Raw genomic sequence first — 57,671 nt, 5'->3', positions numbered from 1 at the left:
CCTCGCGGGCGAACGGGCGCCCCGAATCGAGCCACCATTGACGCTGCGTCGAGGTGTCCCACTGCTCGAGCGTCGTGATGTCGCGGAACCGGTAGAGCATGTACCAGAGGTCGCTGTCTTCGCCCGCGCGCACCCAGCCCGAGCCGAGGAAGCCGGGGAACGCGGTCGCGAGGTCGGTGCCGGCCTGCATCCAGGAGGTCGCTTCGGCGGTGCGCGTCGGGTCGATGCGCCGCTCGATCGCCACCGTGATGGGGTGGGCGTCGGTGTCTGCCATGGGTCCATCTTCGTCCACGCCGGGCGTTCACCGACGTCGGGGGAGGCATGTCCCACTTCGTGCGGTTCTGAGGCGTCGAACCCGCACGAATGGGGACATGAGCGCGGGGTGGGGGAGGGGGTGTCCCACTTGGTGCGATCGACGGGCCGCGAACCTGCACGGATGGGGACATGGATGCCATTCCCAGCCGCGACCGGTAACGTCGGGGAGTCGGCTCTGGACACCGCGCGTGATGCGCGGATGGGTTTGTAGTCCAAGGGGCCGATGGAGAGCACGCGATCGCGTCCTCCCATCACTAGTGAATGGCCCCCGGCCGACGGATGTCCGGGTTTCGCACCGCTGCGCGCGGTGCCGCTGTCTCGCGCGAAACAGAACCCAGAAGGACATCGTCATGCCCAAGAACAAGAAGCCCGCCGGCGGCCGCCCCGCCAAGAACTTCGAGCCGCGCTACGGTGCGCAGACCTCGTTCCAGGACCGCAAGCGCCGCCCCGAGGGCGCCGCGTCCGCGAAGCCCGGCAGCAAGAGCCCGAGCCACCGCGGTTACCGTCCCGAGGCCGAGGCCGCCCCCGACAAGCGTCGCTGGAGCGCACAGGACCGCGTCGGTCGCGACGAGTCGCGCGGCATCCGCAGCTCCGCCCGCGATGACCGCTCCGGCCGCACCGACCGCCCCGCGCGCTCGTTCGACGACCGCCCGGCGCGCTCGTTCGACGATCGCCCCGCGCGTTCGTTCGACGATCGTCCCCGCCGCGATTTCGGTGACCGCCCGGCCCGTTCGTTCGACGACCGCTCCGGTCGCCCCGCTCGCGATGACCGCGCCCCCCGCGTGGATCGCGTCGACCGCGACAGCCGCCGCGCCACCGGCGACGGTCGCCCGTCGTTCCGTGATGAGCGTCCGCGTCGTGACTTCGGCGATCGTCCGGCCCGTTCGTTCGACGAGCGTCCGCGTCGTGACTTCGGTGACCGTCCGGCCCGCGACGACCGCCCTGCCCGTTCGTTCGACGACCGCCCGCGTCGTGACTTCGGCGATCGTCCGGCCCGTTCCTTCGACGAGCGTCCCCGCCGCGATTTCTCGGACCGTCCCGCCCGCGACGAGCGCCCCCGCCGCGATGCCGGCGAGCGTCCCGCCCGGTCGTTCGACCGCCGCGACGAGCGTCCGGCCCGTTCGTCGGACGACCGCCCCGCTCGTTCGTTCGATCGCAGCGACCGTCCCGCTCGTTCGTTCGACCGCACGGATCGTCCGGCGCGTTCGTTCGACCGCACTGATCGTCCCGCGCGTTCGTTCGATCGCAGCGATCGTCCGGCCCGTTCGTTCGACCGTAACGACCGCCCCGCGCGCTCGTTCGACCGCAACAACCGCCCCGCCCGTTCGACCGACGACCGTCCTGCCCGGTCGTTCGACCGCAACGAGCGTCCGGCTCGTTCGTTCGACGAGCGCCCGGCCCGTTCGTTCGGTGACCGCCCCGCCCGTGACGAGCGTCCGCGCCGCACCGACGGCCCGAACCGCGCGGACTGGAACGCCACCCCGAAGCGCTCGGCCGAGCACGAGCAGCGCGTCGACGTCGTGCACGAGCGCCTGCAGGCGCAGGCCGTGGACGTCGCGACCGAGACCGGTGTCGGCTTCGCCGAGCTCGGTTTCGGCGACAACATCGTCCGTGCCCTCGCCAGCCTCGGCGCGGCCACGCCGTTCCCCATCCAGGCGGCGACGGTGAAGCCCATCCTCGACGGTCGTGACGTGCTCGCGCGCGGTCGCACCGGCTCGGGCAAGACCATCGCGTTCGGTGCCCCCATGGTCGAGAGCGTCCTGCGTTCGCAGGCGGGCGAGAAGCGTCAGTTCGCTCGCGCGCCCAAGGCCCTCATCCTCGCCCCCACGCGCGAGCTCGCCCTGCAGATCGACCGCACGGTGCAGGTCATCGCCCGCAGCGTCGGCCTGTTCACCACGCAGATCTACGGCGGCGTGCCCCAGGCCCGCCAGGTGGGTGCGCTGAAGAAGGGCGTCGACATCATCATCGGCACCCCCGGCCGCATCGAAGACCTGCTCAACCAGGGCAAGCTCGACCTGTCGCAGGTGCAGGTGGCCGTGCTGGACGAGGGCGACCACATGTGCGAGCTCGGTTTCCTCGAGCCGGTGCAGCGCATCCTGCGCGCCACCGCGAAGGGCAGCCAGAAGCTGCTGTTCTCGGCCACGCTCGACCGTGAGGTCGCCGCCCTCGTCGACGAGTTCCTCGTCGACCCGGCCGTGTACGAGGTCGCCGGTGAGGACCAGGACTCGGGCACCATCGAGCACCGCGTGCTCGTGATCGACCACCGCGACAAGGCCGAGATCCTCGGTTCACTCGTCGACCGCCCGGGCAAGACCCTCGTCTTCGCGCGTACCCGCGCATACGCCGAGACGCTCGCCGCGCAGTTCGACGACGCCGGTATCGCCGCGGTCGCGCTGCACGGCGATCTCAACCAGCAAAAGCGCACGCGCAACCTCGAGAAGCTCACCTCGGGTCGCGTCAACGTGCTCGTCGCCACCGACGTCGCCGCCCGCGGCATCCACGTCGACGACATCGACCTGGTGATCCAGGCCGACGCCCCCGACGAGTACAAGACGTACCTGCACCGTTCGGGCCGCACCGGCCGCGCCGGTCGCAGCGGCACCGTGGTGACGCTCATCACGCGGCAGCGTCAGCGCCGCATGACCGAGCTGCTCGACCGCGCCGAGATCCAGGCGCCGTTCGAGCCGGCGCAGCTCGGCGACGACCTGATCGANGCCCGCTGGCCGGGGCGACGCGGGGGCGAATGGATGCCGAGGGCCCGGTGCCGCGGACCGGACCGAGGCTGCTCGTCGGCGTCGCGCGGGCGGCGAGGCCCGGCTGCGGTCGCCCGCGAGGGTGGTCGTCTTCGTCCCACCCGTCGAGCCGGTGCAGGCGCAGCAGGGGACGCATGCGCGCGCCGAGCCAGGTGCGGTAGGCCTTGGGTGCTTGAGCGGAGACGCCCGGGTAGAGACCTCGGTACGACGACACCAGGTGCGGTTGCTCGCGCCCCAGCCATTCGAGGAACCACTGCTTCGCGCCCGGACGCAGGTGCAGCGCGCCGTAGACGACGCGAGCCGCGCCGGCGGCGCGGATGCGCGCGAGGGCGTCGTCGAGCACGGCGAGCGAGTCGGTCAGGTGCGGCAGGATCGGCATGAGGAAGACCGTGACGCGGAAGCCGGCGGCGGTGGCGGCGCGGACCGTGTCGAGGCGGGCGTCGGCGCTGGGGGTGCCCGGCTCGATCGCGTTCTGCAGGGCGTCGTCGAAGACGGCGATCGACATCGCCAACGAGACCTTCACCTGCGTGGCGGCGTCGGCGAGCAGGGGGAGGTCGCGGCGCAGGAGCGTGCCCTTGGTGAGGATCGAGAAGGGCGTGCCGTTGTCGGTGAGCGCGCCGACGATGTCGGGCATGAGGCGGTATCGCCCCTCGGCGCGCTGGTACGGGTCGGTGTTCGTGCCGAGCATGACGGGCTCGCGCGCCCACGATCCCCGACGCACCTCCGTGCGCAGCACGTCGGCGACGTTGACCTTCACGACGATCTGGGAGTCGAAGTCGGCGCCGTAGTCGAGGTCGAGGTACTCGTGCGTCTTGCGGGCGAAGCAGTACGAGCACGCGTGCGTGCAGCCCCGGTACGGGTTCACGGTCCAGTCGAACGGCATGGCCGACATGCCGGGCACGCGATTCAGGGCGCTCTTGCACTGCACCTCGTGGAACGTCATTCCGGCGAACTCCGGAGTCGTCACCGAGCGGACGAGACCGTCGATGCGCTCCATGCCCGGGAGCGCCGACGGGTCGTCCACGCCCAGCTGCTGCCCCTGCCATCTCATCGCCATAGTCGAACACATGTTCGATTTTCTCGCAACCGCCACGCCGCGCACCTCGCCTGCACGAACGAGTGTCGTCGCGGTACGGTGATCGCGACGCCGACCACCGGCGAGACACGGAGGCGCCCATGGAGTCGGTCTCGCGAGTACGCGGTCAGCACCTGCTCCATGCGTCGATCGGTCGCTTGGAGCCCTGGCATCCGGCGTTGGTCGTGCGTCGTCCGGCGCTGTCGGGATGCTCGTGGTTGGCACTCATGGCGGCGCTGCTGCTGGTGTGCGACCTCGTGGACGCCCCGGAGTGGGTCGCGCTCGTCGTGTCGCTCAGCGCGGCAGCGCCCAGCCTCGGCGCGACCCTCATCGTGCTCTCGCAGACGCCGCGCACCCACCTCGATCACGAGGAGTCGATCCTCGGACACTTCTTCGCGCGCTTCTTCGCCGTGCTCGGGGCTCTGGTGCTGTGGGTCGGGTCGGTGGTGCTCGGCGCCGCGGTCGCCGTGCAGCTCGCCGAAGACACCGGCAGCAACCCCGATCAGGCGTGGTTCGAGGCGTTCGAGATCATCGGCGGGGTAGTGCCGCTGATCATCGCGATGCTCTGGGCGGTGCTCGTGCTGCGCTGCGTGGGATACATCGCGCGGCTGCGGGGGTGGGCCGCCGTCCCCGACCGGCACCGCATCCCCGATCACTTCTTCGCCGAGCACCCTCGCACACGTCGCGTCCTGATCGGGTTCGCCCACCCGCTGCTGCTGCTGCTGGTCGCGGGTGCGGTGAGCATCGTGCTGGGCTTCCTGGCGGCCGGTGAGCTGAGCCTCGTGACTGATATCTGACTGCTCGCCGTTCCCGTCGGCCCGAGTCTGCCCGACCGCACATTCACCGCGCGAACGCGCGGCCGACTCGACCCGTGCCCCCGTCCAGGGGAGAATGGGTCGAGTCATGTCGCACGATCCCGAGATCTCGCCCCGCCGCGCCGCGCGCGCGGAGGCCGAACGACTCGCGACGGCGGCCCTCACGCTCGCGCCCGCCGCGGCAGAGCCCGTGCCCCCGATCCCCGCCGCCGAGCGGCCCGCCACCGACACGGCGGCCCTCGCCACCCGCCGCCGGCTGCGCGAGGCCGCGACCGCTGCGCCGACGACGGCCTCGATCCCGGTCCTCCGCCGCCGTCGCCTTGTCGCCGTGGGCGGGGCCGTCATCGTGGTGGCCGCCCTCGCCATCGCGATCGGTGCGGCGACCTCGGGATCCCCCGGTGGCGTCGCGGCCGACACCGACGCTCCGCCCGTCGCCGCCGTCGTCGCGGGGCCCCCCACCGTGCCCGACGAGGGTCTGCCGGTCGTGCAGCAGGCCGCCGTCGCCGCCACCTCGACGCCCTGCGACGACGCGGCGTTCACCTCGGCCCTGGCCGCGGGTGACGACGCCGGCGCGATCGCGGCCGCCGGGGGCGGGAGCGCCTTCCGCGCAGCGGTGGCATCCGGGATCGCGCCCTGCGTGTCGTTGTCGGACCCGAACCGCGAGTGGATGGTGGTCAACAAGCAGCGCGCGTACGACCCCGTCGACTACCGCCCGGGCGACCTCGTGATGCCCGACAGTGTGCGCGCGCTCGAGGAGTCGGCGCTGCGCGCGCCCGCGGCGGGGGCGCTGACTCAGCTCGTGCGTGCGGCCTCCGACGCCGGTGCCGGCGAGATCGGCTACCTGAGTGCCTTCCGCTCGTACAGCACGCAGCAGTCGACGTACGCCGGCCGCGTGGCCGTGGGCGGGGTCGAAGCCGCCGACCGCGAGAGCGCCCGCGCCGGGTACAGCGAGCACCAGTCGGGCCTGGCCGTCGACATCGTGCCGTGCAACGGCTCGTGCGCGACGCTCGACGACGTCGCCGCCTCGCCCCAGGGTGCGTGGGTGCGCGATCACGCGTGGGAGTACGGCTTCATCACCCGGTACGTCGAGGGCAGCGAGGGCATCAGCGGGTACGAGCCCGAGGCGTGGCACCTGCGTTACATCGGCCCCGAGCTGGCCCGCGCGTACCACGAGGGCGGTTACGCCACCCTCGAGGAGTTCTTCGGCCTTCCCGGGGCGCCCTCGTACTGAACGTCGAGGCGTCGGAGGGGGCCTCCGGCTCCTCGAGTCCGACGGCGGGCGAGGCCGAGGTCCGGCCGTGCGCGAGGTCGTGCCGCGACGCCGCGCGCCGGCCGGATCGTCCTCCGGCGGGGTCGTCCTCAGGTGGCGCTCGTCCGCGGGCGGCGGCGAGCGAGGCGTGCGACTCCCGCGCGGCGCAGAGCATCGGCGACGGCGATGCCGATCGCCATCCCGGCAGCGGATGCCACGAGCGTGAGCAGGTAGAAGAGCACGACGGTGAGGGGCGCGAACGTGTCGAGTCCGAAAGACGCCCAGGCGAGGGTCGGGTAGACGGCTGCCACCACGACGGCTCCGGCGAAGAACTGCCACCGGTGGAAGAACCGGTACAGCACGACGAGGAACGGCAGCTCGACGAAGAAGGCCCACCAGAGGTTGGTCGCGACGCTGCCCCACCCGTACCCGGAGAGCGGCGCGGCCACGAGGCCCGAGATGAGCCCGACCAGCAGCGCGGAACCGGGGCGTTCGAGTAGGCGCATCGCGACGGCCGCGGGCACCAGCCACAGCCCGGCGAGTGCCACCGCCGCGAACGGCGCGGCGGCGAACAGCACCGTCGACACCCAGTTGGCGGCGGTCAGCATGATGCCGCCGGCGACGCCGATGGCGGCGCAGGTGAGCAGGAAGACGGTCGAGATGCGCGACATGGATGCTCCGGATCGGATCAGACGGACAGGCGGGGAACGACGAAGAGGGCGGCCGAGATCGCCCAGAACGCCAGGGTGAAGACGGTGTCGCGCCGGCGCCAGGGCACGCGGTGGCGCTCGGTGCGGTCGGGGTGGGCGCCGAACGCCCGCGCATCCATCGCGAGGGCGACACGTTCGGCGTGGCGGATGGCCCCGGCCAAGAGGGGAACGACGTACCCGATCCCGCGCGCGGGTGCCGAGAGCACGCCGCCCCGCGTTCCCCGCACGCGATGCGCCTGGCGGATCACGTCGAGCTCGTGGCCGAAGCGCGGGACGAAGCGGATCGCCGCGAGAGCCGCGTAGCCGATGCGGTAGGGCACGCGCAGGTTCTGCACCAGCGCCCGCACCAGGTCGGGGCCCGAGGTGGTCAGTCCGCCGACGAAGGCGAGCGTCATGATCGCGGCCAGCCGCAGCGCGGTCGACAGACCCGTGGACACCGCCCCGTCGGTGAGGGTCCACTCGCCCACGCGGATCAGCGCGGTGGTGGCCTCCACGCGGGCCGGGTCGACCCAGAGCGAGAAGCCCAGGCCGATCACCACGATCGAGAGGGGCACCACTCCGGCGAGGAGGGCGACGAGACGCCGGGTGAGACGCGTTCCGGTCAGGAGCAGGACGTAGGCGAGGCAGAGGAACGCGATCGGAGTGCTCAGGTCACGCACGAAGACGAGCGCGATCATGGCGGGGGCCGGGCCCGTGATCTTGGCGAGTGGATTGAGACCCCCGAGCCACCGCGTGTCGCGCCGGCCGCGGGTGACGGCGGGCGTGTCGGCGCGTGTCGATGCCGCGGCGGGGGCGGTCATGCGGCCCCGCCCGGCAGGTCGCGCAGTCGCATCAGCGCCGCGAGCTCCGGATGCCGCTGCAGACCGGCGAAGGCGCGCCGCAGCGCGGGCGTGCTGAGGCCCGCGCGTCCGACGACGTCCTCGTCGTCGAAGACATCGCCGACCGGTCCGTCGGCGGCGATCCGGCCGTCGTCGACGACGATCACGCGGTCGGCGTGCTCGGCGACCACCTGCATGTCGTGGGTCACGACGATGATGGTCGTGCCGTCGTCGCGCAGGTCGTCGAGCAGGCGCAGCAGTTCCTCGGCGCGGGCGCGGTCCTGGCCGAACGTCGGTTCGTCGAGCACGAGCAGCCGGGCGCCGCCGACGAGCGCGGTTCCCACCGACAGCCGCCGCTTCTGACCGCCCGACAGCAGGAAGGGGTGCACCGTGGCCTTGTCGGCGAGGCCGAACCGCTGCAACAGCGCCTCGGTGCGCGCGCGGACCTCGTCGTCGGAGAGCCGCTGTCGGCGCAGGCCGTGGGCGATCTCGTCGAACACGGTCGTCGCGATGAACTGGTGCTCGGGGTTCTGGAACACGAAACCCACGTGACGCGAAAGCGTGCGCGGATCGGTGCGGCGAACGTCGAGCCCCGCGATCCGCACGGTTCCGCGCGGTGGGCGCAGCACCCCGGCCAGGGCCTGCACGAGGGTCGTCTTCCCCGCGCCGTTGGCGCCGACGACGGCGACGAACTCGCCCGCGCCGACGGACAGGTCGACGCCGTGGAGCACGCGCGTGCGTCCGCGCGAGATGGTCAGCCCCTGTACCTGCACGAGGGGGTCGCCGATGCCTCGTCGCGGGCGTGGGGGAGCGGGTGCCGTCGCGGGCGGGGCGATCGTCTCGAGCGTCCGTCGCAACTCGCGAGGGGTCAGTGGCAAGGGGGCGATGTCGTATCCCGCCCGTCGCAGGCGCAGGGCCGCGAGGGTGGCCGTGGGCAGCCACACCCCGAGCGCGTGCAACTGCTCCGCGCGGTCGCGCAGCACGTCGTCGACGCCGCCGTCGGCAACCACCCGGCCCGTGGCATCCAGGGCGACGACGCGGTCGACCAGACCCATCGCGGCATCGAGGTTGTGCTCGACGAGCACGATCGCCCGGTCACCCTCGGCGACGACGTCGCGCAGCGCCGCGTACACGTCGTCGACGCCGCGAGGGTCGAGGTTGGCGGTGGGCTCGTCGAGCACGAGCAGGGGCGAGCCCATCGCCAGCGCGCAGGCGATGGCCAGACGCTGACGTCCGCCGCCGGAGAGCACGTCGGGGGCGTCGTGGCGACGCTCCCACAGGCCCACGCGGCGCAGGGCCTCTTCGGTGCGGGCGAGCACGACCTCGACGGGGAGCCGCAGGTTCTCGGGTCCGAACGCCACCTCGTCGAGAACGGTGCCCGTCACGAGCTGTGCATCGGGGTCTTGGAAGACCATGGCCACGGTGGTCGCGAGCTCGGCGACGGGCGTGGTCGTGGCATCCTTCCCCCCGACGCTCACCGTGCCCTCCACCGTGGCGGGAACGGCGTGCGGGATGAGGCCGTTCATGGCGAGCGCCGCCGTGGACTTCCCCGATCCGCTCGGACCGAGCAGCAGCACCACGTCTCCGGGGTGCACGTCCAGACGAAGCGCGGAGGGGGTGGGCGTCGCGGCGTCGAGGTGGGTGATGGCCACGTCGCGCATGCGCAGCAGAGCCCCGGTGTCGGCGCGGGTGGGCGCGGTATCGGGGTGGGGGTGAGCGGTCACGGGCGAGTCCTCGAGAAGTGAGTACGCCCTAACTTAGTGCAGCCTAAGTTGGCCGCGCGCCCTCATTTCGTCGTCGAGAGACCGCGCCCCACCCCGGCGCGACGCAGACCCGAGCCGATGGCGAGTCCTACTGCGGTCCAGGCCACCGGTCCCGCGACGCCGATCACGAGGTAGGCGACGCGGGTGACCGGCGCGAGGCTGGCGATGTCGGCCGCGAACCAGACGACCACGGCGACGAGCGCGCCGATCACGAGCGCCGAGCCGTAGAAGCGCACGGACGCCCACACGCGGTACCGGGTGAGGGCGGCGACGCCTTCTTGGATCCCGCCGAACAGCAGGGCCGTGCCGAGGAAACGGAACGTCCACTGCGGCGCCATGGCACTCGCCACCAGCGCGGCGAGCACGTGCGTCACCAGGGCCACCCCGGCGCGGCGCACCACCTGCTGCGCGATGATTCCGGGCAGCACGTGCGAGCCCAGCACGAGCCCGTAGGCCCAGGGTGCGCCCGCCAGGACGATCAGCGTCAGCCACCCGGCGGCACCGCCCACGATGCCGGTCCCCACCCCGATCGCGGCGCAGACGAGCAGCACGCGCGTGGAGAGACCGGATGCCAGGGACACCCGCTCAGCGTAGCGGCGACGCCGGGATCGCTGGACGCCCCGCCGGTCGAGTCGGGCTGGTCACGGGGGAGGCTGCTGAGCGTGACGAATCCGGCGGGCTCGGGGGACCTCGGCGACGCCGGTCAGTTCACCACGCCGGCGCTGCACGTCTGCTGCGCCGCGCTCGACCCCGTGATCGACTCGGGAAGGGCCACCGCGCCGGTGTTCGGGTCGACGGTTCCGGGCTCGACCGCTTCGCCCTCGGAGGGTGCCTCGCTCGGCACGGCCTCACCGGGAGCGGGTTCTGCGACGACGACGCCCCCGTTCGCGCCGGCGTCGCCGGTCACCTCGATGCCCTGGTTGGCGAGAAGGGCGTCCCACAGCACCTGCGCCGCGTCGTAGTTCGGCTCGACGCGGTTGGCGTCGGCGCTGGCCTGAACGGTCGGGTACTGCACGAACACGATGTCTTGGAACGGCACGTCTTTGACCGCGGACGCGATCTGCACGAGCGTCAGCGGGTTGGTCAGGCTCTGCGTCGGCGTGACGTTGCGCAACCCCGTGGAGGCCAGACGGAACAGCGTCGCCGGGTTCGACAGCACCTCTTCGCTGACGAGCTTGCGGGCCAGACGCGACATGTACTGCTGCTGGTTGCTCACGCGCGCCAGGTCGCTGCCGCCCACGCCGTAGCGGGTGCGCAGGAACTGCAGGGCCTCGAGACCCTGGATGGTGCGCGGACCCGCGGCCCAGTCGATGCCGGTGTTCTCGTCGCGCATGTCGCTGGCGAGGCAGATCTCGACGCCGCCGATGGCGTTCGTGATCTCGATCACCCCGCCGAAGGTGACCATCGCGCCGAACTGCACGGGTTGCCCGCTCATGTCGGAGATCGCCGTCATCACGCACGACAGTCCGCCGTAGGTGTAGATCTCGTTGATCTGCACGTAGCCGCCGCCCCAGCGGTCGCCGTCGGCGGTGTCGCAGGCCGGGGCGTCGAAGAGCAGGTCGCGGGGGAACGACACCACCGTCACCCGACGCGGGGCATCGGAGATGTGCACGAGGATGTTGACGTCGTTGAGCTGCCCCTCGGCGTCGGGGCCCTCGCAGCGCTCGCCGAAGACCTCGCGCAGGCTCTCTTCGCACGCGTCGATGCCGACGACCATCATGTTCACGCCGCCCTCGAGCTCGCTAAGGTCGGGCGGGACGGGCGGCTGGTTCTCGACGACGACGGCCTCTTCGGTGAAGCTCGTGGTCAGGTCGTAGGCGGTGTACGCGGCAACGCCCGCGGCCGAGACGAGGACCACCACGACGGCGACGGCGACGACGGTAAGCAGCTGAGCGATCGGGTGCGGGGACCGCAGGCGCGCATGCTGTGCGACGGTGCGACGGCGCATGGTTCCTCCTCGAATTCCCCCGAGTCTAGGGGCACCCGATGCCGCGGCTCGGCGGTCTCGTCGAGGCGTTTCACGCCGGGCTCGCTGGTCGGGTCGGACTCGTGCGCCCTGCGCGCTCCGCGGGCTGACGCGTCAGTCGCGCCGCCGCCGCGGCGTCAAGCGCACCGCGGGCAGGGGCGGGGCGGGAATGCGCTCGGGGCCGTGATCGATCACCGTGCCGAAGCGGTCGGCCCGTGCCTCCCAGGCGTCGCGCGCCTCGACGATCTCGTCGTGCGAGCGGCCGACGAAGTTCCACCACATCACGATGTCGGCTTCGAACGGCTCGCCGCCCAACAAGAAGACCCGGGCGCCGCCGTCGCTACGCAGTTCGAGGTGGTCGCGTCCTTTGCCGACGTAGACCAGCCGGCTGTCGTCGATCGCCGCGGTGGATCCCGGCTCCAGGCCCGGCGCCGGTCGTCGCGCGGCGTCGGCGTCGACGGCATCCATTCCCGTCACGGCGTCGGCGTGGCCGGTCATTCCGTAGAGGGCATACTCCCATTCGGGGTGAAGGGGCACGCGCACGGTCACGCCGGCAGGCAGCCGGACTTCGGCCCCGACGATCGGGGTGTGCACCGTCGCGGGAGAGGCGACGTCGCCGAGTTCGCCCATCACGACGACCGCGTCGGCGCCGTCGCCGAGGTCGATCGTGGGCAGGTGCTCGTGTCGCTCGAAGGCCGGAGCACCGTGCCGGCGCGCGTCGGGAAGCACGACCCACAGCTGGAGGGCGTCGAGGGGGATGGGGCCCTCGCCGACGGAGTATTCCGAGTGCGCGATGCCCGCACCACTGGTCATGAGGTTCAGCGCCCCCGGTCGCACCACGACGTCGCTGCCCACCGCGTCGCGGTGTCGCACCTCGCCCACGATCGGCCACGTCACCGTCTGCAGGCCGATGTGCGGGTGCGGTTCGACCCGCATGAGGGTCTCTTGCGGGCCGAACCGGTCGAGGAAGCACCACGCCCCCACCATCGGCAGGGCGCGATGCGGCAGCGTGCGGTGCACCTCCATGCCCCGGACGCCGCCCAACGGCACCTCGCGCGCCTCGATCACGAGGGAACGCGGTCCGTCGCACGCGATCGGACCCTCGGATGCCGGCGGGGCGACGTCGAGTCGGGTCACGAGGGTTCGCCGGGCCCGGCGGCGTCGGCCGCGTCGTCTTCGTTCGGCCACTCCACGACGAGGCCCGGCACGTCGTTCTCGCGCAGGTAGTGCGCCACGAAGGGGCACGACGGGATGATGCTGCCGCCGCGTCGGGCGAGGTCGGCCAGCGCCTCGCTCGCGAGGACCTTGCCGAGGCCGCGACCGGCGAAGGCCGGGTCGACCTCGGTGTGGGGGAGGGTCGTGCGGTCCTCACCCGCGGGGCGGAAGTCGAGGAAGCCACCGAGCTCGTCGCCCACGTGGATCTCGTAGCGGCGCGCCTCGTCGTTTCGGGTCACGGTCAGTTCGTCGGCCATGGGAGTCTCCTGTCGTCGGTGTCCGTCGTCGGTGTCCACGACAACGTACGTGCGTCCCGCGGTGTTCCGCCATCCCCGCCCGGTCGGCGACGGATCTGGTACCCCCGGTCCTCGCGGGCGCCCCCGGCAGCGCCCGCCGGCACCGCGTCGTCTCGGTCGCTATCTCGGCGGCTGTGGTGGGTGCCGGTCGTGGCCGCCCGCCTCCGGGCGCTCGTCGTGAGCGCCGGGGAGGTCAGCGCGGGACGCGCGCGCGATGGCGGCGCACCGCGGCTCGATTCGCGCAGCGCACCGAGCAGTACCGTTGCCGGCCGTTGCGCGTGACGTCGACGACCACGCGATCGCAGGGCTCGGCGGCGCATCGAGCGAGGCGGGTCATTCCCCGGGTGACGAGGTGCAGCGACGTGCCGACCGAGATGACCGCCGCGAGCACGCGGGGGAGCGATTCGTCGCTGTCGCGATAGTGCAGGTGCCACCCCTCGCCGTCGTGGTTCGTCAGGCGCGGGTAGGCCGTCACGGCGGCCATCTGGGCGTTCAGCCGCGCGGCGCGCGCATCGGGATCGGTCTCATCGACGATCCGCAACCACTCGTCGACGACGGTGCGGGTGCGTTCGTGGTCGTCGGGTGCCGCGGGGAAGGTCATCGTCATCCCGCTCTCGCGCGTGCGGCGTTCGATCCCCTCGCGGTCGGCCGGCCAGTCGTTCGCCAACGAGGCGGCCAACAGGACGGCGTACTCGCCGTAAGGGTTGAGATGCATAACGGCATTACATCACGCTGGTTCCATGACCGCCCTCCCGACCGTCCTGCCCGCCGCCCCGGCATCCGTCCACGAACACGCGTGGCTCACCGAATCGGTGCACCCCACGAGCGCCGGACGCGTGCGTTACGTGCGCTGCACGGGCTGCGCCGCCCGACGCGTGGACCTGGATCCGGTGACACCGGCGCCGCCCGTTGCGATGACCCGATCGATCGGCTGACCACGCCTCCTCGCGCGCCGCGCGAGACGGTAGCGTCGGAGCAGACCATCGACGGGGGATGCATGAACGCTCTGGGCCTGATCGCCACGACCGCGGGCGCGGTGCTCGTGCTCGCCGTGGTGCTGCACGTCTGGTATGCGATGGGCCTGTCGCGCGTCTTCGCGGCGCGCGGCGCGGAGCCCTGGCGCGCGTGGGTGCCGATCGTGAACGACGCCGAGGTCTTCCGGCTGGGGCGGGTCGACCCGGTGCGCGCCGTGCTGCTGCTCGTGCCTTTCGTCAACGTCTACGCCCTCGTGCTCAAGGCGACCGCGGCGCACCGCCTGGGCGCTGCGTCGGGACGCGGTGCCGGTACGACGGCGCTGGCGCTCGTTCTGCCGCCCGTGTGGGCGGGGATCCTCGCCGCACCCGGAGCGACCCCGGATGCCGCGAAGCCCCACGACGCGAACGACCCCGCGGTCGACGAGGCCGCGGTCGACGACGCCGAGGAGCCCTCGTCGGGTCCCCTGACCGCGGTCCCCGGGGCGGGAACGCCGGCCGCGGCCGCCGGAACCCGCCGCGCTTCGCGCTCGGTCGAGGTCCCCGCCGCCGTACCGGTGCTGGCCGGACCCGTCGACGTCCCCCCTCGGGGTGCGTCGGTCAGCACGACGACGCCCGAGGTCGGATCCTCCGTGCCGGTCGCTCCCCCCTCCGCCTCCGCCGTGCGCGGCGACGATTCCGGCCCGGCCGAGCACGACGGCGTCGCGCCGGTGAGTGCCGCCCCCGTCGCCCCGACCGCCGAGAGCGGCCTCGGGGGGATCGACGCCGCGGACGGACCCGCGGCCGCTGACACCGGCGCGCCGTTCGACCGGGTCGCCGAGACGACCGACGCCACGGCATCCGCCGCCGACCGCGCCGAGATGCCGGTCGCGGCGCCGCTCGACGAATCGACGCAGACCGCTCGGCCCCGCTCCCGCCGCCGGGGGGAGTGGATCCTCGGCCTCCCCGACGGGGAGCAGGTGAGCATCACCGGACGAACCGTCGTGCTCGGACGCAAACCCGCGCAGACCGAGGAATCCGTGCAGTACATCGCGGTCGCCGACGACACGCGCACCATGTCGAAGCAGCATGCGCGGCTCGACTGGACGGTGACGGGCTGGACCATCACCGACCTGGACTCGACGAACGGCGTGACGCTGCTGCACGACGACGGGCGCAGCGAACGGCTGCGCGCGCAGACCCCCGCTCTCGCCCCGGAGCGGTTCCGCCTCGGCGATGCGCAGATCGATCTGCGTCCCGGCGCGATCGCCTAGTCGGCCGGGGCGTCTCCGTAGAGTCCACGGCCCGTGGGAGCGGGGCGGCGGGGCTCGGTCTCTTCGCGGCGTCGGCTCACGAGGACCGCGAGGGCTCCGATCGCGCCCAGCACGATGAGACCGCCGACGCCGATCCCCGTCGCCAGGGTGATGGCCGCGGCATCCGGTCCGGGTCCGACGACCACCGCGACGGCCTCGGGCGTCTGCGTCGGCTGCGGCGTGGACGCGGCACCCGGGAAGGGGCTCTTGGGGCCGCGGAGCCCCGAGCCGGGCACGAGCACGATCGCGTCATAGGGCTGCACGATGCCCCAGCCCGACGAGTTCGAGCGCGTGTCGGGCTGCGGCCGCACGGCCGTCGCCTCGAGGCGGTAGGCCCACTGCGCGGGCGTCTCGTCGGGATGGGCGGCGGCGACGAGGGCCGCCGCGGCCGAGACGTAGGCGGCGGCGTAGCTGGTGGCGGGGGCGTCGGTGGCGACCGCGCAGTCGCCGCCCTGCGGCCACGCCGACGCGATGTTCTGCCCGGGGGCGGCCAGCGCGACATGGGAGCCGCGGATGCTCGCACTCGTGACGACGCCCGCGTCGTTGGCGGCCGCGACCCCGATGGCGCCGGAGAAGCCGGCGGGGTAGCGCGTGCCGTCGGAACCGTTCTCTTCGACCGCGGAGGTGGAGTCGCGGTTGCCGGCGCTGGCGACGACCAGGCTGCCGCGATCGCGGGCGTAGGCGACCGCGTCGGCCAGGGCCGCGTTCTTCTCGGTCGTGCTCATCGAGACGTTGATGATCTGCGCGCCACGGTCGGTCGCGATGCGGATGCCCTCGGCCATGCGTGCGGTGTTCGGACCGAACCCGGCCTCGACCTGCTGATCGGAGTCGCCGGCGTACACGCGCACCGGCAGGATCCGCACCTCGGGGGCGAGTCCCTGAACGCCCGACTTCGGGATGAGCCGGGCCGCGATCTGCCCGGCGATCACCGTTCCGTGCCCGTAGACGTCGGTGCGCCCGATGCCGTCGGTGCCGTCGGGCACGAGGTTGACGCCGGCGATGATCGCGTCGTCGAGGTGGGGGTTCGGGGCGACGCCGGAATCCACGACGGCCACCGTGATGCCCGCGCCGCGGGTGAGCTCCCACGCCGCCTCGCTCTGCAGCTTGTCGAGGGCGGGCGGGGTCTGGCTGATCCGCGTCGCCGCGAGGCACTGGTCGCGCGACGACGACACGACACCGGATGCCGGGCCCGAGGCCTGAGCGGCGGCGGGCGAGGCCGACAGCAGCAGACCCGCGACGAGGATCGCCGCACCGAACCCGCCGGTCCGCCGGCGAAGGGTCACTTCGACCCCGTGGTCGGGGACTGCTGCGCGGCGCTCTCGCTCAACGACGGGCCCGTGCGCAGCAGCGCCGTCCACCCGTCGGTCACGGCGGCGACGTCGGAGGGGGAGTAACCGAGGCGGGCGATGGTCTCGTCGGTGGCGTTCGGCAGCGGGTAGGCCGTGCCCGTGGCATCCACCAGGGTCAGCACGCTCGAGCTCTGGTCGCCGCGGCCTCCGGCGCGCACGAGGGCACCGTGGCTCGGGTCGACCCGTACGCCGGCCGTGATGGGCGCCGAGGCCGGCTGGGTGGCGAGGGCGGTCGTCGCCTGCCCCTCGCCGCCCCGGAGGATCGCGCAGGGGCGCTCGCCGGCGGCGACGGTCTCGAAGCCGGTGCGCGGCCACTCGTCGCCGAGGCCGGTGGGCGCCGTCGAGAGCGTGCGGATCTCGTCGGCGGTGACCTCGGTCACGGAGCCGTTCAGCGCGCTGCCGCTGCCCAGCTGGTAGAGCTGCCAGGCGAGGGGGGTCAGCGCCTCGAGCACCCCGCCGGTCTGCACGAGGAACCGCTCGTCGTCGGCCGAACCGGCCTGCCGGATCACCTGGCCCACCTTGAGGTTGGTCCCGGGCACCGAGGCGCCGTAGTTCTGCAGCGTCAGGGGGGTGAGGGGCGTGCTGGCGGTGAACAGATCGAGCCACGCCGCGGGCACCGTCACCGGCGACAGCGCCGAGATGCCGGCCGCGCGCAGCACGGCGTCGGCGTCGCTGCTCGACACCGCGAAACTGCGACCCCCCAGCACCACGTGCAGGATGCCGTCGACCGAGACGACGACCGCGCGGTCGGTCTCGGTGGCCGGACCGCTCGCCGTGGACAGGCGCACGTCGAGGCCGGCCACGTCGGAGACGCACGCGCTCCACCCGGTGTTGATGAGCCCCGACGCGGGTGGGATCTCGTCGGGCGCTCCCGTGATGCCGAGGGTGTCCCCCACGGGAGTGCCGGCCAGGGTCGCCTGGTCGGTGGAGATCACGCCGAAATCGCTCGCGGGCAGCAGCAGGCGGGCGCTGGCCGTGTTGATGACGGGGTGCAGGACGCCCTCGACGGTGACGAAACGCGCCCCGGTGTCGGAGACGAGCACGAGCTTGCCGTTCTCCCATCCCGTCGGAAGGCCGGGGCGGATCAGCCCGTAGAACACGCCGACCAGCACGACGATGACCGTGAGGGCGATGGCCGCGATGACCGCGCGCAGCGGAGACGTCGGCTGCAGTTCCTTGCCGCCCGGCGCGCCGCTGACGAACGCGGTGAGCAGGCGTCGGCGCGAGAAGTTCTGCGCCTCGATCAGGTCGCCCTTGGTGGCCACGACGTCAGGCCAGACCGGAGGCGATGACCGACAGCGGAAGCAGCGACGCCAGCACCAGCAGTTCGGCGGTGTCGGCGATCCGGATCAGCCGCAGGCGCGTCTTCGGAGCCAGCAGGGTGACGGTGACCACGCTGACGGTGGCGGTCGCGAGCACGACCAGGATGCCGACACGCAGGTCGGGCTGCGTCAGCGAGGCGACCACGCCCGAGACGACGAGACCCAGGATGCCGGTCGTCATCACCGTCAGCACGCCCGCTCGCGCGAACGTCTGCCGGGAGGGGAACATCATGCCGGCGAAGGCCAGGGCGCCCAGGAGCGCCCCCGCGGCGTTCTGCGCGGCGACGAGGGGGACGGCGAGGAGCACGGACGCGGCGAGGGCGAGCCGCAGGGCCATGAGGATGCGCTTGCCCTGCGCCACCCGCTCCGCGACGTCGTCGGCGTCGATGGGCTCCGGTTCGGCGAACATCTCGGCGTCACTCTGCGGCGAGACGATGCGCAGTCGAGTGGTTCCGAGGGCGAGCCACGGGAGTGCGCCGCCGAGGGTCGCGATGATGCCGACCATGAGCGTCCACACGGTCGCGGCGGGGAAGAAGGCGGCGAAGGTGCCCGTGACGCCGATGACCCCGCCGGCGATCAGGGGCGCGAGCTGAAGTTCGGCGCGGTCGCGGGTGAGGGCCAGAGCGACGCCGGCGATCACGAAGGCTCCACCCCCCGCGGCGGCGAGCGGCCAGCCCCAGATGTCGAACGCCGGCGGGACGGCGAGGAACCCCGCCACCGCCGCGAACACGGAGGCCGCCATTCCCAGGCCCTGGCCGGCCTCGCGTTGGCCGAGCCGCGCGACGACGGCCGCCACGACGAGCAGCACGACCGCGCCGCCACCGGCGACCAGGGCGCCGAAGGGGAGGGCACGGCCGGCGGCGAGGAGCAGCACCGCGCAGACGCCGAGCAGGGCCAGGCTGACCGCGAGGGCCGTGCGGGCGTTGTCGCGCGTCGTCCAGGGCCGGTTCTGCTGCGACGTGGCGTCGATGACGGCCTCGACGATGTCGTCATAGACGCGCGGCTGAGCGACGAGCCCGCCACGCACGAGGGTGAGCACCTCTCCGTCGACAATGCCCTGGGCCGAGGCCCCGCGCGACGGATCGACGGTGGTGCCGTCGGCTCGCTGCAGGGCGTAGCCGGCGGAGGTCATCGACGGATCGAGCACCCCGAGCGATCGTGCGAAGCCCGGCAGGAACTCGATGACGGGCACCTGAGCGGGAATCGCGATGTCGAGCCGGCGGCCCTCGCTCTGCACGGACAGGCGCAGCAGCGCCCGTGTGGCGTTCATGACGTCAGCCATCCGCGGCCCCCTCTTTCCGGACCGAAGCCCCCTGCGGTCAGACCCCGAAATCCTATCGTCGGGGCACGGCGTTCCGCGCGCCGAGCACGGGACCGCGCGTCCGATCGGAGCGCCCGGTCACGTGCTCGGTCGACGCGTTCAGCCGAAGCGCGCCGCGGACGCGCGGTCGGCCGTGACGTAGTCGTCGGCGACGTTGTCGGTGGCGGACGAGATGCGGTGCAGGGCGTCCCTCATCTGCTCGAGGGTGGCGCTCCACTGCTGCTGCGCGTTGTTGTAGGCGACCTGGGCGGTGCCCTCCCATTCGCCGCGCAGTCGGGACACCTCGGCATCGAGGCCGCTCAGAGCGGCGTCGATGCGGGCACTCTCGGCGCGCAAGCGGCCGGCCGCAGCGTGCAGGGATTCGGGTGTGACGCGGAGATCACTCATCTCATTCGCCTCCCAGCAGTGAGCCGAGCCCGTGGATCGTCGTGCTGTGCGCTTCTTCGACGGCTTCCTGGTCGCGCGCCGTCGCGGTCAGGGCGGCGCTGAGGGTGACCAGCACGTCGTTGAGACGGTTCGCCCCGGCCGTCCACTCGTTCACCAGCACCCCGTACGCCGTGGCGGCGTCGCCCGTCCAGTTGGCGCGCAGCTCGTCGAGCTCGGCGAGGACCCGGCGGGCGCTGTCGGCGATGTCGGCGTGCGTGCCCTCCACCACTTCGGCGCCTCGGGCGAGGGCGCCCTCGCCCGCGGAGATGCGATCAGACATTGTCCTCACTCCTGTCGGACCCGTCGCGACCGCCCGCCTGGGCGTTCTCGGAACGGGGACCGATCTCTTCGTCGTCTTCCATGCGGGGAGCGATGGGGCCACCGAGGCCGCGTGCCGCCTCGTCCTTTCGGTCGGACCGCGAACCCGGTCCGCCCATCCCACCGACGCCCCGGTTGCCGCCCGCTGCGCCGCGCGTCGCGCCGGACGCGGCGCCCGCGCCGCGTGCTCCGCCCGCGGCGGTCGCCGCNCCGGCCGTACCGCCGCCGGCCGCGCCGCCCATGCCTGCACCGCCCATGCCTGCACCGCGCATGCCCGCGCCGCGTGCCGTCGACGAACCCGCCGCGCCGCCGCCGACACCGCCGAGCCCACCGACACCGCGGGCGCCGGCCCCCCCGCCGGGGGTCTTGCCCAGAAGTCCGCCTGCGCGCCCGCCGGCGCCGCCGCCACCCGCCACGGCCCCGCCGCCGCCGAAGAGGCCGCCACCGGCGCCCCCCGTCGGGGCGCCGACGCGACCGAGCGCGAGGGCGCCGCCGCCGCCGGCGACGAGTCCGGCCGACAGGCCCGAGCCGAGGCCCGCGCCCGGACCACCGGGGGTGCCGATCAGTCCGCCGCCGCCGCCTCCTCCGCCGGGCAGGCTCGGGATGCCGCCGGGAAGAGTGGGCGAGCCCGAGATCGGGCCGTCGGGAGTCGGGTCGGGCGGGATGTTCTCGAGGTCGATCGGCGGTCGGCCGGTCGGCAGGTCGGGGTGGCCGTTCGGGAAAGGACCGTACTCGCTCGGGCCCGAGGGAGTGCCGGGCAGCGTCTCGTAGTCGCCGGGGGTCTCACCCGTCGAGGGGGGCGGAATGTCGATGCCGCCGTTTCCCCCGCTGCTACCGCCGCCGCCGGGGCCGAGCGGCGACACGTCCCAATTCGGGTACTGCTCGATGCTCCGACCGCCGACGCGTCCCGGTCCGGGTTGCGAGCCGGGCGTCGGTGCGGGCGACGGATCGTCGTCGGGCGTGGCCGTCGGGTTGAACGGCGGCGGGTTGGTCATCGAGATCTGGTCGAGCTCGTCGGAGTGCGCTTGAAACTTCGTCCTCGCGTCGTCTTCGCGTCGATCCGCCAGGTAGCCGTTGATGACGTTGGTGGCACCTTCGCCCGCGAGGAACGACACGGGACCGAGCATGAAGGTGGAGCCCATGGCGGCCCCGCGGACCGCGATCTCCTGCCCGGGAGTCATCTCCCCGGCGGGCAGCGAGGCCAGCGAGTCCCGCGCGCGCGAACGGATGTCGTTGGCATCAGCGAGGTATCGGGGGATCTCGTCTTCGACGTAGCCGATCTGCTTCGAGACCTCGGACGCGGTGGAGCTGAAAGCCGCTTGCGCCGACGTTCCCGCTCGTCCCACCAGGCCCGGGTCGCTGGCGACGCGATCGAGGACGTTCTTGAGCGCCGTGAGGCCGCTCACCAACTCGGTGCGCGTCGGAACGTCCCATGGAACGCCACCCTCGGCGAGGCGCTGCAGGCGCAGTTCCCAGTCTCCGGTCATGACGACTTTCCTCCCTCTGCCTTACGGCGTCGGCTGATGGTGATGATGACGATGGTGATGACGATCGCGAGGACCACGAACCCGACGACCGCGCCGATGATCCAGGGGACGAGCGCCCCGATGTCGAAGCCGCTGGGCTCGTCGCCGTAGGCGTCGAAGCTGCGGGACCGCGCAGCGGGGGCGACGTAGCCCTGCGTCTTGGCGGTGGCGATCTGTTCCGCGGTCGGCATTCCCGCGGGCTTGTCCATCAGCGGGGTCTCATCGGGGTACTGCAGCGGATCGACGGAGAGAAGCGACGACAGCCAAGCGGCGCCGTAGCCGTAGCCGTCATCGGTGCGGGCCGGCGTGTGCACCTCGTCGTTCGTGGTGGCGATGAGGGCCTGCACCAGCTGGTTCCCCGTCGCCTGGGGCGTCTTCTGGGCGGCCAACGCGAGCATTCCCGCGACCAGGGGAGCGGTGTTCGACGACCCCGTCCCCGATCCGGTGGCCGACCAGTCGCCCTCGCGCCCCACCCCGGGGATCCGGAACCCTCCGGCGACCACGGTGGTGTGGGTGATGACGTAGTCCGAGCCGTCCGAGCTCTTCTGGATGTGGCCTTCGCGATCGATGGCCGTGGTGGTCACGACGCCGTTGAGCGCACCGACCGAGGTCTCGGAGTCGCCGAGTTGGCTGGGGTTCGCCGAGGCGCTGACGACGGCGACACCCTTCGCGATGGCGTAGGCGATCACCGGGGCGTCCCGCTCGTCCCAGGGCTGGCCGACGGCCGTGTAGACGATCTCGTTGCCGTCGTCGACGGCGGTCTTGACCGCCAATCCGAATTCGCTGATGTCCTCGTCGGAGTTGACGTCGCACCGCTCGTCGCTCTCGGGCCCGTATCCGTAGACGGTGACGTCGGCGTCGGGGGCCACACCGTTGATGTTGCCCGACCCGGTTCCGTTGCCGATGAGCAGTGCGGTCATCGTGGTTCCGTGACGCGCTGCCGAGTTGGCATCCGCCGTCTTCACCTCGGGGGCGTTGGAGCAGATCGGGAAGTCCGAGATGCGGAGGTTGCGTCCCTCGAACACCGGGAGGTCGGGATTGATCTGCTTCTCGATGACTCCGACCTTGACGCCCGCGCCGGTGAGGCCGGCCGCGTGCGCCGCGTCGACGCCGTAGGTGGAGTACCAGAATGCGAGGTTCTCTTGCGGGTTGTCGCTCTCGCCCTCCGCGAGGGCGGGGGAGGCGGCGCCGAAGGAGACGATGGTGGCGACGAGAACGGCGCCGACGGCGCGGCCCGCGGAACGGGGCGCGCTCATCACAGAGGGATGTTCCGACTCGAGAACGGCGATCGGCTGCCCGCCGACGGGGGCGTCGCCGCCGCGTCGATCAGCGAGAGGGCGTTGGTGGCGTCGCTGGCGTTCATCTCGTCGCGATCGCGGAGCGTGGTGACGGCCTGAGCGAGCGCCTCGGCGTTCTGCTGGACGTACTGGCGTACCTCTTCGATGCGCATACCCAGCATCTGGGCGCGCTGCTCGAGGTGCGACGTGAATGCGGCCGCGGGGACCTCGGTCGAGTTGCCTTCGACCATCGCGATGACGGCGGCGGACGGCAGCTGATCGGTCGATGTCGTCAGCGTGCTCGAGTTGTGAAGGGGAAGGTCGCCTTCGTAGCCGATGTCAGACATGGGATCACTCGTTTCTCGAGGTCAGAAGAGGGTGATGCGCGGAGTCTCCGCGCCCGCGACGCCGGGCCGGGGCGGTGCGGGCGACTCCGACGGCGGCGCAGCGCCGCAGAAGAAAGCCCGTCAGGGCCGAAAGAACCGGCGGTCGCGAGTCGCGACCGCCGGCTCGATGCGACTCAGACGAAGCGGCCGGCGGCGGACTTGTCGGTCGAGGTGTAACCCTGGGCCATCTCGTCGGTCTTGGCGGCGATCTGCTGGAGCAGTTCGTTCAGGCGCGTGATGGACTGCGTCCACTGAGCCTGGGCCTGGTCGTAAGCGGTCTGCGCTTCACCGTCCCAGGAGGCGCGCAGCGCGCCGACCTGCGACTCGAGGTCGTCGAGACGGGTGCGGATGCCGGAGGCACCGTTGCGGATCTGACCGGAGAGGGCGATGACCTGCTCGGGACGAACGGACATGGACTGCATGGGAGTTCCTTCTTTCGTGTCGAGCGGGTCAGCCGAGCAGCGAGCCCAGGTTGCCGATGGTCTGCTGGTGCGACTCTTCCGAGGCCGCCTGGTCGCGCTCGGTGCCGCGCAGAGCGTCTTCGAGCGTGACGAGTACGTTGTTGAGCTTGGTGGTCTCTTCGTTCCACCGCTGCATGAGCTGCGTGTAGGAACCGGCGGCGGCGCCGGTCCAGAAGCCGGCCACCTGGTCGAGCTCGGTACGAACCTTGCGAACCTGCTCGTCGATGCCCGACTTCGCGGTGTTGACCGCTTCGGCTCCGCGACGAAGCGCACCCTCCTGGGCTGCGATGAGATCTGCCACGTCTGTCTCCTCGTTGTTCCTCCGGGCGCGCCCGGGCGTTGCGGATCATGTCTTCACGCACGGGAATCGGACCCGGACGCGGGATCGATGGAACAACCGGAGCCCCCCACCGACCCACTGAATGTACGTAAAGGAGGGGGTCACGGCAAGCCTCTTGCGCAAACCCAAAAATGACAAAATTCTCATCTTCACACCCCGGCCGTCGAGGACCACGCGGCCGGTGCCGGGCGGCTACGCTGGTGCGGTTCCCGCGCCTTCCGAGGCGGACGGGCGGCGAGAACGAGGGGGACCGTTGAGCGCTGAGGTGGTGCACGGGCGACGTGTCGCGCTGGTCGACGGCGCCACGCGGTTCGATCTCGTGGTTCCGCTGCACGCCAGCGTCGACGACGTCCTGCGCGCCGCGGCCGTCACGGGCGACGGCGTGCGGGTGGTGGGCATCGCCGGCCGCGAGATCGATCGGTCCACGACCATGCGCTCCCTCGACGACGGCTCCGTCCTGGTCCTCGTCGATCCCGCGGCCTCGTTCGCCGCCGCGACCGCCGACGCGAAGCGGCCCGTTCTCGCCCGTCGGGCACCGGCCGTGTGGTCGGTGCTGGCGGCGGGGGGCGGCATCCTGGCCCTTCTGCGTCTCCTCGGCGGCGACGCCCTTCCGGCGTCGGTCCGCGTGCCGGTCGCGGTCGTCGCGCTGATCGCCGCGCTGGCCTCGGCCACCGCGTTCTCACTGTCGGCCCGCTCGACCACGTCGACCCTCGTTCCCGTGGTCGCCCTGATCTCGCTCGCGTTCGGGGGAGGGGTGGCCGTCGTCCCCGACGTGCCGGCGTCGTCGGCGTCGGTGGCCGTGTTCACCGGGCTGCTCGGCGGGGCGATCCTCGCCGGCGTCATCGGCGTGCTCGGCGCTCCCGAGACCCTGCGCGCGCAGGGTCGGACGGCCGCGATCGTGGTGGGCGTGCTCGCGGGCGTCTGGGGCCTCTCTCTTCTTCTGCATCTCGACCCCACCGCGCCCGCGGCCGTCACGCTCGGTCTCGTCCCCGTCGCGCAGCGCGTGCTGCAGGCGAGCCTCGTCGACGTCGCGCCCGGCACGTTCGTCGACTACGCCCGGTTCCAGACCACGCGGTGGACGGTGCGGCAGAGCCTGCCCGACGAGGTGCGCACGATCGAGGCGGCCGATGCCGACGCCCTGGTCGAGCGCTCCACGGCGCGACTCACCATCGGGGTGCTGCTGCTGATCCTGGCGGGGGCGGCCAGCGCGTTCACCGCGCTGCCGTCGTTCCCCTCCGACGATCCGGTGATCCTGGGCGGGCGGATCGCCCTGGCGACGACGGTCGTGCTGGCGTTGCTGCTCGGCTCGCGCAAGAGCACCGTGCCGTTCCTCCGCTGGGTCGAGCGAGCGGGAGCCGCCGTCGTCCTGGCCGCGGTGCTGGTGGCGCTGCTCCCCGCGATCTCGTCGGGCCTGCTCGTGGTGATCGCCGGCATCTGCCTCGCGGTGGGTCTCGGATGCGCGCTGCTGACGGTGCCCATCGGCCGCGGCTTCCGCTCCCTCGGCTGGTCGCGCACGGGCGACGTCTTCGAGGCGCTCGCGACGGCTCTGTCGCTCCCGGCGGGCATGCTCGCCGCCGGAGCGATCGAGATCGCGCGTGCGATGATGGCGACATGACGCAGACGCCGCCGTTCGGCGCGCCCGCGACGGTGGGGGTGCGCGTGGGCGCCTTCAGCGTCGACGCCGCCCTCGTGGTCATCGCCGCGGGCGTGGCATCGCTTCTCGGCTCTCCCGTCCTCGGTGCCGCGGTCGCGGCCGAGGCATTGTTGGGCCTGTGGATCCTGCAGGCGCGTCGGGGGTCGACCCCCGGTGCGCTGCTGTTCGGTGTGCGCACCTCGCGGATCGAGGCGCCGCTCGTCCCGGGCGCCGGGCGCGCCTTCGTGCGCGGCCTGCTCGTCGTGCTCGGCGGGCTGGTGCTCGTGGCGGGGGCGTGGGTCGTCGTGGCCTCGGCCGCCTTCGACCGCTCGGGTCGGCGACGCTCGTGGGCGGATCGCGCGGCGGGAACGGTCCTTCTGGCCGTCCCGCGGGGCGAGAAGGCCCCGGATGCCGACGACCCCCGCGCTCTGTCGGAGCCCACGGTCCATGCGCGACCGGCGTCACCGCGCGAACCCCTCCGCGTCGACGCCGGCGTGGCGGCGCTTCCGTCCGCCCCCGAGTGGGATTCCCCGCTCATCGCGATCGAGGCGCCCACGTCGGCGGGCGCACGCCCGGCCCCCGTGGCTCCGGCCGCGACCGTCGACGCCGACGGTGACGGCGACGCCGCGCCGACTCCGCGCACCGGTGTGACGGGCGCCGAGCTGCTGGTCGTCTTCGACACCGGCCAGCGCGCGCAGTTCGCACTCCCCGCCGCGGTCAACTTCGGGCGCGCACCGGTCGCCGATCAGGCCGGCGACGTACTCATCGCGGTCGACGACCCCGACCGCCTCATCTCCAAGACGCACCTGCGCCTCGAACACGACGGCGAGGTGGCGTGGGTCATCGACGCCGGATCGACGAACGGCTCCGAGCTCATCGACGACGACGGCGCCGTCCATCCCCTCCCTCCCGGTGCGCGCACCCTGCTCGAGGACGGCACCCGCGTGCGCCTCGGCGAACGCGTCTTCACCCTCAGCCGCCTGATCGGAGGTCCCGCGTGAGCACGGGTCCGCGCATCGCCCCGCCGTCGCTGCCGAACGGGCGGATCGTGCTGCAGCCGCCGCCCGAGCTCGTGCCGAACGAGGGCGGCAGCGGCATCCTGACCTCGCTCCTGCCGATGCTCGGCAGCGTGGGCGCCATCGTGATGGTCACCATCTCGAACAGCGGGCCGACGGGCTTCCTCATCGGAGGCATGTTCCTGCTGTCGTCGCTGGGCTTCGTCGCCGTCAACGGCTGGCGTCAGCGCGCCCAGCGCAACGCCGAGGTGCTGGGCAATCGGCGCGAGTACCTCGCGTACCTGTCCGACCTCCGCGAGACGGTGCGGGTCGCCGCGCGCAAGCAGCGTCGCCACGGCGGATGGATCATGCCCGCTCCCGCCGCCCTGCCCTACATCGCCGAGGAGCGGTCCCGCGTCTGGGAACGCCAGCCGGGCGACGAGACGTTCCTCCTCGCGCGCATCGGCGTCGCCGACCAGCCGCTCAGCCTCGCCCTCGAGGCACCCGAGCTGCCGCCCCTGGCGCAACTCGATCCGGTCGCCGCCTCGGCCGCCCACCGCTTCATGCTGACGCACGAGATCCAGCGCGACCTTCCCCTCGGCTTCCCCCTCGGCGACTACGCGCGCATCGAGCTCGTGGGCGCCGACGAAGACGCCGTGCGCAGCCTCGCGCGCTCGCTCGTCGCCTCGGCGGCGACGCTGCACGATCCCGAAGACGTGATCGTCGCGGTGCTCGCCGGCCCCGCGCAGACGGCCGCCTGGGACTGGGTGAAGTGGCTGCCGCACGCGATGTCGTCGCGGGTGCAGGACCGACTCGGCCCCGCGCGCATGATCTCGGGCTCGCTCGACGAGCTCGTCGACATGCTGCCGACCCAGCTCGCCGGTCGTCCGCGGTTCGCGCCCGGCGGCGGGGTCACCCCGCACGTCGTGCTCGTCGTCGACGGTGTCGACACGATGGCGCACGCCTCGTTCGCGGGGCTCGAGGGCGCGCAGGGCGTCACCGTGATCGACCTGCCCGCGCGGTGGGACGAGCTCGACGATCCGTCGATCGCGCGCGTGGCGCTCGCCGAGACCGTGGCTCCCGTGCGGCCCCGCCGCGGCGAGACCGCGGCCGTCGTCGCGCCCGCGGAGTTCATCGACGGCGCGGGGCGCGCGCAGACCTTCTACCCGGATGCCATGACCATCGCCGAGGCCGAGGCCACCGCGCGCCGGCTCATGCCGCTGCGGCCCGCGCCCATGGTGGTAGTCGACGCGCCGACGACGCAGGGTCAGGCCGAGCTGACGGAACTGCTCGGCCTTCCCGACGTGCGCGCGGTCGACTTCGACCAGGCGTGGAGCCCGCGCCTCGAGCGCGACCGCTTGCGCGTCCCGATCGGTCAGGAGCCGTCGGGGGCGCCGCTCATCCTCGACCTGAAGGAGTCCGCCTCGCAGGGTATGGGGCCCCACGGCGTGATGGTGGGGGCGACCGGTTCGGGTAAGTCCGAGGTGCTGCGCACCCTCGTGCTCGCGCTCGCGATGACCCACTCGCCCGAGCAGTTGAACTTCGTCCTCGTCGACTTCAAGGGCGGCGCGACGTTCGCGGGCATGGCCGACATGCCCCACGTCTCGGCCGTCATCACCAACCTGGGGGCCGAGCTCGCTCTGGTGGACCGCTTCCAGGACGCCCTGCAGGGCGAGATCGTGCGCCGTCAGGAGCTGCTGCGCGCGTCGGGCAACTTCGCCAACGTCGGCGAGTACGAGGCGGCGCGCCGCGGCGGGCGCTCCGACCTGGCTCCGCTCCCGGCCCTGCTGGTCGTCGTCGACGAGTTCTCCGAGCTGCTGTCGGCCAAACCCGAGTTCGTCGACAGCTTCCTCAACATCGGGCGCGTCGGCCGATCGCTCCACGTGCACCTGCTCCTGGCATCCCAGCGCCTCGAAGAGGGCAAGCTGCGCGGGCTCGACACGTACCTGTCGTACCGGATCGGTCTGCGCACCTTCTCGGCCGCCGAGTCGCGCACGATCATCGGCACGCCCGACGCGTACACGCTGCCGCAGGAACCGGGCGTGGGCTTTCTCAAGAGCGACACCGAGAACCTCGTGCAGTTCCGCGCGGCGTACGTGTCGGGGCGGCCGAGGGGTAACCCCGGCGTCGCCGTCGACGAGTTCGACGCCGTCTCGTCGGGGCCCGCGCGGGTCGAGGTGTTCACGGCCATGGCCCAGCCCGACGACGACACCGACATCGAGATGGATGCCGCGCCGGCGGCGATCTCGGCGCCCGTCGCCGAGAAGCGGTCGACGTTCCAGATCGCCGTGGACCGCATGAAGGACCGCGGGCCCGAGGCCCACCAGGTGTGGCTGCCGCCGCTGGCCGAACCGTCCCCCCTCGACGAGCTCATGCCCGACCTGGCGGAAGACCCCGTGCTGGGCCTCGTCTCGCGCCGGTGGCGTGACGCCGGAGCCCTCACCGTGCCGATCGGTGTCGTCGACATCCCGCTGGAGCAGCGCCGCGACCACCTCACGGTCTCGCTTGGCGGTGCGGCCGGTCACGTCGCGATCGTCGGCTCGCCGCTGAGCGGCAAGTCCACGCTCGCGCGCACCCTCGTCTCGGCGCTGGCGCTGACGGGCACCCCGCAGGAGCTGCAGTTCTTCGTGCTCGATTTCGGCGGCGGCGGCTTCACGGCGATGCAGCGGCACCCGCACGTGGCCGGTGTCGCCACGCGAACCGAACCCGAGGCCGTGCGTCGCGCGGTGGCCGAGGTCGAGGCCGTGCTCGATGCGCGCGAGCAGTACTTCCGCCGCAACGCCGTCGATTCGATCGAGACGTACCGCTCGCGACGGCGCGACGGTCGGCTCGACGACGGCTTCGGCGACGTCTTCCTCGTGGTCGACGGGTGGTCGACGCTCCGGGCCGAGTTCGAGCCCCTCGAAGCCCGCATCCAGACGATCGCCGCGCGCGGCCTGAGCTTCGGCGTGCACGTCGTGGTGACCGCGAACCGGTGGCTCGAGATCCGCGCGGCACTGAAAGACCTCATCCAGACGCGGGTCGAGCTGCGTCTGGGCGACCCGACCGACTCCGACGTCGACCGCAAGCAGGCGGCCAACGTGGCCGCGGGCCAGCCCGGCCGTGGCCTCAGCGCGACCAAGCTGCAGATGCTCACCTCGGTGCCGCGCATCGACGGCTCCGGCGACGCGGGCACCCTCGCCGACGGTGTGGCCGACATGATCGGCAAGGTCGCCGCCGCCTGGCACGGCGAGCCCGGCCCGAAGATGCGACTGCTCCCCGAGACCATCTCGCTCGACGAGGTGCGTGCGCTCGCCGCGCCCGACGACCCGCGCCTGCTGCTCGGCATCGAGGAGGCGCAGCTGTCGCCCTTCGGCGTCGACCCGCGCCTCGAGTCGCACCTGTTCGTCTACGGCGACTCGGGAATGGGCAAGTCGGCGTTCCTGCGGGGCGTGGCGAAAGAGATCCAGCGCCTATACACGCCCGCCGAGGCGAAGATCTTCGTCGTCGACTACCGTCGCGCGCTGCTCGGTGAGATCCCCGACGACTACCTCGGGGCCTATCTCACCTCGCACGATCTGGCCACGGGCGGAATGAACGACCTTGCGCAGTACTTCTCCACGCGCATCCCCGGCCCCGACGTGACCCCCACGCAGCTGCGCGAACGCAGCTGGTGGAAGGGCGCCGAGGGCTTCATCCTGGTCGACGACTACGACCTCGTCGCCACCAGCCAGGGCAACCCCCTGGCGGTGTTGCAGCCGCTGCTGGCGCAGGCCGGCGATCTCGGTCTGCACGTCATCCTGACGCGTCGGTCGGGCGGTGCGAGCCGAGCGGCCTACGACCCGATCATCCAGCGCTTCACCGATCTCGGCGTGACCGGCATCCTGCTGGGGGGAAACCCCGAAGAGGGCGCCTTGATCGGTCGGGTCAAGCCCGAGCGGGCAGCGCCGGGTCGGGCGCAGATCGTCAGCCGCGAGCACGGTCTCGTCGCCTCGCAGCTGGTCTTCTCGCCGCCGACGAGCTGATCACCCCTCCTCCCCACCGCCCCGGCCTCCCCCGATGGAGGTCGGGGCGGTGTCGGTGTCGGTGGGGCGGGTTACCGTGGAGGGGTGACATATCCCGGCGCCGCACCCGAGTCGTACGCCGACGCGCCGCCCGAGTCGTACGACACCCCCGACGACCCCTACGCGGGAGCGGACTGGGACCCCGATCTGTTCGCCCCGCCCGACGACCTCGACGCCCCGCCGCCGCCGACGGATGCCGCGAACTCGCGGTTCGCCCGCGCCGCGGTCGCGACGGGCACCGCTCGTGAGCTCCCGGCCGTGCGCGACTTCACCGGACGCGATCCGCGCGAGGTACTGCACGAGGTCTACGGCTACGACGCGTTCCGCGGCGACCAGGCCGACATCGTGCAGCACGTCGTCGACGGCGGCGACGCGGTGGTGCTCATGCCCACCGGCGGCGGCAAGAGCGTCACGTACCAGGTGCCCGCCCTCGTGCGCCCGGGCACGGGCCTGGTCGTCAGCCCGCTGATCGCCCTCATGCACGACCAGGTCGAGGCGCTCATCGCCAACGGCGTTCGTGCCGGGTACCTCAACTCCACGCAGGCCCCCGCCGAGCGGCAGGCGGTGGAACAGGCCTTCCTCGCCGGCGAGCTCGATCTGCTCTACGTCGCCCCCGAGCGCCTCAACGGCGCGCAGACCCTGGGGCTGCTGTCGCGCGGACGCCTGAGCGTCATCGCGATCGACGAGGCCCATTGCGTGTCGCAGTGGGGTCACGACTTCCGCCCCGACTACCTCGCGCTGGGCGACCTCGCCGAGCGCTTCCCCGGTGTGCCGCGCATGGCCCTCACCGCCACAGCGACCACGGCGACCGCGCAAGAGATCGTCGAACGTCTCCGTCTGCGCGACGCCCGCGGGTTCGTCGCCAGCTTCGATCGCCCGAACATCCAGTACCGCATCGACGCCAAGGTCGACCCGCGTCGTCAGCTGGTGCAGTTCATCAAGGCGCAGCCCGAGGGCTCGGCCGGCATCGTGTACGCGCTCAGCCGCAAGAGCGTCGAGCAGATGGCGGCGTACCTCTGCACGCAGGGGCTCGACGCGCTGCCGTACCACGCCGGTCTCGACGCCTCGGTGCGGGCGGCGAACCAGTCGCGCTTCCTCCGCGACGACGGCGTCATCATGGTCGCCACGATCGCCTTCGGAATGGGCATCGACAAGCCCGACGTGCGCTTCGTGGCGCACATCGACCTGCCGAAGTCCGTCGAGGGTTACTACCAAGAGACGGGCCGCGCGGGCCGCGACGGCGATCCCTCGGTCGTCTGGATGGCCTACGGCTTGGGCGATGTCGTGCAGCAGCGTCGCATGATCGACCAGTCGCCGGGCGACCGCTCGTACAAGATGCGCCTCGGGCAGCATCTCGACGCCATGCTGGCGCTGTGCGAGACGGTCGGATGCCGTCGGCAGAACCTCCTCGAGTACTTCGGGCAGAAGTCCGACCCCTGCGGCAACTGCGACACCTGCCTCACCCCGCCCGACACCTGGGACGGCTTGGTCGCGGCGCAGAAGCTGCTGTCGACCATCGTGCGTCTACAGCGCGAGCGGGGCCAGGCGTTCGGTGCGGGCCACCTCATCGACATCCTGCGCGGAGCCAAGACCGAGCGCATCGCCCAGCAGGGGCACGACCGACTGAGCACCTACGGACTCGGCGCCGACCTGTCCGATCAGGACTGGCGCAGCGTCATCCGTCAGCTCCTCGCCCGCGGGATCATCGCCGCGCAGGGCGATTACGGCACGCTCGCGCTCAGCGAGGCGTCGGCCGGGGTGCTTCGGGGCGAGTCGCCCGTTCCCCTTCGCCGCGATGCTCTCGGGCGCACGGGCGGCGGCGGTGGTTCGACCCGGCAGCGCAAGTCGAGCGCCGACGACGTCGCGCCCGCCGATCGCGACCTGTTCGAGGCTCTGCGCGCCTGGCGCGCCGAGAAGGCCCGCGAGCAGGGGGTTCCGGCGTACATCGTCTTCGGTGACGCCACTCTGCGCGCGATCGCGGCGGCGCGACCCGCCTCGACCGGCGACCTCGACGGCATCACCGGCATCGGTGCCAAGAAGCGCGAGGCGTACGGCGACGGCATCCTCACGGTGGTCGCGGCGAACTGACGGGACGACAGGGCGCCGTTTCCGCGGCGGCGGCGGCCCAGCTCCAGCGGTCGACGCCCGCGGTCGAGCGGGGTGAGCACGCGGTGGGTGCTGCCGACGCCTCCGGCGCGCGGTCAGCGCATCCTCGGAAATGGTGACCCCCCACAACCCCTGGGCCCCACGTCCGCCCGACGAGTTGTGAACATCCCACAGTGCGATTGCCGGGACGTTGTGGGACACCTACCGTGGGGGTATTCCTTTGCAACGTCGAAAGGTGCCGAGAATGACCGACGCCGCCGTCCGTCCCACCACGCCCGCCACGAGCACGCGTACCCCCGTCGGGGGAGCCCCCGCCGCCCCGCACACCGCCGCCGAGGCTGCCGAAGCGCGCATCGACACCGAGCGGGTCACCGACCTGCTGCTCGGCACGTGGGCCGACACCCGCCGCCAGGCGCGCGAGATGCTCAAGGATCCCGCGCTGTGGCGCGACGATTCGCTGGGCATGGACGCCCACCGCGAGCGCACGCTCAGCCAGCTGCACCTCCTGGTGCAGAACAAGGCGGTGCACCGGGCCTTCCCGAAGCGCTTCGGCGGAGAAGAGAACAACGGGGCCAACATCGCCGGCTTCGAGGAGCTGGTGGCGGCCGACCCCAGCCTGCAGATCAAGTCGGGTGTGCAGTGGGGCCTGTTCGGCTCGGCCGTGCTGCAGCTCGGCACCGCCGAGCACCACGACAAGTGGCTCCCCGGCATCATGAGCCTCGAGATCCCCGGCGCCTTCGCCATGACCGAGACCGGCCACGGCTCCGACGTCGCCGCGATCGGCACGACGGCGACCTACGACGCCGACACCGAGGAGTTCGTCATCCACACGCCCTTCCGCGGTGCGTGGAAGGACTACCTCGGAAACGCGGCCCTGCACGGCAAGGCCGCGACGGTGTTCGCGCAGCTCATCACGAACGGCGTCAACCACGGTGTGCACTGCTTCTACGTGCCGCTGCGTGACGAGTCGGGCGCCTTCCTGCCCGGCATCGGCGGCGAGGACGACGGCCTCAAGGGCGGTCTGAACGGCATCGACAACGGCCGTCTGCACTTCGACCACGTTCGCGTCCCGCGCACGAATCTGCTCAACCGCTACGGCGACGTCGCCGCCGACGGCACCTACTCGAGCGACATCGCCAGCCCCGGCCGCCGCTTCTTCACGATGCTCGGCACGCTCGTGCAGGGCCGCGTCTCGCTCGATGGGGCCGCCGCGTGGGCCTCGGCCATCGGCCTCACCATCGCCATCACCTACGGCAACCAGCGCCGTCAGTTCGACTCGGGCAGCGGCACCCCCGAGGTGACCCTGCTCGACTACGGCAAGCACCAGCGGCGTCTGCTGCCGCGCCTGGCGACGACGTACGCCGAGATCTTCGCTCACGACGAGTTCCTGCAGAAGTTCGACGGCGTCTTCAGTGGCGCGCTCGACACCGATGCCGACCGCGAAGACCTCGAGACCCTCGCCGCAGCCCTCAAGCCGCTGTCGACCTGGCACGCGCTCGACACCCTGCAGGAGTCCCGCGAGGCCTGCGGCGGCCAGGGCTTCCTGTTCGAGAACCGTCTCGTGGGCCTGCGCGCCGATCTCGACATCTACGTCACCTTCGAGGGCGACAACAACGTGCTGCTGCAGCTCGTCGGCAAGCGTCTGCTCGCCGATTACGCCCGGTCGTTCAAGGGCAAGGATGCCAAGCAGCTCGCCGCCTTCGCCGTGGGCCAGACGGCCGGGAAGCTCTTCCACGGTGCCGGCATGCGCCAGCTCGGTCAGGCCGTCAGTGACTTCGGCTCCACCGCGCGCTCGGTCGAGAAGGGGCTCCGCGCCGAGCAGCAGCACGAGCTGCTGGCCGGCCGCGTGCAGCAGATGATCGCCGACATCGCGGGGCGCCTGCGTCCGGCATCCAAACTGTCGCGTGAAGACGCCGCCGCCCTCTTCAACGAGAACCAGTCCCAGCTCATCGAGGCGGCGCGTGCGCACGGCGAGCTCCTGCAGTGGGAGGCCTTCACCGACGCGATCAACCGGATCGACGACGACGGCACCCTGCGGGTGCTCACCTGGTTGCGCGACCTGTTCGGCCTGCAGCTCATCGAGAAGCACCTCGCCTGGTACCTCATCAACGGGCGCCTCTCGACGCAGCGCGGTGCCGCGGTGTCGAGCTACATCGACCGCCTGTGCGCGCGTCTGCGTCCGCACGCGCAAGACCTGGTCGACGCCTTCGGCTACGGTCCCGAGCACATCCGCGCCTCGATCGCGTCGGGTGTCGAAGACGATCGGCAGAACGAGGCGGCGTCGTACTACGCCGCGCAGCGGGCGTCGGGCACCGCCCCCGTTCCCGAGAAGAAGCCCGCGAAGTAGCGGCGTTCCGCGGCGAGAACAAGCTCCGCGCGAACAGGCCGATCTCCCCCGGATCGGCCTGTTCGCGGCTGTGTCGCCTGCTCTCGTGACCGCCTTGTCGGGCCGGCGCCCCGCCGTGTCGGCGGCCCCCTCTAGCCTGGGCGTATGACCGACCTGGTGACCGGCGCCGACGGCGTCGTCCGATGCGCGTGGGCGGGCTCCGACGCCGAGTATCAGCGGTACCACGACGAGGAGTGGGGCTCCACGCTGCGCGGCGATCGCCCGCTCTTCGAGAAGCTCAGTCTCGAGGGCTTCCAAGCCGGGCTCGCCTGGATCACGATCCTGCGCAAACGCCCGCGCTTCCGCGAGGTCTTCCACGACTTCGCCCCCGAGGTCGTCGCCGCGTTCGGTCCCGACGACGTCGCGCGTCTGCTGCAGGATGCCGGGATCATCCGCCACCGGGGCAAGATCGAGGCGGTGATCGGCAACGCGGCCATCGTGGCCGCCCTGGCCGAGGGCGAGTTCGACGCGCTGATGTGGTCGTTCGCCCCCACCGCGCACACGCCGCCCGCGACGTTCGCCGAGGTGCCGGCCGTCACACCGGAATCCACCGCGATGAGCAAAGAGCTGCGGCGCCGCGGATTCCGCTTCGTCGGCCCGACCACGATGTACGCCCTCATGCAGTCCTCCGGCATGGTCGACGACCACGTCGCCGGCTGCTGGCGCGCGTCGCGCTGAGGCCGACCGGAGTCGCCGATTCCGCGTGTCGCCACTGGAGGCGGTAGGCTGTTCGATTGGAGCGTTCCGCTCCCAGCGTCGTCGAACGCACCGGCCCCTCTCTCGGGCCTTTGACCTTCACGGCGAACGGATGCGCCACCCGGCGCCTTCGCCCATTGCAGCCGCAGCATCGCGGCATCCCGAACCGCCGTGCGTGCCCGCGCGCCGGCAGGAGTATTCATGACGTCTCAGACTTTCGCCGACCTCGGCGTGCCCGCCCCCCTCATCGACGTTCTCGCCGCCCAGGGCAAGAACGAGCCCTTCCCGATCCAGGCCGACACTCTGCCCGACACGCTCGCCGGGCGCGACGTGCTCGGCCGCGGCAAGACCGGCTCGGGCAAGACCCTCGCCTTCGCGCTGCCCCTCGTCGCCCGCCTCGCGGCCACGAGCGACCGCCGACGCGGCCGTCGCCCCCGCGCTCTCGTGCTGGCGCCCACCCGCGAGCTCGCGAACCAGATCGACGAGGTCATCAAGCCCCTCGCCGCCGCCTTCGACCTGACCACGACCACCGTCTACGGCGGCGTGAACCAGAAGCGCCAGGTCGACGCTCTCGCCGCCGGCGTCGACATCCTCGTCGCCTGCCCCGGCCGCCTCGAGGACCTCATCGGTCAGGGCTTCGCCAACCTGGGCGACATCGAGATCACCGTGCTCGACGAGGCCGACCACATGGCCGACCTCGGCTTCCTGCCCGGCGTGACCCGTCTGCTCTCGCGCACGCCCGCCGACGGCCAGCGCCTGCTGTTCTCGGCCACGCTCGACAACGGGGTCGACAAGCTCGTCAAGCGATTCCTGCGCAACGAGGTGCTGCACTCCGTCGACGAGGCCCACTCGCACGTCGCCGCGATGACCCACCACGTCTTCGCGCCGGCCGACACCGAGGCGAAGAACCGCCTCGTGCAGACCCTCGCCTCGGGTACCGCCCGCCGCATCCTGTTCATGCGCACCAAGCACCAGGCCAAGAAGCTCGCGAAGGCGCTGACCGCGGCCGGCATCCCCTCGGTCGACCTGCACGGCAACCTGTCGCAGCCGGCGCGTGACCGCAACCTCGCCGCCTTCGGCGACGGCCGCGCCCGGGTGCTCGTCGCCACCGACGTCGCCGCCCGTGGCGTGCACGTCGACGGCGTCGAGCTGGTCGTGCACGTCGACCCGCCCGTCGAGCACAAGGCGTACCTGCACCGCTCGGGCCGCACCGCCCGCGCCGGTTCCGCCGGTGACGTCGTGACGATCATGCTCCCCGAGCAGCGTCGCGACACCCTCGACATCCTGCGCAAGGCCAAGATCTCGGCCACGCCCACGGTCGTGACCTCCACCTCGCCCGAGGTCGTCGCGCTCGTCGGCGAGGTCGCCGAGTGGGTCAAGCCCGAGCCCGTCGTCGCCCCGCAGCAGCAGGGTGGCGGACGCTCGCAGGGCGCCAACGCCCAGCGCAAGCGCGCCGCTCGCGGCGAGGGCCAGCAGTCGTCGGGCCGCGGTGGCGCCCAGGGTGCCGGCGGCGGCCGTCGTCGCAGCGCCGGCGCCCCGGCGGCCGACGCCGCATCGGGCGCACGCGCTCCCCAGGGCGGTCGTGGCGGTCAGCGTTCCGGTGCGGGCCGTGGCCAGGGCGCAGGCGGCGCACAGCGCGCCGGTGCCGGCGCCGCACGTCCGCAGGGCGCGGGCCGCTCGGCATCCGGCGCCCCCACGACCGGCATGGTCGTCGGCTCCCGCTCGCCGCGCACCAACCGTCGCGCGCAGGGCTGACCCCGCCTTGATCGACGCCCCCGCAGCTCCGGCTGTGGGGGCGTCGTCGTCTTGACCGGCCGTCGTCCTTCGGGGCCGGCGTGCGGGGATCCTCGCGGATGTCGGGGGTCTGCGCCACACTGGGGGCGGCCCACCCGGGGCCGATCCTCGAAGGAGCGCCGCATGAGCGACCCCGTCCCCGATGCGCACGACGTCATCCGCGTGCGCGGCGCGCGCGAGAACAACCTGAAGGGCGTCGACCTCGACGTTCCCAAGCGTCGGCTCACGGTGTTCACCGGAGTGAGCGGCTCGGGCAAATCGTCGCTCGTCTTCGGGACGATCGCCGCCGAGTCGCAGCGGCTCATCAACGAGACCTATCCCACGTTCGTGCAGCAGTTCATGGGTCAGCTCTCGCGGCCCGACGTCGACGCGCTCGAGAACCTCAGCGCGACCATCCGCGTCGACCAAGAGCGCATGACCGCCAACGCCCGCTCGACGGTGGGCACCGCCACCGACGTGCACGCCATGCTGCGCATGCTCTTCAGCCGTCTGGGGCAGCCGCACGTCGGGTCGTCGCAGGCGTTCTCGTTCAACGTCCCGTCGATCTCGGGCGCGGGGGCCGTGACCGTCGCCCGGGGCGCCCGCAAGGGCCAGAAAGAGCGACGCTCGTTCGAGATCACCGGGGGCATGTGCCCCGAGTGCGAGGGGCTCGGCAAGGTCAGCGACATCGACCTCGACCAGCTCGTCGACAAGACGCTGTCGCTGAACGCGGGCGCCATCCTCGTTCCGGGATACACCGCCGACGGCTGGATGGTGCGCGTGTTCAGCGAGTCGGGGTTCGTCGACGCCGACACCCCGATCGAGCAGTACTCGGCGCAGCAACGTCACGACTTCTTCTACAAAGAGCAGACCAAGGTCCGCATCGCGAACACCAACATGACCTACGAGGGACTCGTTCCCAAGATCACGAAGAGCATGCTGCAGAAAGACCGCGACGCCCTGCAGCCGCACGTGCGGGCCTTCGTCGATCGCGCCGTCACCTTCGTCGCGTGCCCGGCGTGTGCGGGAACACGGCTGAACGACGGCGCCCGCTCCTCGCGCATCGGCGACGTGAACATCGCCGATGCCGCCGCCATGCAGATCACCGACCTCGCGGCCTGGGTGCGGACGATCGACGACTCCTCCGTGGCGCCCCTCGTCGAGGGGCTGGGCGACACCCTCGACGCCTTCGTGCGCATCGGTCTGGGTTACCTGTCGCTCGATCGCGCGAGCGGCACGCTCTCGGGTGGCGAGGCCCAGCGCACCAAGATGATCCGGCATCTCGGCTCGAGCCTCAGCGACATCACCTACGTCTTCGACGAGCCCACGGCGGGACTCCACCCCCACGACATCCAGCGCATGAACGAGACCCTCCTGCAGCTGCGCGACAAGGGCAACACGGTGCTCGTCGTCGAGCACAAGCCCGAGGTCATCGACATCGCCGACCACGTCGTCGATCTGGGCCCGCGCGCCGGGCGCGACGGGGGCCGGGTGCAGTACGAGGGCGACGTCGCGGGGCTCCGCTCCTCCGACACCCTGACCGGCCGGTTCCTCGACCACCGCGCACGGCTGAAGCCGGCGGTGCGCGCGGCGACCGGCGCCCTGTCCATCCGCGGAGCCGTCGACCACAACCTGCGGGGCGTCGACGTCGACGTGCCCCGCGGCGTCCTGACCGTCGTGACCGGGGTCGCGGGGTCGGGCAAGTCCTCGCTCATCCACGGCCACCTGCCGTCGTTCGACGACGTCGTCGTCGTCGACCAATCGGCGATCAAGGGCTCGCGCCGCAGCAGCCCGGCGACCTACACGGGCATCCTTGACGCGGTGCGCGCGGCGTTCGCCAAGGCCAACGGCGTGAAGCCGGCGCTCTTCAGCGCCAACTCCGAGGGAGCATGCGTCGCCTGCAAGGGCCTGGGGGTCATCGTGACCGAGCTCGGGTTCCAATCGACCGTCGAGACCGTGTGCGAACTCTGCGGGGGAACGGGCTTCTCCGACGCCGTGCTCGAGTACACCCTCGACGGCAAGAACATCGCCGAGGTGCTGGCGCTGTCGGTCGCCGAGGCGGCGGAGTTCCTCGTCACCGGACCGGCCGTCGCGGTCCTTGCTCGTCTGAACGACGTCGGCCTCGGGTACCTGACGCTCGGTCAGGCCCTCAACACGCTCTCGGGCGGTGAGCGTCAGCGTCTCAAGCTGGCGATCTCGATGGCCAAGTCGGGGGCCGTCTACGTGCTCGACGAGCCCACGACGGGTCTGCACCTGGCCGATGTCGACACTCTGCTCGGGCTGCTCGACCACCTCGTCGACGCCGGCAACACGGTCGTCGTCATCGAGCACCATCAGGCCGTGATGGCGCACGCCGACTGGATCATCGACCTGGGACCGGGCGCCGGTCACGACGGCGGCACCGTGGTGTTCGAGGGCACGCCGGCCGACCTGGTCACTGCCCGCTCGACGCTCACTGGCGAGTATCTGGCGCGGTACGTCGGGGAGTGACGCGCGGGCCCACGTCGACCGAACGCGAGTCGTGAGGCTCCGCCCGACGGGCGGGACCGCGCGCGAACGGATGCGATGCGCTGCCCGCGTCCGACAGACGCGGGGCGCCGCCCGCGTCAGGCGGGTGCGGTGAGCGACGCGTCGTGCAGGTGACGGTCGCCGTGCGGCAGCACCTTCACCATCACTCCGCGGCGGCGCAGGTCGGCGACCGCGCGCGTCTCGTCTTCGCGTGTGAGACCGAGGGCGTGGACGCTCGCGACCACGAGCACGTCCCCGTGCGTGAGGGTTCCGAAGAACCGGTCCAGCCGCTTCGCCCACCCCTCGAGCGTTTCGGGCGCGGGGTGGCGGAATCCCTCGATCGGCACACCGAAGCGTGTGAGGTCGTCGCGCTGCTGCACCACCGTCGGCATGTCGGGGCGCGAGACGACCAGCCCCACCAGGCGTGAGCCCGCGGGGCGGGCACGCCACCAGTCACGGTCGCTCTGCAGCTCGGTGAAGCACTTCGGGCACTCGGCCGCGGCGTGCACGAGGGGCACGGGGCTGGTCCCGGCGGCATCCGCAGATGACGGCATCGTCGGGATCGGATCGCTCATGGAAACCTCCGTCACCATTGTGCCGTACGCCGCGAGGAATCAGTCAGCTCGCCCCGGCGCACTCTCGTGTCGGTGTCCGGTTCTTGCGGGAAACGGCTGCCCGGACGCCCTCCGTCCAGCCATCGGGGGACAGGCCTCGCCGTGCCGGACGCACCCCGGGCCCGCCGCGACGCGCGACGGGCCCGGGAGCGGTCGGCTCAGTGGGCCGAGTACCCGCCGTCGACGAGGTGGTAGCTGCCCGAGATGAACGAAGCGGCGTCGCTCAGCAGGAACAGCGTCAGCGCGGCCACTTCGGCGTCGGTGCCCAGGCGACCCGTCGCGTGCTCGTTCTCGAGGTGGGTGAGGGCCTCGGGCGACAGGCTCGAGCGCACGAGCGGGGTGTCGATGAACCCGGGGCCGACGGCGTTGGTGCGCACGCCCTGCGCGGTGTACTCGAGCGCGGCGACCTTCGTCAGGCCGACCAGGGCGTGCTTGCTGGCGACGTACGCCGCGTTCTGGGCGATGCCGACCGATCCGAGGACGGAGGCCATGTTCACGATGGCGCCGCCACCGGCCTCGACGATCGCGGGCAGCTGGAACCGGAGGCCGTAGAAGACGCCGTCGAGGTCGACCGCGCGCACGCGGTCCCACGCCTCGATGTCGTAGTCGCCGATGTTCTGCGGGGCGGCGCCGATGCCGGCGTTGTTCACCGCCAGGTGAAGGGCGCCGAACGTCTCCTTCGCGAAGGCGACGGCGGCTTCGGAGTCCTGCCACTTCGCCGTGTTCTGGGCGAAGGCGGCAGCCGATCCGCCCGCGTCGGTGATCTGCGCGACGACGGCGTCAGCCGCCTCGCGGTTGATGTCGGTGACCACGACCGAGGCGCCTTCTTCGGCGAGTTCCCGCGCGATCTCCGCGCCGATGCCGCTGCCCCCACCGGTGACGAGTGCGACTTTGCCGGTGAACCTGCTCATGAACGAACTTCTCTCCCGCCGTCGAGTCACCACGGCTTTCGCGGTGACCGCAGGCGCCTGGGGGAGAACCCACCAGCCGTCGCGCCTATTCCAGCCCCACCCCCCGCGCGAGTCGCCGAGAATTGTCGCGTCGGCGTGCCGAAAGCGACACATCCTCGCGACTCCCGCGGGGGTTGGGGGCCGGGATCAGTCGTCGGTGCCGTCGTCGATGCGCAGCTCCAGGCTCAGCTGGTCGGCGTCGAGCTCGGCCAGGGCGTGGCGCAGGGCGGCGGTGCTGTACCGGCCGTCACGGCTGAGGCGGTCGAGTCGTCGGCGCATGGCATCCAGCGACGCCAGGCGCAGCTCCAGCAGGTCGCGCACCCGGCTGGTCGCCTCGTCGTCGGGCGGCCGGGTGAGCCGCGCTCCGGCGCGTTCGACCATCTCGGCGGGGAAGGTGCCGCCGTCGCGTCGGGTGAGGGTTCCCGACTGCACGGCGGCGATCGCGGCGTCGCGCAGCTCGGCGTCGAGCGCGCGCTGCTCCTCCCGTGACGGTCCCTGGCCGCCTTCCCCGGCCAGCCCGACCGTCCGCACCACCGCGGGCAGCGTGATGCCCTGCAGCACCAGGCTGAAGAGCGCGACCAGGAAGGCCACGAAGATCAGCAGCGGTCGCTGAGTCGTGTCTTCGGGCAGCGTCTGGGCGGCGGCCAGCGTGACGACCCCGCGCATGCCCGCCCACACGATCACCGTGCCGTGCCGCGCGCCCAGGGGCGTGTCGCGGTAGTAGTCGAGGTCGGCCATGGTGCGCGAGATGCGCGTGCGCATCCAGCCGATGCGCCGCGCGGCACGCGCCGGGTCGTCGGCTCGACCCTGCGTGTCGAGCTCACCCGCGTGGTACGCCTCTTCGAAGTCGTCGAGGCGCTGTTGCGCGTTCTCGACGCGGTCCTGGTGACGCCAGAGGCCGTGACTGCGGCGGCCCTGCACCCAGACGAGACCCGACACGTACAGGCCGCGCACGACGAGAGCGATGCCGAGGGCCGACAGGGCGAGCCAGGTGCCGTGCCACAGGCCCTCGTGCTCGCGCAGGTTGCTGGTGACGATGTCTTTCAGCTCGAGCCCGAACACCAGGAAGACGCCGCCCTCGAGGATCAGCTCGATCGTGCGCCAGTTCAGCCGGTCGCTCATGCGCTGCTCGGGGGTGAACCGCCGGGCGGCGCCCTGGCCCGTGACGATGCCGGCGACCACCGCGGCCACCAGACCGGAGCCACCGAGGTGCTCGGTGGGCAGGTACGCGATGAACGGGATGGCGAAGCTCAGCGCGGTGTTGGCGGCGGAGTTGGTGACGCGCTCGCGCACGCGCAGGTTCACCCAGCCGACGACGGCGCCGAGCACCAGGGCGAGCACGACGGCCCACGCGAAGTTGGCGAGGGCGTCGGCGAACGCGAACCCGGATGCCACGGCGGCGACCGCCGTGCGCAGGAGCACCAGGGCGGTGGCGTCGTTGAGCAGGCTCTCGCCCTCGAGCATGGTCACCACGCGGGGCGAGATGCCGAGGCGCTTGGCGATGGAGGTCGCCACGGCGTCGGTGGGACTGAGGATCGCCCCGAGCGCGATGCCCAGAGCGAGGCCGAGCCCGGGGACCACCGCCCAGAAGAACAGCCCCAGAACGATCGAGCTGAAGACGACGAGCAGCACCGACAGCCCGGCGATCGGGGCGAAGTCGCGGCGGAACTCGATGGCGGGCAGTTGCACCGCGGCCGAGTACAGCAGGGGTGGGAGCACCCCGATGAGGATCACCTCGGGGTCGACCGCGAAGGCGGGGACGAACGGCAGCAGGCTCACGGCCGCGCCGATGGCGAGCAGCACGAGCGGGCCCGCGACGTTGAAGCGGGGAGCGATGACCGTCACCAGCGCGACGACCACGACGCCCGCGACGATGGCGAGGAGGGGATCGATCACCGTCCGAGGCTATCCCTCGCGAGCGTCCGAGTCCCGGCCGGGAACCGCGACAGCCCGATGCGGAGTCCTCACCCCTCGCGGGCGACGGCGGCGGCGATCGCACGCATGCCGGCGAGCGTCTCGGCGAAGCTCGTCGACAGGGGCGACAGTCCGATGCGCAGCCCGTGCGGGTCGCGGTAGTCGGGGATGACGTCGTCGGCCCAGAGCCGTGCGGTCACGGCGCGCATCGACGGGTGCGAGAGCGTGAGGTGGCCGCCGCGGTCGGCGGGGTCGCGGGGCGAGGCGAGCCGCACGCCCAGCGGACTCAGGATGCCGTCGGCCACGCGCAGCGCGAATTCGGTGAGGGCGACGGACTTGGCGCGCACCGCCGCGATGCCGGCCTGCTCGAGAAGATCGAGGGTGTCCTGCAGGGCGATCATCGCCAGCACCGGAGGCGTCCCCGACAGGAACCGACGCATGCCGTCGGCGGGGCGGTAGAGCGGCCCCATCGAGAAGACGTCGGCCGCTCCCATCCACCCCTGGACCGGCTGGGTGAGCGTCGACTGGTGCCGGGCGGCGACGTAGGCGAACGCCGGAGACCCCGGCCCGCCGTTCAGGTACTTGTACGTGCAGCCCACGGCGAGGTCGGCACCCCAGGCGTCGAGCTCCACCGGCACGGAACCCGCCGAGTGGCAGAGGTCCCACAGCACGAGGGCGCCGGCGTCGTGGGCGATCGCGGTGAGACCGGCACCGTCGGCGAGGAACCCGGAACGGTACGACACGTGGCTCAGCAGCACCACGGCCGTGCGCGGGCCCACGACGGCGCGGAGCAGGTCGGCATCCACTCCCCGGGCGGTGTCGACCTCGACCCACACCACCCGAGCACCCCGTTCGGCGGCGATCCCCTCGACGAGGTAGCGATCGGTGGGGAAGTCGTCGCGCCCGACGACGATCTCGACGCGGTTCGCGTCGGTGGTCATCTGCGCGTCGAGGGCGGCGCGCAGCAACTTGTAGAGCAGCACGGTGGTGGAATCGCCGATCACCGTCTGGCCGCCCGCCGCGCCCAGGGTCGACGCGCCGATCCGGTCGCCGATGACGAACGGCAGCTCCATCCACGCCTCGTCCCACCCGCGGATGAGGCGACCGCCCCACTCGTCGGTCACGAACCGCGCCAGTCGGTCGGCGGTGGCGCGGGGCGGTCGTCCGAGCGAGTTGCCGTCGAAGTACACCAGCGGGCTCTCGGCGCCGACGAAGGCGTCGCGATGCGCCGCGAGGGGGTCGGCGGCGTCGAGGGCGGCGGCTTCGGTGTCGAGAGCGGAATCAGTCGGCACGGGGGAGCTCCTCGGTGGGGACGACCGTTCCGCGGCTGAGCCAGGTCGGCACGTCGTCGGGGTCGGTGGGGGCGGGACCGGCGACGAACGTCGACACGGCCTCATCGGGGACGGTGGCGGGCCACGGGTCGGCGAGAGCGGCGATCAGCGCATCACCGCGCACGCCGGCCTCGTGCAGGGCGAGGAGTTCGCGGCGATTGAGACCGACCGGCAACGCGCCGTTGCCGAGGTCGGTGCCGTACAGCACGCGTCCGCCACGGGCGGCGAAGGCACGGAGGTTGGCGACCGCGTGATCGCGTGCGGCGCCGCGATGGATGTCGAGGGTCGAGATCCACGCCTGTCCCGCCGTGACGGCGCGCGAGACCAGGCGGCGCGAGACGGGGGCGTCGAAGGGGGTGTGCGCCAGGGCCGACACGCCGGCCTCGACCGCACGGTCGACCTGCCCCGCACCCTGCGCGTGGGCGACGACGGCGAGACCGTGTTCGGCGGCGGCCACGATGACGGCGGCGAGCACGTCGTCGCTCACCACCGGTCCCGCGTCGGCGTGCAGGGCGATCTTGATCACCGATGCACCGGCGTCCGCCTGCTCGTCGACCGCCGTGCGTGCGCCCCCGACGACTCCCGGATGCAGAGAGGCGTCCCAGACGTCGCGCACGATGGCATCCGGAGCCCATCCCCGGCCACGCGGATACCCGCCGGGCGCTGTCAGGAAGGCTCCCGCGTAGGCGACGCGGGGCAGGCCCGTCGTGCGACGGGCGAGGGCCACCGGATCGCCGCCGAGGTCGACGACCCCGGCGATGCCGCGCGCCGCCAACCCCTCCGGGTCGATCAGGTGCAGATGCACGTGGTGATCGACGAAGGCGGGAAGCGCCGTGCCGGCGACGCCGGTGAGCGCGCGGCGGGTGGGACGCGCGGTGGCGAGGGTCATGCCGACCCCGGTCAGATCAGCGACAGCTCGCGGAGCTTGGCCTCGACGTCGGCGTTCGAGGGCTCGACGTGGTGGCTGGAGTCGGGGTACAGCACCACCGGGATGCTCGTACGCCCGGAGATCTCTTTCGCGACGTCGGCCGCGGCCGGGTCGGCCACGAGGTCGACGTACTCGTACGCGACGCCGAGCTCGTCGAGCTGCTTCTTGGTGCGGATGCAGTCACGGCACCAGTCGGCGCCGAACATACGGATGGGAGCTTCGCTGGACATGCTTCCAGCGTACGCCGCCGCACGGCGACGAGCGCCGATCGGATCAGGCCGTCAGTTCGTCTTCGAGCGGCTCGACGGCCCGCACCGCCTTGCCCACGCGGCTCTTCTTGGGCGCGTAGACGACGAGGGCGTGGAAGACGAAGCGCACCACGAATGCCGCGACCAGCGTGAGGGCGGCCGCGATGACGCTGGGCATGTGCGCGCGCTCGACGAGGATCGCGATGACGGGGATGCGCACGATCGCCTCGACGCCGTTGAACGCGAACGACTTGACGAACCGGTGGCGCATGAGCCCCGACTCGGCCCGCATGTCGGCGAACACGAGGTACTCGAGCGCGAGGAAGTTGGCGACGATGGTGATGACGCTGGCGATGACCGCGGCGAGGATGTATTCGACGTGCACGGCCACCAGGGCCCACATGATCGCGAGGTTGGCCACCGCGCCGATGCCGCCGACCAGGGCGAACGCCGACATGCGGCCGAAGCGCAGCATGGTCAGCTGCGTGAGGAAGCGCATTCCCTGGCTGAACGAGGCCTTGGATTCACCGGCGAAGCGCGGCGCGAACGAGAAGGGGACCTCGGCCACGCGCATCTGCTTGCGGGCGAGGATCTCGAGCAGGATCTTGAAGCCGCGCGGGTGCAGTTCTTCGAGGTCGAGCGAGCGACGGTCGATGAGGAAGAAGCCCGTCATGGGGTCGGAGCAGTTGTGCAGCTTCTTCGGGAACATCGACTTGGTCAGCAGGGTCGACGCGCGCGAGACCGTGGTGCGCACCGCGTTGGCGAGCCCGTCGGAGGTGCCGCCCGCGATGTAGCGCGAGGCCACGACCACGTCGGCGTCGCCGACCTCGACCCGGTCGAGGAGTTCGGCGATGACCTCGGGCGGGTGCTGCAGGTCGCCGTCCATGACGACGCAGTAGTCCGCCGCAGCGGCTCGGATGCCGTCGACGACGGCGCCGCCGAGGCCTCCGACGGGGTCGTCGCGGTGGATGAGACGCACCGGAACGTGCGCGGCTGCGGCGACGGCGCGGATGATGTCGGGGGTGTCGTCGGTCGAATCGTCGACGAAGATGATCTCGACGTCGCGACCGAGAAGCGCCTGCGTCGTACGACGGACGAGTTCGGCGACGTTCGGACCCTCATTGAAGGTCGGAACGATGACGGAAAGGTCCATAGGTGCTCGCGTTTTCTCGGTGAGACAGAAGTACACAGCGTAGACCGGCCGACGCGTGCTCAATTTGGCATTGTGGCCGAGTTACCTGGGAGACTGCGGATGCCCACCCCTGCGAAGCACGGGAATCCCCTCGGAAACGTCGGGAATCGGCATCCTGATCAGCCGATGTACCCCTTCAGGTCATCGACGGTCATTCCGTAGTTCATCCGGACGACCGGCAGGGCGAGCTTGTCGGTGCCGATGCGCACGTACCCCTGCTCGACGGTGCGCCCCATCTCGAAGCCGGCCTTTCGTACCGCCTCTTTCGTCGTGTCGTTGTAGTGACCGAACGGGTAGGCCACCACTTCTTTCGCGCCCAGGATCTCGGCGGACTTCTCGAGGTCTGCAGCGATCGTGTCGACGTCGTCGTTGACCATGCGGCCCTTGCCGTTGGCCCCGGCACGGTGCAGGTCGTGGGTGTGCGGGCGCTGCAGCACGAACTGGTTCGGGGTGGGCTCGGTGCGCGAAGAGGTGATGACGAACGAGGTCGTGAGCAGGTTGCGCCCGTCGACGATCGGTGCGGCGAGCTCGAGCCAGGAGCTGTCGGCGTCGTCGTCGGTGATGATGACGGAGTGCTTCGGCAGGTACAGGGCGCCGTCGATGAACGCGCTCAGCTCGTCCCACGTGGGCAGGTAGAAGCCGGACTGCTGGATGTACGCCATCTGCGCGTCGAAGTCGCCGACGTAGGCGTAGTTCAGACGCAGCCAGGTGTCTTCGCCCTGCGGGTTCCGCGTGAACTGGTGGTACATCAGGATCGGGATGCCGGCGGCCTCGGCCGTGTTCGCCTCGGGGGAGGTCCACCCGGCGTGCAGCGTGCGCTCGCGATCGGTGCACGACACCAGGTCGGCGCCGTTCAGTCGCGCGGAGAGGTTCAGTGCGGCGGCGTCGGTGGCCGCGGCGTACCACCCGGCGAACACTCGACCGGCGGTCCGGGGGATCGGCAGGCCCTGGTACCGGTTGCCCTCGGTCTGCAGCACGGGGGCGATCTCGATGCCTTCTCCCTCGTACGACACCGCGCAGGCTCTCGCGTCGGTCGAGGTGGCGAGCAGCTGCTGGGCGGCGCTCAGCGCCGGCGGGGTCGGCGTCGGGGTGCTCGTGGGGGTCTCGACCACGGCGGTCTCGTCGGCGACGGGTGGGGCGGCGGGCCCGCGGGTCAGAGCGAGAGCGGTGACGCCGGCGGCGATGACCGCGACCGCGACGGCGGCGAAGAGCGTGCGGCGGGCACGGACGCGTCTCGAGGAGCGGCGACGGTGCTGGGCTCGGGTGGTGGTCATGGTGCCTCGGGCTCGGGTGGCGATTCGCGCCGATCCTATCGGGACGGTTCACGGCGCCGATGAACGGTTTCGACGGGCGCGAGGACGGGTGCGAGGGCGGGCGCGAGGACTCGCGCGACAATGGGGGCATGATCCGCATCGGCATCGTCGGCACCAGCACCATCTCCGAGCGTCTCGCCGGGGCGGTGGCGGAGGTCGAGGGCATCGAGGTCTCGCGCGTCGCCTCGCGCGACCCCCGACGCGCGCGGGAGTTCGCCGACGCGGTCGGCGCGCCCGGGACCGCCGTCGGCCTCGACGACCTGCTCGCGGCCGCCGACGTCGACGCCGTCTACCTCGCGAGCCCCAACGCGCTGCACGCGGAACAGGTGCGGACGGCCGTGGAGGCCGGCATCCCGGTGCTCGTCGAGAAGCCGGCCGTGCTGACGGCAGCGGACTGGGATGCCGCGGTCGCGCACGCCCGTTCCCGCGGCGTCGTGCTGCTCGAGGCGATGCGCACGGCGTACGACCCGGGGCTGGCCGCCGTGCGCGACGCCCTGCCGCGGCTGGGGACCCTCCGCCGCGTCTCGCTGCGCTACGAGAAGCGCTCCGCGCGGTACGACCACGTGCTCGCCGGGGAGCAGACGAACATCTTCGATCCCGCGCTCGGGGGCAGCGCCCTGCGCGACCTGGGCGTGTACCCGCTGCACGCCCTCGTGCGGCTTCTCGGGGCGCCGCGGAGCATTCACGGCGTGCGCGTCGGCATCGCCTCGGGCACCGACGGGCTGGGCAGCGCGCTCGCCGCCTACGACGGGTTCGTCGCCGACGTCGCCTGGTCGAAGATCACCGACACGGCACTGCCCAGCGAGATCCAGGGCGAGACGGCCTCGCTCTCGATCGATGCGATCGACGCCCCGAGACGCCTGACGATCACGCCCCGCGACGCCGAGCCGCAGGTCATCGACGTCGTAGCTGCCGCCAACCCGATGGTGGCCGAGGTGGAGCGCTTCCGCGACGCGGTGCTCGGCGCCGACGTCTCCGCGGATCAGGACCTCACCGCCCTCACCCTGCGTCTGGTCGACGACCTGCTGCGGGTGCCGCTGACGTAACGGTTCACCCGGTGTTTCCCCCGGGGCGAGAGGATCCGGCCATGCAACGACCGGGACGCGTGAGCGAGGTGTTCCTCGCCTTCCTGCGCCTGGGGCTGACCTCGTTCGGCGGGCCGGTCGCCCACCTCGGGTACTTCCGCGACGATCTCGTCGCGCGGCGGCGGTGGATGGACGACCGCGCCTACGCCGACCTCGTGGCGCTCTGCCAGTTCCTCCCGGGGCCGGCGTCGAGCCAGGTGGGCTTCGCGATGGGTCTGCAGCGCGCCGGGATGCTCGGCGCGCTCGCCGCGTTCGTGGCCTTCACGCTGCCCTCGGCCGTGATCCTGGTCGCCTTCGCCGCGGGCGCGTCACTCGTGGGCGGTCCCGTCGGCGACGGCGTGCTCTCGGGGCTGAAGATCATCGCGGTCGCCATCGTCGCCCACGCGGTGTGGGGCATGGCGCGCACCCTGACCCCCGACGCCCGCCGCGCGGGCATCGCCGTCATCGCTCTGGCGGTGGCTCTCATCGCGCCCGGCGCACTCGGGCAGATCGGCGCGCTGGTCATCGGGGTCGTCGCGGGCCTGTGGCTGCTGCGCGGTGTCGCCGAGCCGCCCGCGGCCGCTCTCGCGCCGTTCGGTGTGTCGCGCCGGGTGGCGGTCGTCTGCCTCGTGCTCGCCGTCGCCGGCCTGGTCGGGCTTCCGGTCCTGGTCGCGCTGACGGGCTCGGGCACCGCCGCGCTCGCCGACGCGTTCTTCCGCTCCGGGGCGCTAGTGTTCGGCGGCGGCCACGTCGTGCTGCCCCTTCTGCAGGCCGCGGTCGTCCAGACCGGTTGGGTGTCGCCCGAGGTCTTCCTCACCGGGTACGGCGCCGCGCAGGCCGTGCCCGGCCCGCTCTTCACCTTCGCCGCCTACCTCGGCGCCGTGTCGGACGTCGGACCGGGCGGTGTCGCGGGAGCCGCGATCGCGCTGCTCGCGATCTTCGTGCCCGGTTTCCTCGTGCTCGTGGGGGTACTGCCCTTCTGGGACGCCCTGCGGGGGAGACCCCGCGTCCGCGCGGCGATGCGCGGGGCGAATGCGGCGGTCGTCGGCATTCTGGCCGCGGCGCTCTACAGCCCCGTCTTCACTACCGCGGTGACCGGGCCCGGGCCGCTCGTCCTCGCGGCGCTCGGGTTCGTGCTGCTGACGGCGTTCCGGGCACCGGCCTGGGCCGTGGTGCTCGTCGGGGCCGCCGGGGGAGTGCTGCTCGGCGTCATCGGGTGACAGGGCCATCGTCCGCTGTCAGGATGAACGCACCGCACCTCGCCGTACCGTTTCCGGCCGTACCGTTTTCGAAGGAGAGAACCGTGTACCAGAGCCCCTTCCCGCCGATCGACATCCCCGACCAGAGCATCTACGACTACCTGTTCGGCTCGCTCGCCGACGACGATCTCGATCGCGTCGCCCTGATCGACCCGGCCAGCGGCGCCGAGACGACCTACGGCGGACTCCGCGCCCAGGTCGACGGGTTCGCCGGGGCTCTCGCCGCACGCGGGGTCGACACCGACACCGTCGTCGCCGTGCTCTGCCCGAACGTTCCGGCCTTCGCGACGGTGTTCCACGGCATCCTGAGACTCGGCGCCGTCGTCACCACGATCAACTCCCTCTACACCGCGCGCGAGATCGAGACGCAGCTGCGCGACGCGGCGGCGACCTGGCTCGTGACGGTGTCGCCGCTGCTGCCGCAGGCGCTCGCCGCCGCCCGGGCCGCGGGACTCGATGACGACCGCGTGATCGTGCTCGACGGCGCCGAGGGACACCTCGACCTGCGCTCCCTGCTGGGCGAGGGGCGCATTCCGCCCGAGGTGCGTTTCGACCCGTCGACGCACGTGGCCGTGCTGCCGTACTCGTCGGGGACGACCGGGGTGCCGAAGGGCGTGATGCTCTCGCACCGCAACCTCGTGGCCAACGTGCACCAGTGCCGGCCCGTGATCGAGATCTCGAGCGACGACCGGGTGCTGGCGGTGCTGCCGTTCTTCCACATCTACGGCATGACGGTGCTGCTGAACCTCGCCCTGAGGCAGCGGGCGAGCCTGGTCACCATGCCGCGGTTCGACCTGACGGAGTTCCTGCGGTCGGTGCAGGATCAGCGGTGCACCTTCCTCTTCATCGCGCCGCCCATCGCCGTCGCGCTGGCCAAGCACCCCCTGGTCAACGAGTTCGACCTCTCCAGCGTGCACAGCGTGTTCTCGGGGGCGGCGCCCCTCGACGGCGAGACCGCCGAGACCGCCGGGCGCCGCATCGGCGCGCGCTTCTTCCAGGGCTACGGCATGAGCGAGCTCAGCCCGGTGTCGCACGCGATCCCCGCCGGCGGAGACATGCCGGTGAGCTCGGTGGGCGTGCTGCTGCCGAACGTCGAGGCGAAGCTCGTCGACCCCGAGACGGGCGACGAACTCGAGATCCACGGCGACGACGGCCTGACGGCACCGGGCGAGATCTGGGTGCGCGGGCCGAACGTCATGCTCGGCTACCTGAATCGACCGGATGCCACAGCCGAGACCCTCGACGACGACGGGTTCCTGCACACCGGCGACATCGGCGTGCACCACGTCGACGGATACCTCACGATCGTCGACCGCCTCAAGGAGCTCATCAAGTACCACGGGTACCAGATCGCCCCCGCCGAGCTCGAGGCCCTGCTGCTCTCGCATCCGCAGATCCAGGATGCCGCGGTCATCGGCGTGCTCGACGACGACGGGCAGGAGATCCCCAAGGCGTTCGTGGTGGTCGGCTCCGGCAGTGAGCTGACCGAGGACGATGTGAAGGCCTTCGTGGCCGGGGAGGTCGCCCCGCACAAGAAGGTGCGGCGCGTGGAGTTCATCGACGTCATCCCCAAGTCGACGTCGGGCAAGATCCTGCGCAAAGACCTGCGGGCGCGGGAGCGGGCCTGACGACGACGAAGGGGCGGGGAGTCCGCGTGACTCCCCGCCCCTTCGTCGTCTCACGCGCGTCAGGGTGCGATCAGCGCACCCGTCTGCGCGGCGGCCTCTTCGGCGCGCTTGTCTTCGTCGTCCTTGCCGCGGCGCTCGTCGGCGGCTTCCTGCAGCGCCGACTTGGCACGCAGCGGCGGCGTGCGGAAGAACAGCGACAGCACGAACGCGAGCAGCACGACCGACATCGCGACCCAGTAGACCGTCGTCGACGACGAGTTGAACCCGACGAGGAACGGCTTGGTCAGTCGCGCATCGGCGCCCACCAGGAACGACGTGTCGTCGAGGGCGGCACCCCCGAGCGCGGAGGTGTCGCCGCCCGCCGCGAACTGGTCTTCCAGCGTGGTCGCCACCGTGTCGACGAACGCCGCGCGCTCACCGGCATTCGAGAAGTCCAGGCTCACCGTTCCGTCGGTGCCGATCCGCGCGACCGGCACCTGCTGCTGGATCTGCGCCGACGCGGCCGAGAGGGCTTGCGAGACGGCGGTCTGCGTCGCCGCGGCCTGCGCCGAGGCGGGGATCTGCCCGGCGGCGACCTGAGCGGCGACCGCCTGGGTCGCGGCATCCGTCGCCTGTTGAACGCCCGCCTGCACCTGGGCGGTCGTGCCCGCGGTGACCTGCGAGAGGATCGGGCCGTAGATCGTCGACATGATCTTCTCGTTCGCCGGCGCCGACGACACCGTGGGGTCGAGGGCGGCGTCGAGCGCGTCGGTGAGGGTCGCGCGGTCCGAGAACGAGCCGATCACGTTGGTGGGCATGAGCGTGAACAGCAGCGACAGCAGCACGGCCGTCCCCAGCGTTCCACCGATCTGGCGGAAGAACGTCGACCCGCTCGTGGCCACGCCCATGTCGCGCACGCCGACCGAGTTCTGGCTCGCGATGGTGAGCGTCTGCATCAGCTGACCGAGGCCCAGGCCGATGACGAGCATGGCGATGGCCACGTGCCAGTAGGGGCTGTCGTACTTGAGGAACGTCAGCAGGAAGAAGCCGACCGACATGAGCAGCGTGCCGAGGATCGGGAACATGCGGTAGCGGCCGGTGCGGGCGATGAGCTGTCCGCTGACGATCGAGGCGACCATCAGGCCGAGGATCATCGGCAGCATCTCGAGGCCGCTCTGCGTGGGAGAGGAGCCCAGCACGAGCTGCAGGTACAGCGGCAGGGTCAGCATCGCGCCGAACATTCCGAAGCCGACGAGCACGCCGATGACCGTCGCCATCGAGAAGGTCGGGGAGCGGAAGAGCTTCAGCGGAATGAGCGCGTCATCCTTCATCTTCGTCTCGGCGATGACGAAGGCCAGGATGCCGAGTGCTCCGATGACGTAGCAGGCGAGGGCGATGGGCGAGCCCCAGCCCCACTCGCGGCCCTGCTCGGCGACGAGCAGCAGGGGCACGAGGGCGACGATCACCGTGGTGGCGCCCCACCAGTCGATGCGCACCGACCCGCGCGGCTGCTTGGGGATGTGCAGGAACCGCCAGACGATGGCCAGCGCCATGATGCCGATCGGCACGTTGATGAGGAACACCCAGCGCCATCCGGTGATGAACAGGATCTCGCTGGCACCGGCGAACAGGCCGCCGACGAGCGGACCGATGACGCTCGAGATGCCGAACACGGCGAGGAAGTAGCCCTGGTACTTCGCGCGCTCGCGCGGGGCGAGGATGTCGCCCATGATCGCCAGGGGCATCGACATCAGGCCACCGGCGCCCAGGCCCTGGATCGCGCGGAAGGCCGCCAGCTCGACCATCGAGGTCGAGAAGCTGGCGAGCACCGAGCCGACGATGAAGATCAGGATGGCGATCAGGAACAACGGACGGCGTCCGAAGATGTCGGAGAGCTTGCCGTAGATGGGCGTCGAGATCGTCGAGACGATCAGGTAGGCGGTGGTGACCCACGCCTGCAGGCTCAAGCCCTGCAGGTCGTCGCCGATCGTGCGGATCGAGGTGCCGACGACCGTCTGGTCGAGGGCGGAGAGGAACATTCCGGCCATGAGGCCGAAGATGACGAACATGATCATGCGGTGGGTCATGACCGTGTCGGTGCCGGCGGTGTGCGCGCGGCGATTGCGAGTGATGTCTGACATCGGGGCCTCATCGGGAAGGGTCGGCGGGCGGCTCGATCGAGCGGAGCCGGGCGCCAGGTGTTTGCTAAAAGTCAACAAATAGTAGCGCTGTCTGGCGACGCGCGCTGCACCCTGGGGAATCTCGCTCGGTGGGGAGTGGTTCGCGGTGGGGCGGGGCCGAGGTGGCTTGCGTCGAGAAGAGGGGATGCCGCGAGAGCAGGATGCCGCGAGAGCAGGACGATCGGCCGCTATGCAGCCTGTTGGCGGACATGGGGCCTGTTCTCGACGCGGTGGAAGCCGGGGCTCTGAGGTGCGGAGCGGTGAGCAACGGCCTAAAGCTACGTGGAACGGGTTTGGAGCGGGCTAGGACCAGAGTGGGCAGAACCGGGGCAGTCTCGGCCCCGGGGAGGGCGAGCGCCGAGTGGGCGGCCTCAGTGCAAGGAAAAAGGCCCCTTCCCAGCAGAAGCCTGAGAAAGGGCCAGTGGCTCCGACGGGCGTTGATCCCGTGACCTCGCAGTTTTCATTTGTGTGACTCGGTTTTGAGGGCGTCATTTGGTGATCGATTGCCACGTGATCCAGCGTAATTCTCGCTCATTGGTGATGGCTGGTTCTCATTGGTCTCAATCGAGTTCCCGGCCCGCTACAAGCCGGCGATCTTCTTCGAAATTACGCTCGCGTGCTCGACGGCGGTGGTGCGGAGGTTCCCTTCGGGATCGAACGCTAGTCCCCCTCGGTTGCGATTCTCGTCAAACGCGGTCGGCATCGCGGTTGTTGACCAGATAGGTAAGACATGGCCCGACGTCAGACGCGCTTTGTACTGCTCGCTCTCGAAAAGGGTCCAGCGTTTCATTCCATACATCGGGCCGAGGATGGCAACAACATATCGACTCCCCGACGCGTAAATCGGTGCGAGGTAAGCCTCCACGTCCTCGCCGATAATTCTGTGTTGTTCGGCGAGGTCGTAGAAGACTGCATGTCCGTTGTCCTCGAGTGCGTCGTAAAGCTCCTCTGCGTATGCCCGATCTTCGCCGGCGAAGGTCAACGCGACATCGTAGGTCTCTGTGTGGTCGACTTTTGTAAAGCCGACTTCCTTAATGAAGTCGCCCCACGTGATTGATCGAAGGTAGTAGATCAACATCGGGTCCTCTACCGAGAGCACCTGCGTGTCGGGGTCGAGGTGCATAAGTCGCGCCACATCGGGCTTGTTCGTCAGAAGCTCGAGATACCCCCGCTCAAGGACGATTCCAACCGAGATCTTCTCGCTGGGGTGTGAACGCATCTCAGCGGGGAGGTGGATACTCCAGCTGTCCGAGTCCGCGAGCCAGCGAAGCACGTGAAGGTATGGTGCGCGGCCGCCGGGCCGAAAACGTGTTCCGCGAGCGAAATCACGGACGGCGTCACCAAAGCGCAATTTCTGCTTCCTGACTACCTCCCGTTGAACAGCAGCGTACGAGGTGTCCACTACCTGATTTTCCGCGAGCTCCTCGGTCACGTTTGCTGCGATGCAGGCGTTCCACGCCAGGAGTTGGGCAATGTAAAAGCTGCCCTGCGCGCTATTGACGATGTTCTGTTTAGCCGAGATGGTCACGTTCAGTGCGGCTTCGCCGGCCGCGATCATCTCGCCAATCTTCTTAGGGTCCTCGGACTCGAACCGAATCGACTCGATTCTGTTAGCCACGTCACTGCCAGATTCGATGAGGGCTCGGCCCGCATCATTGATTCCAAGAATGATGAGTTTGGTCGACGAGTCCTCCGCGTCAGCGGAGACCTTGAGTAGGTCCGCGATGGTGCTCTTGGTGGCTTCATCGAGTCGGTGAAAGTCATCGATAACGACGATGCCGGGCGAGGTGATTTGAGGGAGCTCGGCGATGTACTCGACGTCCCCCGTCTTGCGTGCGCTTAGCATTGTGGCCTGGCCGCTTAGGCCGAGTTCAGCGAGCGCGCGTTCTACGGCCGTCGACTTGCCGATTCCGGATGGTCCCTCGATGACCACTCCTCGGCCTTTCGTGCGTAACGCGACTTTGAGGAGGCCGTAGCTGGAAGGAGGCACGAAGGTGTGCGTCGGGACTCCCGATACTTTGAAGACCTCTTCGAGAAGGCGGGGCTCCCGCGATTCAAGTTCCGTGGCGCGCGACATGTCGCTCACGGTAGCAGGCGCGCACGTGGTTATCGGGGCCGCTGAGGACCGGACGCACCGCAGGTGGCGCAACCGGCCGGAGCTCGGCCTTGACTAGTGAAGAAAGTTCTCGCAGCTCGATGCTACGGAGTGGCCCGGACAATCAGGCCAAACCAGGCGGTCGAAAAGAGAGGCATTCGCTGATAGCTGGTGTAGGAACGGTCTGCCGATGGCGCGGCGCGGTTCTTGCTCTGCGCAGTCGGACAGAAACCGCTCGCGTGCTCGGAACCAACCTCAGCACCGCGGTGTCGAACGCGCTGGATCCCACGCTCAAGCGCGTTCCTAGATTCGCGGTCGATAACGGGTACGACAGCTCCACGATGCTCGACTTCCACTCGCAGATAGCGACTGACCCGAAAGGCCTCGGCCGCGCGAACCGCCCGGAACCCCACGTCGAGAAGAAAGCGTCAGATTGATCGGCTGATATGTGGTCGACCGCTGACTTCTCGTGGCCGCCTGGGTTGGATTCATCACCACGGGGCCGTACTTGACGGGGCTGCTCGCAGATATCCTGCAGCTAGGTTCTATCGGGGCTTGTCGTTGGGTGTATCTCAGGGATCCGACCAAGTATGGACACCCGTTTCATCCGCTGTGTTGGGCGGCTTCAACCGAGCTTCGGCCGTCTAGCGTCGATCGCTGCGTTTGTCATCCGCGCGGCAACGAGTAGTAGGTCAGCCCGATGAGTGCGGGTAAAGCCCTCGGAATCCTTGCTTCGGGCCTGACCGAAGGTCGCTGGCCCCAGACCGCCCCAAGCTCCATGCCGAGAGCATCTCGTCTCGCCGCGCGCGCCCGATGGACGGGAGTCTCGCTCGCCCAGTGATCGGCCGGATTGGCTTGGCGGGAGGCTCAGA

General features: G+C 71.4%; 45 protein-coding genes and 1 pseudogene (1 of these 46 running past the window's edge). 17 read left to right on the top strand and 29 right to left on the bottom strand.

Annotated elements, in window-relative coordinates:
• A protein-coding gene (locus tag IFR11_RS10885) for an antibiotic biosynthesis monooxygenase (protein ID WP_191916159.1) crosses the window boundary here: on the bottom strand, window positions 1–274 show its beginning. 353 nt of this gene lie to the left of the window's left edge; 274 of the gene's 627 nt are visible here — the first part of the coding sequence; its start codon is at window positions 272–274; its stop codon lies beyond the left edge, outside the window.
• A 391-nt stretch (window positions 275–665) separates the two neighbouring features.
• Between IFR11_RS10885 and IFR11_RS10880 the strand changes: the two are divergent.
• Window positions 666–3,028, top strand: a pseudogene (locus tag IFR11_RS10880) (DEAD/DEAH box helicase); the annotation flags it as partial.
• Window position 3,029: 1 nt separating this feature from the next.
• Here the strand turns inward: IFR11_RS10880 and IFR11_RS10875 are convergent.
• Window positions 3,030–4,119, bottom strand: a 1,090-nt coding sequence (locus IFR11_RS10875; protein ID WP_191916230.1) for an Rv2578c family radical SAM protein, incomplete at its 3' end; no start/stop codon positions are given.
• Window positions 4,120–4,244: 125 nt separating this feature from the next.
• Here IFR11_RS10875 and IFR11_RS10870 point away from each other — a divergent pair.
• On the top strand, window positions 4,245–4,940 hold the full coding sequence (locus IFR11_RS10870) for a hypothetical protein (RefSeq protein WP_191916158.1): 696 nt from the start codon (window positions 4,245–4,247) through the stop codon (window positions 4,938–4,940).
• 106 nt (window positions 4,941–5,046) lie between these two features.
• Complete coding sequence (locus IFR11_RS10865) at window positions 5,047–6,189, top strand: M15 family metallopeptidase (RefSeq protein ID WP_191916157.1); 1,143 nt, start codon at window positions 5,047–5,049, stop codon at window positions 6,187–6,189.
• Window positions 6,190–6,317: 128 nt separating this feature from the next.
• Here IFR11_RS10865 and IFR11_RS10860 read toward each other — a convergent pair whose 3' ends face one another.
• From IFR11_RS10860 to IFR11_RS10825, 8 genes are all read right to left on the bottom strand, one after another.
• Window positions 6,318–6,878, bottom strand: a complete 561-nt coding sequence (locus IFR11_RS10860; RefSeq protein WP_055831885.1) for an ECF transporter S component — start codon at window positions 6,876–6,878, stop codon at window positions 6,318–6,320.
• Window positions 6,879–6,895: 17 nt separating this feature from the next.
• On the bottom strand, window positions 6,896–7,717 hold the full coding sequence (locus IFR11_RS10855) for an energy-coupling factor transporter transmembrane component T family protein (protein WP_191916156.1): 822 nt from the start codon (window positions 7,715–7,717) through the stop codon (window positions 6,896–6,898).
• Window positions 7,714–9,396 (bottom strand): ABC transporter ATP-binding protein, encoded by a 1,683-nt coding sequence (locus IFR11_RS10850; RefSeq protein WP_191916229.1) that lies wholly within the window; start codon window positions 9,394–9,396, stop codon window positions 7,714–7,716. The genes IFR11_RS10855 and IFR11_RS10850 overlap by 4 nt, the downstream gene beginning before the upstream one ends.
• A gap of 125 nt (window positions 9,397–9,521) precedes the next feature.
• Window positions 9,522–10,079 (bottom strand): ECF transporter S component, encoded by a 558-nt coding sequence (locus IFR11_RS10845; RefSeq protein WP_055831879.1) that lies wholly within the window; start codon window positions 10,077–10,079, stop codon window positions 9,522–9,524.
• A 122-nt stretch (window positions 10,080–10,201) separates the two neighbouring features.
• Window positions 10,202–11,446, bottom strand: coding sequence for an LCP family protein (locus IFR11_RS10840; RefSeq protein WP_191916155.1), 1,245 nt, complete (start codon window positions 11,444–11,446; stop codon window positions 10,202–10,204).
• 132 nt (window positions 11,447–11,578) lie between these two features.
• On the bottom strand, window positions 11,579–12,601 hold the full coding sequence (locus IFR11_RS10835) for a pirin family protein (RefSeq protein WP_191916154.1): 1,023 nt from the start codon (window positions 12,599–12,601) through the stop codon (window positions 11,579–11,581).
• On the bottom strand, window positions 12,598–12,936 hold the full coding sequence (locus IFR11_RS10830) for a GNAT family N-acetyltransferase (RefSeq protein WP_055935615.1): 339 nt from the start codon (window positions 12,934–12,936) through the stop codon (window positions 12,598–12,600). Before IFR11_RS10830 ends, IFR11_RS10835 begins: the two co-directional genes overlap by 4 nt.
• A gap of 232 nt (window positions 12,937–13,168) precedes the next feature.
• The gene (locus IFR11_RS10825) at window positions 13,169–13,690 is read right to left on the bottom strand and encodes a CGNR zinc finger domain-containing protein (RefSeq protein ID WP_055935618.1); all 522 of its coding nucleotides are present in this window, start codon (window positions 13,688–13,690) and stop codon (window positions 13,169–13,171) included.
• Window positions 13,691–13,715: 25 nt separating this feature from the next.
• Between IFR11_RS10825 and IFR11_RS10820 the strand changes: the two genes are divergently transcribed.
• Entirely contained in the window at window positions 13,716–13,910 is a 195-nt protein-coding gene (locus IFR11_RS10820) for a hypothetical protein (RefSeq protein WP_191916153.1), read from the top strand.
• A 62-nt stretch (window positions 13,911–13,972) separates the two neighbouring features.
• Entirely contained in the window at window positions 13,973–15,199 is a 1,227-nt protein-coding gene (locus IFR11_RS10815) for a DUF5684 domain-containing protein (protein ID WP_191916152.1), read from the top strand.
• Here the strand turns inward: IFR11_RS10815 and IFR11_RS10810 are convergent.
• The 9 genes from IFR11_RS10810 to IFR11_RS10765 all read right to left on the bottom strand — a co-directional run bounded on the left by IFR11_RS10810 (window position 15,196) and on the right by IFR11_RS10765 (window position 23,925).
• Complete coding sequence (locus tag IFR11_RS10810) at window positions 15,196–16,521, bottom strand: S8 family serine peptidase (protein ID WP_191916151.1); 1,326 nt, start codon at window positions 16,519–16,521, stop codon at window positions 15,196–15,198. The genes IFR11_RS10815 and IFR11_RS10810 overlap by 4 nt on opposite strands.
• Window positions 16,518–17,852, bottom strand: a complete 1,335-nt coding sequence (gene eccB / locus IFR11_RS10805) for a type VII secretion protein EccB (protein ID WP_191916150.1) — start codon at window positions 17,850–17,852, stop codon at window positions 16,518–16,520. Before eccB ends, IFR11_RS10810 begins: the two co-directional genes overlap by 4 nt.
• 4 nt (window positions 17,853–17,856) lie before the next feature.
• Window positions 17,857–19,191: a type VII secretion integral membrane protein EccD gene (gene eccD / locus IFR11_RS10800; protein ID WP_191916149.1), complete on the bottom strand. Its 1,335-nt coding sequence runs from the start codon at window positions 19,189–19,191 to the stop codon at window positions 17,857–17,859.
• A 138-nt stretch (window positions 19,192–19,329) separates the two neighbouring features.
• A complete protein-coding gene (locus IFR11_RS10795; protein ID WP_191916148.1) occupies window positions 19,330–19,617 on the bottom strand; it encodes a WXG100 family type VII secretion target in 288 nt (95 codons plus the stop codon).
• 1 nt (window position 19,618) lies between these two features.
• On the bottom strand, window positions 19,619–19,936 hold the full coding sequence (locus tag IFR11_RS10790; RefSeq protein WP_191916147.1) for a WXG100 family type VII secretion target: 318 nt from the start codon (window positions 19,934–19,936) through the stop codon (window positions 19,619–19,621).
• A gap of 1,521 nt (window positions 19,937–21,457) precedes the next feature.
• Window positions 21,458–22,756, bottom strand: a complete 1,299-nt coding sequence (locus IFR11_RS10780; RefSeq protein WP_070408678.1) for a S8 family serine peptidase — start codon at window positions 22,754–22,756, stop codon at window positions 21,458–21,460.
• The gene (locus IFR11_RS10775; RefSeq protein ID WP_055831853.1) at window positions 22,756–23,124 is read right to left on the bottom strand and encodes a hypothetical protein; all 369 of its coding nucleotides are present in this window, start codon (window positions 23,122–23,124) and stop codon (window positions 22,756–22,758) included. Before IFR11_RS10775 ends, IFR11_RS10780 begins: the two co-directional genes overlap by 1 nt.
• Before the next feature lie 173 nt (window positions 23,125–23,297).
• Window positions 23,298–23,585 (bottom strand): WXG100 family type VII secretion target, encoded by a 288-nt coding sequence (locus IFR11_RS10770; RefSeq protein WP_070408677.1) that lies wholly within the window; start codon window positions 23,583–23,585, stop codon window positions 23,298–23,300.
• 28 nt (window positions 23,586–23,613) lie between these two features.
• Window positions 23,614–23,925, bottom strand: coding sequence for a WXG100 family type VII secretion target (locus tag IFR11_RS10765; protein WP_055831852.1), 312 nt, complete (start codon window positions 23,923–23,925; stop codon window positions 23,614–23,616).
• A 292-nt stretch (window positions 23,926–24,217) separates the two neighbouring features.
• Here IFR11_RS10765 and IFR11_RS10760 point away from each other — a divergent pair, with 292 nt between their 5' ends.
• The 8 genes from IFR11_RS10760 to IFR11_RS10725 all read left to right on the top strand — a co-directional run bounded on the left by IFR11_RS10760 (window position 24,218) and on the right by IFR11_RS10725 (window position 40,086).
• Window positions 24,218–25,579, top strand: coding sequence for a hypothetical protein (locus IFR11_RS10760; RefSeq protein ID WP_156784845.1), 1,362 nt, complete (start codon window positions 24,218–24,220; stop codon window positions 25,577–25,579).
• Entirely contained in the window at window positions 25,576–26,598 is a 1,023-nt protein-coding gene (locus tag IFR11_RS10755; protein ID WP_055935640.1) for an RDD family protein, read from the top strand. Before IFR11_RS10760 ends, IFR11_RS10755 begins: the two co-directional genes overlap by 4 nt.
• On the top strand, window positions 26,595–30,596 hold the full coding sequence (eccCa, locus tag IFR11_RS10750) for a type VII secretion protein EccCa (RefSeq protein ID WP_055935642.1): 4,002 nt from the start codon (window positions 26,595–26,597) through the stop codon (window positions 30,594–30,596). The genes IFR11_RS10755 and eccCa overlap by 4 nt, the downstream gene beginning before the upstream one ends.
• Before the next feature lie 84 nt (window positions 30,597–30,680).
• Window positions 30,681–32,723 (top strand): DNA helicase RecQ, encoded by a 2,043-nt coding sequence (gene recQ, locus IFR11_RS10745; RefSeq protein ID WP_441004779.1) that lies wholly within the window; start codon window positions 30,681–30,683, stop codon window positions 32,721–32,723.
• A 262-nt stretch (window positions 32,724–32,985) separates the two neighbouring features.
• Window positions 32,986–35,088 (top strand): acyl-CoA dehydrogenase family protein, encoded by a 2,103-nt coding sequence (locus tag IFR11_RS10740; protein WP_055935647.1) that lies wholly within the window; start codon window positions 32,986–32,988, stop codon window positions 35,086–35,088.
• A gap of 144 nt (window positions 35,089–35,232) precedes the next feature.
• Window positions 35,233–35,805, top strand: a complete 573-nt coding sequence (locus IFR11_RS10735) for a DNA-3-methyladenine glycosylase I (RefSeq protein ID WP_191916145.1) — start codon at window positions 35,233–35,235, stop codon at window positions 35,803–35,805.
• 219 nt (window positions 35,806–36,024) lie between these two features.
• Window positions 36,025–37,578 (top strand): DEAD/DEAH box helicase, encoded by a 1,554-nt coding sequence (locus tag IFR11_RS10730; RefSeq protein ID WP_055935685.1) that lies wholly within the window; start codon window positions 36,025–36,027, stop codon window positions 37,576–37,578.
• Window positions 37,579–37,740: 162 nt separating this feature from the next.
• On the top strand, window positions 37,741–40,086 hold the full coding sequence (locus IFR11_RS10725) for an ATP-binding cassette domain-containing protein (RefSeq protein ID WP_191916144.1): 2,346 nt from the start codon (window positions 37,741–37,743) through the stop codon (window positions 40,084–40,086).
• Between the two features lie 116 nt (window positions 40,087–40,202).
• Here IFR11_RS10725 and IFR11_RS10720 read toward each other — a convergent pair whose 3' ends face one another.
• The 8 genes from IFR11_RS10720 to IFR11_RS10685 all read right to left on the bottom strand — a co-directional run bounded on the left by IFR11_RS10720 (window position 40,203) and on the right by IFR11_RS10685 (window position 48,555).
• The gene (locus IFR11_RS10720) at window positions 40,203–40,679 is read right to left on the bottom strand and encodes a hypothetical protein (RefSeq protein WP_055831833.1); all 477 of its coding nucleotides are present in this window, start codon (window positions 40,677–40,679) and stop codon (window positions 40,203–40,205) included.
• 197 nt (window positions 40,680–40,876) lie between these two features.
• Window positions 40,877–41,629, bottom strand: a complete 753-nt coding sequence (locus IFR11_RS10715; protein ID WP_055935692.1) for an SDR family NAD(P)-dependent oxidoreductase — start codon at window positions 41,627–41,629, stop codon at window positions 40,877–40,879.
• Window positions 41,630–41,815: 186 nt separating this feature from the next.
• Window positions 41,816–43,564: a cation:proton antiporter gene (locus tag IFR11_RS10710; protein WP_342030288.1), complete on the bottom strand. Its 1,749-nt coding sequence runs from the start codon at window positions 43,562–43,564 to the stop codon at window positions 41,816–41,818.
• A 68-nt stretch (window positions 43,565–43,632) separates the two neighbouring features.
• On the bottom strand, window positions 43,633–44,874 hold the full coding sequence (locus IFR11_RS10705) for a kynureninase (protein ID WP_342030287.1): 1,242 nt from the start codon (window positions 44,872–44,874) through the stop codon (window positions 43,633–43,635).
• The gene (locus tag IFR11_RS10700; protein ID WP_191916142.1) at window positions 44,864–45,802 is read right to left on the bottom strand and encodes a hypothetical protein; all 939 of its coding nucleotides are present in this window, start codon (window positions 45,800–45,802) and stop codon (window positions 44,864–44,866) included. Before IFR11_RS10700 ends, IFR11_RS10705 begins: the two co-directional genes overlap by 11 nt.
• Window positions 45,803–45,813: 11 nt before the next feature.
• Entirely contained in the window at window positions 45,814–46,071 is a 258-nt protein-coding gene (locus tag IFR11_RS10695) for a glutaredoxin family protein (protein ID WP_055831826.1), read from the bottom strand.
• 43 nt (window positions 46,072–46,114) lie between these two features.
• Window positions 46,115–47,242, bottom strand: a complete 1,128-nt coding sequence (locus IFR11_RS10690; protein WP_055831824.1) for a glycosyltransferase — start codon at window positions 47,240–47,242, stop codon at window positions 46,115–46,117.
• 158 nt (window positions 47,243–47,400) lie between these two features.
• Window positions 47,401–48,555 (bottom strand): polysaccharide deacetylase family protein, encoded by a 1,155-nt coding sequence (locus IFR11_RS10685; RefSeq protein ID WP_191916141.1) that lies wholly within the window; start codon window positions 48,553–48,555, stop codon window positions 47,401–47,403.
• A 128-nt stretch (window positions 48,556–48,683) separates the two neighbouring features.
• Here IFR11_RS10685 and IFR11_RS10680 point away from each other — a divergent pair, with 128 nt between their 5' ends.
• From IFR11_RS10680 to IFR11_RS10670, 3 genes are all read left to right on the top strand, one after another.
• A complete protein-coding gene (locus tag IFR11_RS10680) occupies window positions 48,684–49,640 on the top strand; it encodes a Gfo/Idh/MocA family protein (protein WP_191916140.1) in 957 nt (318 codons plus the stop codon).
• Window positions 49,641–49,681: 41 nt separating this feature from the next.
• A complete protein-coding gene (chrA, locus tag IFR11_RS10675; protein ID WP_191916139.1) occupies window positions 49,682–50,878 on the top strand; it encodes a chromate efflux transporter in 1,197 nt (398 codons plus the stop codon).
• An 83-nt stretch (window positions 50,879–50,961) separates the two neighbouring features.
• A complete protein-coding gene (locus IFR11_RS10670) occupies window positions 50,962–52,545 on the top strand; it encodes an AMP-binding protein (RefSeq protein WP_191916138.1) in 1,584 nt (527 codons plus the stop codon).
• Window positions 52,546–52,604: 59 nt separating this feature from the next.
• On the opposite strand, the gene IFR11_RS10665 is transcribed toward IFR11_RS10670, so the two are convergent.
• Window positions 52,605–54,665, bottom strand: a complete 2,061-nt coding sequence (locus IFR11_RS10665; RefSeq protein ID WP_244630721.1) for an MDR family MFS transporter — start codon at window positions 54,663–54,665, stop codon at window positions 52,605–52,607.
• 619 nt (window positions 54,666–55,284) lie between these two features.
• Complete coding sequence (locus IFR11_RS10660) at window positions 55,285–56,781, bottom strand: TIR domain-containing protein (protein WP_191916137.1); 1,497 nt, start codon at window positions 56,779–56,781, stop codon at window positions 55,285–55,287.
• Between the two features lie 119 nt (window positions 56,782–56,900).
• Between IFR11_RS10660 and IFR11_RS16365 the strand changes: the two genes are divergently transcribed.
• Entirely contained in the window at window positions 56,901–57,236 is a 336-nt protein-coding gene (locus tag IFR11_RS16365; protein ID WP_244630720.1) for a DUF1643 domain-containing protein, read from the top strand.
• The last annotated feature ends 435 nt before the right edge of the window (window positions 57,237–57,671 follow it).

This window comes from Microbacterium sp. CFBP 8801 (assembly GCF_014839455.1).
GTDB lineage: Bacteria > Actinomycetota > Actinomycetes > Actinomycetales > Microbacteriaceae > Microbacterium.
This window is presented reverse-complemented; position numbering and strand designations above follow the sequence as displayed.

What these genes read in the sequence shown, in the direction of transcription:
- IFR11_RS10865 (WP_191916157.1), top strand. Translation starts at nt 5,047, where the DNA reads ATGTCGCACGATCCCGAGATCTCGCCCCGCCGCGCCGCGCGCGCGGAG.
- IFR11_RS10725 (WP_191916144.1), top strand. Translation starts at nt 37,741, where the DNA reads ATGAGCGACCCCGTCCCCGATGCGCACGACGTCATCCGCGTGCGCGGC.
- IFR11_RS10665 (WP_244630721.1), bottom strand. Translation starts at nt 54,665, where the DNA reads ATGTCAGACATCACTCGCAATCGCCGCGCGCACACCGCCGGCACCGAC.
- IFR11_RS10730 (WP_055935685.1), top strand. Translation starts at nt 36,025, where the DNA reads ATGACGTCTCAGACTTTCGCCGACCTCGGCGTGCCCGCCCCCCTCATC.
- IFR11_RS10735 (WP_191916145.1), top strand. Translation starts at nt 35,233, where the DNA reads ATGACCGACCTGGTGACCGGCGCCGACGGCGTCGTCCGATGCGCGTGG.
- IFR11_RS10695 (WP_055831826.1), bottom strand. Translation starts at nt 46,071, where the DNA reads ATGTCCAGCGAAGCTCCCATCCGTATGTTCGGCGCCGACTGGTGCCGT.
- IFR11_RS16365 (WP_244630720.1), top strand. Translation starts at nt 56,901, where the DNA reads ATGCTACGGAGTGGCCCGGACAATCAGGCCAAACCAGGCGGTCGAAAA.
- IFR11_RS10690 (WP_055831824.1), bottom strand. Translation starts at nt 47,242, where the DNA reads ATGGACCTTTCCGTCATCGTTCCGACCTTCAATGAGGGTCCGAACGTC.
- IFR11_RS10815 (WP_191916152.1), top strand. Translation starts at nt 13,973, where the DNA reads ATGAACGCTCTGGGCCTGATCGCCACGACCGCGGGCGCGGTGCTCGTG.
- IFR11_RS10870 (WP_191916158.1), top strand. Translation starts at nt 4,245, where the DNA reads ATGGAGTCGGTCTCGCGAGTACGCGGTCAGCACCTGCTCCATGCGTCG.
- IFR11_RS10780 (WP_070408678.1), bottom strand. Translation starts at nt 22,756, where the DNA reads ATGAGCGCGCCCCGTTCCGCGGGCCGCGCCGTCGGCGCCGTTCTCGTC.
- IFR11_RS10700 (WP_191916142.1), bottom strand. Translation starts at nt 45,802, where the DNA reads ATGACCCTCGCCACCGCGCGTCCCACCCGCCGCGCGCTCACCGGCGTC.
- IFR11_RS10740 (WP_055935647.1), top strand. Translation starts at nt 32,986, where the DNA reads ATGACCGACGCCGCCGTCCGTCCCACCACGCCCGCCACGAGCACGCGT.
- IFR11_RS10680 (WP_191916140.1), top strand. Translation starts at nt 48,684, where the DNA reads ATGATCCGCATCGGCATCGTCGGCACCAGCACCATCTCCGAGCGTCTC.
- IFR11_RS10775 (WP_055831853.1), bottom strand. Translation starts at nt 23,124, where the DNA reads ATGTCTGACATCGGCTACGAAGGCGACCTTCCCCTTCACAACTCGAGC.
- IFR11_RS10820 (WP_191916153.1), top strand. Translation starts at nt 13,716, where the DNA reads ATGACCGCCCTCCCGACCGTCCTGCCCGCCGCCCCGGCATCCGTCCAC.
- IFR11_RS10825 (WP_055935618.1), bottom strand. Translation starts at nt 13,690, where the DNA reads ATGCATCTCAACCCTTACGGCGAGTACGCCGTCCTGTTGGCCGCCTCG.
- IFR11_RS10720 (WP_055831833.1), bottom strand. Translation starts at nt 40,679, where the DNA reads ATGAGCGATCCGATCCCGACGATGCCGTCATCTGCGGATGCCGCCGGG.
- IFR11_RS10795 (WP_191916148.1), bottom strand. Translation starts at nt 19,617, where the DNA reads ATGAGTGATCTCCGCGTCACACCCGAATCCCTGCACGCTGCGGCCGGC.
- IFR11_RS10850 (WP_191916229.1), bottom strand. Translation starts at nt 9,396, where the DNA reads ATGCGCGACGTGGCCATCACCCACCTCGACGCCGCGACGCCCACCCCC.
- chrA (WP_191916139.1), top strand. Translation starts at nt 49,682, where the DNA reads ATGCAACGACCGGGACGCGTGAGCGAGGTGTTCCTCGCCTTCCTGCGC.
- IFR11_RS10770 (WP_070408677.1), bottom strand. Translation starts at nt 23,585, where the DNA reads ATGCAGTCCATGTCCGTTCGTCCCGAGCAGGTCATCGCCCTCTCCGGT.
- IFR11_RS10840 (WP_191916155.1), bottom strand. Translation starts at nt 11,446, where the DNA reads ATGCGCCGTCGCACCGTCGCACAGCATGCGCGCCTGCGGTCCCCGCAC.
- eccD (WP_191916149.1), bottom strand. Translation starts at nt 19,191, where the DNA reads ATGGCTGACGTCATGAACGCCACACGGGCGCTGCTGCGCCTGTCCGTG.
- IFR11_RS10790 (WP_191916147.1), bottom strand. Translation starts at nt 19,936, where the DNA reads ATGTCTGATCGCATCTCCGCGGGCGAGGGCGCCCTCGCCCGAGGCGCC.
- IFR11_RS10685 (WP_191916141.1), bottom strand. Translation starts at nt 48,555, where the DNA reads ATGACCACCACCCGAGCCCAGCACCGTCGCCGCTCCTCGAGACGCGTC.
- IFR11_RS10660 (WP_191916137.1), bottom strand. Translation starts at nt 56,781, where the DNA reads ATGTCGCGCGCCACGGAACTTGAATCGCGGGAGCCCCGCCTTCTCGAA.
- IFR11_RS10855 (WP_191916156.1), bottom strand. Translation starts at nt 7,717, where the DNA reads ATGACCGCCCCCGCCGCGGCATCGACACGCGCCGACACGCCCGCCGTC.
- IFR11_RS10830 (WP_055935615.1), bottom strand. Translation starts at nt 12,936, where the DNA reads ATGGCCGACGAACTGACCGTGACCCGAAACGACGAGGCGCGCCGCTAC.
- IFR11_RS10860 (WP_055831885.1), bottom strand. Translation starts at nt 6,878, where the DNA reads ATGTCGCGCATCTCGACCGTCTTCCTGCTCACCTGCGCCGCCATCGGC.
- IFR11_RS10715 (WP_055935692.1), bottom strand. Translation starts at nt 41,629, where the DNA reads ATGAGCAGGTTCACCGGCAAAGTCGCACTCGTCACCGGTGGGGGCAGC.
- IFR11_RS10755 (WP_055935640.1), top strand. Translation starts at nt 25,576, where the DNA reads ATGACGCAGACGCCGCCGTTCGGCGCGCCCGCGACGGTGGGGGTGCGC.